We start from the raw sequence: 50638 nt of genomic DNA, 5'->3' as shown, positions 1-50638 counted from the left end.
CGGCGCTCGGCTACTTGTCACCCAACGACTATGCCAAGAAGCTGAAGCAGGCCGCTTGACTCCGTGCTTCTTGGCGTCCGCTCTCAGGGGGCAGGTTCATAGCAGAGCCAAGCCATAGCCATAGCCATAGCCATAGCCATAGCCATAGCAGAGCGAGACGTCCATGTTTCCGCTTGTCATTCCGGCGCAGGCCGGAATCCAGTAGCGATCGTGCTTGTTCAGGCATACGGATCACTGGATCCCGGCCTGTGCCGGGATGACGAGCTTGGGGGCCTCGGTTTCCAGATACGGTGCGGTGTGGCCGCGCCGTTTATCGCGTAGGCGGGAGCCCGGCCTCCGGTTTGCCCGCGGTGCCCGGGGCGCAGGCATGCAGCACGGGTGGCGTGCCACCCAGCCGCGCGGCCAGCGCGCGGTACTTCGGCATCAGCACCGCCGCATAGGCGTAGAGCGTGGCGCCGTTGCGCGGATTCCACCGCCCGCCGTAACCCTCCAGCCCGGCCCGGCGGCGCTCGACGTCGAACGGCTCGCTGGTGTGCACGAACTCCTGGTGCGACAGGCGGCCTTCGGCATACGGCGCCAGCCAGTCCAGCGCGGCGGCGATGCTGCTGCCGGTGGGCGAGCGTGCCTCGAGCAGGTTGTCCCTGCCGTAGGGCGAAAGTGCCAACGCCGCCTGCACCAGCGGTTCGAGGTCGTAGGTGACATAGTGCAGCGCGTCGCGCTGGGCGAAGTCCACCGTGCTGCCGTCGGGGCGGATGTTGGCGGCCACCTGGGTCATCAGCCGCCGGCGCGCGTCGGCGACCAGGGCCGGGTCGCCCAGCGCCGCGGCGGCGGTGGCGAGCAGCTTGATGCGGTGGCTCTGCCAATTGTTGACGTCGTTGATGTAGGTGGACCCGGCCTTCTGCCGCAGGCGCGAGCGGTAGCCCTCCGCCATGCGCCGGAGCAGGCCGGCCATCGCGGTGCGGGTGGCCGCCGGCAGGGCGTCCCGGGTCAGCGCGTAGGCCTGGAACAGCTGGTCGAGGTTGGTCTCGTCGATCGGGTTGAAGTCGGGCCGGTAGGTGCCGGCCCAGGCATCGAGGTAGCGCGCGACCTGGCGCAGCAGTTCCGGCCTGCCGTCCAGCCGCCAGCCCACCGCGGCGCGCAGGGCCAGCGGCCAGTCGCGCTCGGCCTCGGCGCTGGCGTCGTGGATGCCCTGGTGCGGCAGCAGGCCCTGGGTGTGCACATGGGCCATCGGCCGCGGCTGCGCATCGAGATGGGCCAGCGCATCGGCCAGCACGGGATCGCCGGACGCGGCAGCGGAGGGCGAGGCCAGCGGGCACCACCAGCGCGGCGTCGGCGCTTCGGTGGCGCATGCCGTCGAAACCGCGGCCAGCAGCGCCATCGCTACGGCCGGCCCGATGACGTGACCCGTCTTCTTCGCGGCGTTCAATGCCGCGTTCCCCCGCTCAAGGCATCCACCTCGCCCGCGGCGAGCAGGAAGGCGCCCACGCCGTACACGTAGCTGGCGCCAGGCGGATAGTCGCCCGGCGCGGCGCCGATCGGCTGGATGTCGCCGAGCCGGCCGTCGGCGTAGATCTCGCCCACCAGGCCGCGCCAGCCGCGGGCGATCGCCGGCCGGTAGGCGGCGTCGTCGAGCACGCCGTGGTGCACGCCCCAGGCCAGCGCGTAGACGATGAAGGCCGAGCCGGACACCTCGGGACGCGGGTAGGCTTCCGCGTCGAGCAGGCCCGCGCGCCACAGGCCGTCGCGGCCCTGCAACTGCACCAGCCGCGAGGCCATCGCGCGGAACTGCCGCACGTAGCGCGGGCGCTGCGGATAGTCGGCCGGCATCAGCGCCAGCACGCGGGCCAGGCCGGCCATCACCCAGCCGTTGCCGCGGCTCCAGAACAGCTTGCGGCCGTTGTGCTCGCGCTTGCGCAGGTAGGAGGCGTCGCGGCTGTAGAGGCGCTCCGCCGGGTCGTACAGCAGCGCGCTGGTGATCCACCACTGGCGGTCCATGTAGTCGAGGTAGGCGCGGTCGTGCGTGGCGCGCGCCAGCCCGGCCCAGGTCGGCGGCGCCATGAACAGCGCGTCGCACCACCACCACAGCGGGCGTCCGGGATCGTCAGGCACCCGCATCTGTGCCGCGTAGCGTTCGCGCAGGGGGCGCAGCATCGCCGGGTCGGGGTGGCGTGCGTACAGCGCCAGCCAGGCCTGCGCCACCGCCTGGTCGTCGGCGTGGTGCACGCGTGGCCCCAGGCCCCAGCCGGAGTGTTCGCCCACGCCGCGCACGTAGGCGGCGTAGCGCGGCTCGCGCAGCAGGTCCGCGGCATCGAGGAAGCCGAGGTAGAGCGGGGCGAAGGTCCAGTCCAGGCTGTCGTGGTCCTTCACCCGGCCGTACTGCCAGGCAGCGACCAGGGCCGCCGCACGGCGGATGTCGGCGGGGCGCATCGCGCCGGAGAGCTGCGCGCGCGGCCCGGGATCGGCCGGCGCGTCGCCGGCCATCGGGTCGTCGGCCCGCGCATGGCCGGGCGACAGCGCCAGCAGCGCGGCGGCCAGCAGGCCCAGCGCGCGCAGCCGGGACGGAACCTTGGAACGAAGGACCTGGAGCATGGGCGGCGAGGCTTGTTGAGACTGCCGTCGAGCTTAGGATAGAGTTTCGCAATGTTTCAACAATTATTGAAACTTTCGATTTCTTTTTCAGCGGGCATGCGTGGCCTGGCGCTGCTGGCCGTGTGGCTGGCCGGACAGGAAGCCGCCATGGCCGGCGGAAATGCCGCGCGGCCGCTGGTCGTCGAAGTCGCCAACCCGCTCGCGCTGGCGCGCCACGACGAAGTGCTGTCGCTGCCGCTGGCGGAACTGCGGCGCCGGCGCCCGGCATGGGACGCATGCCGCCTGGCGGTCCGCATCGCCGGCAGGCCCGGGTTGCTGCCCGTGCAATGCTACGCGGACGACGGTGGTACGCCGGACCGGTTGCTGGTACTGCTGGACATCGCGCCGCGGGACAGCGCGAAGCTGGACATCTTCCCCGCGCCGGTCGATGCGAAGGCCTCGCCGAATCCGTTGTACGCGCGGCAGGTGCCCGAACGCGACGACGACTTCGCCTGGGAAAACGGGCAGGTGGCCTTCCGCATCTACGGCAGCGCGCTGGAAAAGACCGGGCAGGTGTTCCCGGGCATCGACGTGTGGTCGAAGCGGCCGCCCCGGCACGTGGTCGACGCGTGGTACAGGCGCGACGCCGAGGGGCAGCGGCTGAACGATCCCTCGATGTCGTACCACATCGACCACGGCGACGGCCTGGACAGCTACGAGGTGGGCCACACGCCCGGCGACGGCGGCACCGCGGGTTGGCTGGACGGCGCGCCGGTGGCCTCGCGCAACGCGTCGCGGGTGCGCATCACCGCGCTGGGGCCGGTGCGGCTGCGCTTCGAGGTGGATTACCCGGCGTGGCGCGTCGGCAAGGTGCTGCTGCGCCAGCACAAGGTGGTCACGCTGGACGCCGGCGCACATCTCAACCGGCAGGTGGTGACCTACCGCATTGCGGGTGCGCCGCGCGCGACCGTGGCCGCGGGCGTGGCGGTGCATGCCGGCGCGGACCTCGTGCACGACGGCGCCACGCGGATCGCGGTGTGGGACACGCCGCAGAAGAAGAGCGCGGGGCGCATCGCCACCGCGCTGCTGCTGGCGCCGGACGAGACGGCGCGCTACGCGCGCACGCGCGATGCCGCCTGGGCGCTGTTCGACGTGGCCGACGGCGGCAGCATCCGTTTCGCCTCCGGCGCCGGCTGGTCGCAGGGCGACATGCCCGACTTCCGTGCCTGGCAGGCATATTTGCATGATTATTCGATGCGCTGGTCGCATCCCCTGCGGGTGCACTGGCCGGCCACCACCACTGACGCCACCGATCGGTGATCAACGATGCAACGACGAGACTTCCTGCGCCTGAGCGTGCTGACCCCGCTGGCCCTTGGCGCGGGCTGGTGCGCCGGCGACGTTCGCGCGACCGCGGCCGCGAACGCCCTCGAGCCGGACGGTCGCAGGCATCGCTTCGAATTGTCGAGGCAGCATTTCCTGCTCGACGGAAAACCTTTCCAGATCATGAGCGGCGAGATGCATCCGATCCGCATCCCCGCCGGCTATTGGCGCCACCGCATCCGCATGGCGAAGGCGATGGGGCTCAACACCATCGCGATCTACCTGATGTGGAACGCGCTGGAATCCGAGCCGGGCGTGTTCGACCTCAAGAGCGGCCGCCGCGATTTCGCGAAGTTCATCCGCATCTGCCAGGAAGAGGGCATGTGGGTGTATCTGCGCCCCGGTCCCTACATCTGCGGCGAGTGGGATTTCGGCGGCCTGCCGCCGTACCTGCTGCGCCACCCGCACATGCGCGTGCGCGACAGGGACGACCCGGACTACATGGCCGCGGTGCGCCGCTACGTCGCCACGGTCGCGCCGGTCATCCGGCCGCTGCTGGCGGCCAACGGCGGCCCGGTCCTGATGGTGCAGGTGGAGAACGAATACGCCTCGTACGGCCGCGACCTCGGCTACCTGGAGGCGATCCGCGCGCTGTGGGAGGCGCACGGCATCCACGGGCCGTTCTCCATCTCCGACGGCCTGGGCCAGGTGCGCGAGGCGAGGACGTACCTGCCCGGCACCGCGCTGGGCCTGGACGGCGACACCGATTTCGCCGGGGCCCAGGCCATCGCGGGCGAGATGCCGGTATGGATGGGCGAGGGCTATCCGGGCTGGATCACCCACTGGGGCGACAAGGATTTCGCGCGCGGCGACTTCGCCGGCACGCTGGGCAGGCTGCTGGCGGAAGGGCGCTCGTTCAACCTGTACGTGGTGCACGGCGGCACCAATTTCGGCTTCGGCGCGGGCGCCAACGCGAACAGGGACGGCAGCGATTTCCAGCCGGTGATCACCAGCTACGACTACGGCGCGCCGATCGACGAGCGCGGCGCCGCCACGCCCGATTACCACCGTTTCCGCGCGCTGCTCGCCGCGCACGTGCCGCACCCGTTGCCCGAGGTGCCGGCGCCGCCGCCGGCGATCCGCTTCGACGCGGTGACGCCGCAGCCGCACGCCGCGCTGTGGGACAACCTGCCGCCACCGAAAAGTGTGCCCGCGCCGCAGCCCAACGAACGGCTGTTCGCGCAGGACCACGGCATGGTGCTGTACCGCAAGCGCGTGCCGGGTGGCGGCACGCTCGACGTGCGCGGCGTGCACGACGATGCCGCCGTGTCCCACGGCGGCCGGTACCTGGGCGCCATTTCCCGCGTGCCCAAGGCCGGGCTGCCGGAACGCCCGCTGGCGTTGCCGCCGGGCGAGGGCGAACTGGACATCCTCGTCGACAGCTTCGGCCACGTCGGCTACGGCCGCGCCATGGACGGCGACCGCAAGGGCCTGCTCGGGCCCGTGCGCCTGGACGGCCGCGAACTGCGCGACTGGCAGGCCTTCAGCCTACCGCTGGACGCGCACTGCATCGCCAGCCTGAAACCGCTGCACGGCAAGCCCGCGCGACCCGGCGTGTTCTTCAGGGCCGTGTTGCATCTGCCGCGGACAGGCGACAGTTACCTGGACATGGCGGCCTGGGACAAGGGCTACCTGTGGGTGAACGGCCACCTGCTCGGCCGCTACTGGAAGCTCGGCCCGCAGCAGCGCCTGTACTGCCCGGCCGCGTGGCTGCGCGAGGGCGACAACGAACTGCTGGTGTTCGACATGCACCACACCGAAGGCGCGCCGATCCGCGGCGTGGAAACGTTGCACGACGCGTGACCCCGCGGGCGCCTCGAATAGCCTGCTTTTGTAGGAGCGCACCCTATGCGCGAAAGGCTTTTGGCGAAGCCTGGCCAGAAACCTTCGCGCACAGGGTGCGCTCCTACATGGCTCCGAGAAGAATGTGAGGTGAGTCTGAAAGCTGTCGCGCAAACAGTCCCCCGGCCTTGACTCGCCATTTGCCACGCGCAGACACTCCCTGCAGGAAACACAAGCAAGGAGAGACAGGTATGTCGAAGCTCAAGTACAACGGTGTTCTGCACCAGCTCACGCTGGTCGACAAGCAAGGCAAGATCGTCGGCACCTGGTCGGCCTACAACAATGTCGACAGCCATGCCACGATCCAGCCGCACATCCCGGATGGCAGCTACGCCATCCAGGACAGGTCGAGGCCGCATCCGCATGCCGCCGATCCAAATGGCCCCTACGGGTCCTACGGCATCATTCGATTCAATGTGCCGGGACACGTCGGCGTCGGTGTCCACTCGGGACGCGCCAACGCCCGGCACCTTCCGGGACCTCCGCACCCGACCATGGGTTGCATACGGACTTCGGATGCGGCGATGAAGAGCATCAGGGATTTCATGGCGACCGATCCGCTGACGACGATGATCGTCAGCGGCAACAGCCAGCGATCCGCGCATGCGGGCCATGCCCGCTTTGGAGCCGCCCATGTCCATCCGTAAACCTATGCTTCTTTGCGGCCTGCTGCTGGTGGCGGGCTGCGTACAGGCCGGCCCGCGGCATGCGGCGGCGCAGACGTGTTCGCCCGCACAGGGCGAGGCGGCCGATGCCATGCTGGACAAGCTCGACGACTGGGCGGCCGTCGGCCACTTCTTCAAGGCGTACCGTCAGTGCGACGACGGCTATATCGCCGAAGGCAGTTCCGACGCCATCGCGCGACTGCTGGCCGGGCAATGGGAAACCTTGCCGAAGTTGCAGGCGCTGATCCGGCAGGAACCGGCGCTGCGCGCCTTCGTGCTGAGCCACGTCAACAGCACGCTGGATACCGACGAGCTGGAGCGGATCAAGCGCAACGCTTCGGAGTCCTGCCCGTCGGACGGGGCCTCGTTGTGTGCCGACCTGCGGCAGGCTGCGGATCGGGCCTCGAAGTAGTTGCTGAAGCTGGCTGCGAAAAGCCGCCTCCGGGCGGCTTTTTCATTCGCGTGCCGGCGGATCCGCGCTGTTGTCCGGAATAATTTCGAACACTCGCGGCTATGCATAACATGTATCGACCCCACGCTCTGGCTCGTCATTCCGGCGCAGGCCGGAAGCGCTTTATCAACAGACGAAGGTCTGGCCATCCAGTCGCCGTGCGGCTCGAGCGGGAGTGGTCGCTACTGGATGACTCGCTGCGCTCGCCCCTTCGGGGCCGCCCTGCGGGCGTTCTGCGCGCTGCGCGCTTGTCCGGCCTGCGCCGGGATGACGAGCTGGGTAGGTCGTCGCCACCGAAAACGAGTCGCCTTCTCGCCGTGCTTTCGTGCAAGCGATATGGACCTTCATCCTTCGAGGCCATGCTTGGATCATTCCGGACCGCAGTGGGCGGGCCGGGGATGGCACCCTCAATGCACGGTGACCACGATCGGCTGCGCACGGGTCACGATCATGGTGTGTTCGTACTGGGCGGACAGGTTGCCGCGCGCACCCACCAGCGTCCAGCCGTCGGCGGCCTCGCCCACCACGCGGCTCCTGGTCGAGAGGAACGGCTCGATGGTGATCACCATGCCTTCCTCGAGCCGCCGTTCGTCGCTGGGATCGAAGTAGCCCGGGATGTACTCGGGCGCCTCGTGCAGCGCGCGGCCGACCCCGTGGCTGCCCAGGTTCTCGATGACGCGGAAGCCGTACGCCTTCGCCGTGCGCTGGATCGCCGCGCCGATGCCGTTGATGGGCAGGCCGGCGCGGGCGTGCTTCATGGCTTCCGCCAGCGCCATGCGGGTGGCGTGGCAAAGCCGGGTCTTCTGCGCGTTGGACGGCGGCACCACGCGGGTGCCGCCGGTATCGGCGAAATAGCCGTCCAACTCGGCCGACACGTCCACGTTCAGCACGTCGCCCGGCCGGATCACCCGGCTGCCGGGAACGCCGTGCGCGGCTTCCTCGTTGATGCTGATGCAGGTGGCGCCGGGGAAGCCGTAGGTGAGCGCGGGCGCCGAGCGCGCGCCGTGCCTTTCGAGCAGATCCGCGCCCAGCCGGTCCAGCTCCCGCGTGGTCATGCCGGGCTCGGCCGCGTCGAGCATCGCGTGCAGCACGCTGGAGACGATGCCGCCGATGCGCCTCAGCGCCACGATATCGGCTTCGGTCTCGATGGTCATGGCGGTGTCCTCGGCGGGTGGCTGGAAAGGCAGGGGGCAGGGCAGCGCGGCCCACGGTACGCCCTCGGCCGGGTACTGTCATGGGCGCCGGACAGAAAGGCCGCCATTCCGGCGGCCCTTCTGCGGGTGCGTGGAGCGGCCTGATCAGCCGCCGCGCGAAGCCCGCTTGCGGTCGTTCTCGGTGAGGTGCTTCTTGCGCAGGCGGATCTCCTTCGGCGTCACTTCGACCAGCTCGTCGTCGTCGATGAAGTCCAGCGCCTGTTCCAGCGAGAACTTGGTCGCCGGGGTCAGCTGGATCGCGTCGTCCTTGCCCGAGGCGCGCATGTTGGTCAGCGGCTTGGGCTTGATCGCGTTGACGGTGAGGTCGTTGTCCTTGGCGTGGATGCCGACCAGCTGGCCTTCGTACACGTTGTCGCCCTCGGCCGCGAACAGCTTGCCGCGTTCCTGCAGCGGCCCCAGCGAGTAGGCGGGGGTGGTGCCGCCGGCGTTGGCGATCATCACGCCGTTGGCGCGCTTGGCGATCTGGCCTTCTTCCTTCGGGCCGTAGTGGTCGAACACGTGGAACAGCAGGCCCGAGCCCTGGGTGAGGGTCTTGAACTGGTTCTGGAAGCCGATCAGGCCGCGCGCCGGGATCATGTACTCCAGGCGCACGCGGCCCTTGCCGTCCGGCTCCATGTTCTTGAGCTGGCCCTTGCGCACGCCCAGGCGCTCCATCACCGGACCCTGGTGGATCTCCTCCACATCGACCACCAGCTGCTCGATCGGCTCCATCTTCTGGCCGTCGATCTCCTTGATGATGACCTCGGGGCGCGACACGGCCAGTTCGTAGCCCTCGCGGCGCATGTTCTCGATCAGCACCGACAGGTGCAGCTCGCCGCGGCCGGAAACGAGGAACTTGTCCGCGTCCGAGCCCTGCTCGACCTTCAGCGCCACGTTGTGCACCTGCTCGCGGTCGAGGCGGTCCTTCAGCTGGCGGCTGGTGAGGAACTTGCCGCCGCTGAGGTCCTTGTTGCCGGCGAACGGCGAGTTGTTGACCTGGAAGGTCATCGAGATGGTCGGCTCGTCCACGGTCAGCGCGGGCAGCGCCTCGGGCGCGTCCAGCGCGGTCACGGTGTCGGAAATGGTCAGCTCGGCGATGCCGGAGATGGCGACGATGTCGCCGGCCTCGGCGCTGTCCTGCTCGATCCGCTCCAGGCCCATGAAGCCGAGCACCTGCAGCACCTTGCCCTGGCGCTTCTTGCCGTGGCGGTCGATCACCGCCACCGGCATGTTCTTCTTCAGCGTGCCGCGCTGGATGCGGCCGATGCCGATCACGCCGACGAAGTTGTTGTAGTCCAGCTGGCTGATGCGCATCTGGAACGGGCCCTCCGGGTCGACCTCGGGCTTGGGCGCGTGCTGCATGATCGCCTCGTACAGCGGCGTCATGTCGCCTTCGCGCACGTTCTCGTCGAGGCTGGCGTAGCCGTTCAGGGCCGAGGCGTAGACGATCGGGAACTCCATCTGCTCCGGCGTGGCGCCGAGGCGGTCGAACAGGTCCCACACCTGTTCCACCACCCACTCCGGGCGGGCGCCGGGACGGTCGATCTTGTTGATCACCACGATCGGCTTGAAGCCCATCGCGAACGCCTTCTGGGTCACGAAGCGCGTCTGCGGCATCGGGCCGTCCATCGCGTCGACCAGGATCAGTACGGTGTCCACCATCGACAGCACGCGCTCCACCTCGCCGCCGAAGTCGGCGTGACCGGGGGTGTCGACGATGTTGATGCGGTTGCCCTGCCAGGTGATGGCGGTGTTCTTGGCCAGGATGGTGATGCCGCGTTCCTTTTCCTGGTCGTTGGAGTCCATCACGCGCTCGGCCAGCACGGTGCGCTCGGAGAGCGTGCCGGACTGCTTCAGCAGCTGGTCGACGAGGGTGGTCTTGCCGTGGTCGACGTGGGCGACGATGGCGATGTTGCGCAGATTTTCGATGGACATGGCAAAGGGCCCGGGCGGCACGGGAGAGCCGCACGCGAAGTTTCGGAGGGGATAAACCCGCGGATTATACGGGGTTGCGGGCCGACTTGCCCATGCCGCGGGCGCGGAGGGGCGGTGTCGAATCCGGGCCGGCCCGTCCGTCGTCCAGACAGGTGCCGCCGGCGGCGGCCATCCAGGAGGCATGGCATGCACTTTCCACCCGTGGTCGAGGCAGCGGACTGGCAGGCGGAGCTGGACCGTCTGCGGGTCCGCGAGAAGGAGGCGACCCGCGCCCTGGACGCGCTGGCCGCGGCGCGGCGCCGCTTGCCGATGGTCCGCTTCGACGGGGGCCACCGTTTCGAGGGCGAGCACGGCGAGGTCGGGCTGGCCGATCTGTTCGAGGGCCGTCGCCAGCTGGTGGTCTACCACTTCATGCCCCCGGGCGAGGACTTCTGCGTGGGCTGCTCCGGCTTCGCCGACAACATCGGCCGGCTGGAACACCTGCATGCGCGCGACACCACGCTGGCGCTGGTCACGGCCACCGACTTCCCGCGCCTCGCGGCCTATCGCGCCCGCATGGGGTGGACGGTGCCCTGGTACGCCGCGCTCGGCGGCGGCTTCGACGCCGCCTGTGGCCTGGACGGCGGCTTCGGCCTCAGCGTCTTCCTGCGCGACGGCGACGCGGTGTACCGCAGCTACTTCACCGCCGCGCGCGGCGTGGACCGCCTGCGAATGGACTTCAACCTGCTCGACCTCACCCCGTTCGGCCGGCAGGAGCGCTGGGAGGACTCGCCCGGGGGCTGGCCGCAGACCGAGCCGTACCGCTGGTGGCGCCGGCACGACGAATACGGCCGGGGGTGAGCCCAGAGCACCATCGGGTGCGGCGGCATCCGCCCCGGCAAGTCATGCACGCGTCACCCGCCACGCGCGACGTCGGCCACCGTCCCGACCAACCAGCGCAGGCCCGCGTCGCCGTCCATGGATGCCTTCCACGTCGCATCCATCCGGTGGGCTGGGAGCGGGAAGGGCAGCGGGCTGACGGCCAGCCCCAGCTCGCGGCTCCAGACCCGCGCGACGTAGTCGGGCACGGTGACCAGGGCCGCGGTGTCGCGCACGATGAACGGATGGGTGGCGAAGTGCGGATTGGCGAACAGCACGCGCCGCGCATGGCCGAGCTTCGCCAGTTCCTCGTCGATGTAGCCGTGCAGCTCGCCCTTGAACGAGGTGAGCAGGTGCGGATGGCGCAGGAATTCGCGCAGGCCCAGCTTCGCCCGCCGCGGACGCACCAGCGCCGCGTTGTAGAGGCAGACGAAGCGCCATTCGAACAGCGGGCGGTGGCGCAGCCAGCGCGGACCTTCGTCGTGCATGCCCAGCGCCAGCTCGATCTCGTTGCGCTCCAGCATCGGCGCGACGCGGTGGCGGTCGGTGTCCAGGGTGACCAGCCGCACGTCGGGCGCTTCCCGGGCGAGGCGCTGCAGCAGGCGCGGGAACAGCGCCACGCCCAGCGCCTCGCTGGTGCCGATGCGGAACACCCGCGTCGAGGCCTGCGGCTCGAACGGGCGGTGGGCGGTGATCGCCCCGTGCAGGCCGTGCAGCAGCGCATCGACCTGCCGCGACAGCTCCAGCGCGCGCGGCGTCGGCTCCATGCCGGCGCGACCGCGCACGAACAGCGGGTCGTCGAACGCCGCGCGCAGGCGCTTCAGCGCGCCGCTGACCGCCGGCTGGCCCAGGTACAGCCGCGCCGCCGCCCGCGTGACGTGCCGTTCCTGCATCAGGGCGTGGAAGACCAGCAGCAGGTTCAGGTCGAGCCGGCGGAAATCACGTTCGATGATGGTGTCCATGTCGACAAACGATTGGAGCGATGGAAACCGAGCATGCACGATCGCCTCACTGGCCGCATCCGGCGGCCGCACGAGGAGTCGGACATGCGCGACGGGCACAGGAAGATCGTGGTGCTGGGCGGTTCGTCCGGAATGGGGCTGGCCACCGTCCGCCTGCTGGCGGAGGCCGGGCATGCGCTGATCGCCACCGGGCGCGACCCGGCCCGGCTTGCCGCGGCGCTCGGGCCGCTGGCGGGCGACGTGCGCGGCGAGGCCTTCGATGCCGTCGACCGGACCCGGCTGGGCGCCTTCTTCCAGCGCCTCGGCGCGTTCGACGACCTGGTCGTCGCGCTCAGCGGCGGCGAAGGCGGCGGCCCGTTCCGCCAGTTGGACCTGGGCGCGCTGGAGCGTGGCTTCGCGGCCAAGTTCTGGCCGCACGTCCATGCGGCGCAGGCCGCGCTGCCGACGCTGCGCCCGGGCGGCAGCATCACCTTCCTCACTTCGATCTCGGCGCGCATCGCCAACCCCGGCACGGCAGGCCTGGCCGCCATCAACGGCGCGATCGAGGCGATGGTGCCCGTGCTGGCGCGCGAGCTGGCGCCGATCCGGGTCAATGCGGTGGCGCCCGGCGTGGTCGACACGCCGTGGTGGAACGCGATGGGCGCCGAAGCCCGCGCCGCGGTGTTCCGCCAGCAGGCGGAGACTCTGCCGGCGGGGCGGGTGGGCCGCCCGGAGGACGTGGCGGAAGCGGTCGCCTTCCTGGTCGGCAACGGCTTCACCACCGGCACGGTCGTGGCGTGCGACGGCGGGCTGCACCTGCTTTAGCCGGGAACGCACCGTTCATCCTGCCTGTGCCGGCGGCTGGGTTATCCTTGTGGACCATCCGGCCTGTCCCCGGGCCGACGCATTCCAGTCCAGAAGGATTCCCGATGAGCATCAACGTCACCCTGCAAACCAGCCGCGGCCCGATCCACCTGCGCCTGCACGAGGACAAGGCCCCGGTGACGGTGGCCAGCTTCGTCAACCTGGCGCGCCGCGGGTACTACGACGGGCTGAGCTTCCACCGCGTGATCGCCGACTTCATGATCCAGGGCGGCTGCCCGCTGGGCACCGGCACCGGCGGCCCGGGCTACAAGTTCGAGGACGAGTTCCACCCCTCGCTGCGCCACGACAAGCCGGGCGTGCTGTCGATGGCCAACGCCGGCCCGCGCACCAACGGCAGCCAGTTCTTCATCACCCACGGCCCGACGCCGTGGCTGGACGGCAAGCACAGTGTGTTCGGCGAGGTGGTCGGCGCGGAGGACCAGAAGGTGGTCGACGCGATCCGCCAGGGCGACGCGATCGAGAAGGTCACCGTGGAAGGCGACGTGGACGCGCTGCTGGCCGCCCAGGCCGGCCGCGTGCAGGAGTGGAACCAGGCGCTGGACGCGCGTGGCTGAGCATCGCCGTCCCGTCCCGCGGGCATGCCGCGGGACGGACGCCGGGTGAAGGGAGAATCCATGCGGGTACGCCTTGAAGACGTGGCGCGCGAGGCGGGCGTTTCGCCCAAGACGGTGTCGCGCGTGCTCAACGACGAGGCCAACGTCAAGGACGCCACGCGCCAGCGCGTGCTGGCCGCGATGGCGGCGATGGACTACCACCCGCATCCGTCGGCGCGCAGCCTGGCGGGCAACCGCTCCTTCCTGGTGGCGATGCTGTACGACAACAACGACAACCCCACCTCGTCCTACCTGGCCGAGATCCAGGACGGCGTGCTGGAAGCCTGCGACGAGCACCACTACAGCATGATGGTGCGCCCGCTGCGCATCGGCGGCGCGGACTTCATCCACCGGGTCGACACGCTGATCTCGCGCCACCATCCCGACGGCGTGGTGCTGACCCCACCGATCACCGACTACGCGCCGCTGCTCAAGCGCCTGCGCGAGCGCGAGGTGCCGCACGCCTGCGTGTCGCCGGTGAAGCACCGCGACCGCATCGGCGTGGTGATGGACGAGCGCCGGGCCGCGCAGGCGATGGTGGCGCACCTGATCGGGCTGGGGCACCGGCGCATCGCCCACGTGGTCGGCATCCCCAGCCACGGCGCCAGCCGCTGGCGCCTGGCCGGCTATCGCGACGCGCTGGCCGCGGCCGGCCTGGCGGAGGACCCGGCGCTGGTGGTGCAGGGTGCCTTCACCTTCGGCTCCGGCGTGGCGGCGGCGCGCGAGCTGCTGGCGCCGAAGAAGAAGCGGCCCACCGCGGTGTTCGCCGCCAACGACGACATGGCCGCCGGCGTGATGTGGGTGGCCGGCGAATACGGGCTGAAGGTGCCGCGCGACCTGTCCGTGTGCGGTTTCGACGACACCCCGCTGGCCAGCCAGCTGTGGCCGGCGCTGACCACCGTGCGCCAGCCCAGCCGCGAGATGGGCCGGCTGGCCGCCCTGCAGTTGCTGGAGGCCCTGCGCGGCCGCGGCCCGGGGAGCCTGGTGCAGGTGCCGTATTCGCTGGAGCTGCGCGACTCCACCGCGCCCGCGCCCTGACCGTCCGGCGCCGGCGGGCGTATTTTGGGAATGTTCCGACCCGGAACCGGGACCGGTTTCACATGCCCGTCACGACGGTGAGGGGGCGCGCCACCTAGAATCGACGGGCTGCACACATCCACTCTCGACAAGGAGCCTGGCTATGTCCTTTCTCAACGATCTGCTGGGCGGAGCCCAGGGCAATGCGGCCGGCGGCGGTTCGCTCATCTCGCTGGCCGGCGAACTGATTCAGAAGGCCGGCGGCGTGCAGGGGCTGGTGGCCATGCTCCAGCAGCACGGGCTGGGCGACGCGGTGCAATCGTGGGTCGGCACCGGCTCGAACCAGGCGGTGTCCGGCAGCCAACTGGGCCAGGCGCTGCAGAACGGTGGCCTGGGCTCGGTGCTGGAACAGGCGGCCGGCAAGCTCGGCGTCGACCAGAACCAGCTCCTGGGCCAGCTTTCGCAGGTGCTGCCGCACGCGGTGGACCACCTCACGCCCGACGGCCAGGTGCCGGCGCAGGGGCAGGGTGGCGGCCTCGACCTGGGTGCGCTGGAAGGGCTGGCCGGCAAGCTGCTGGGCGGGTTGGGCGCCTGATCCGATCAGGGTGATGCGAAAACGGCGCCGGCGAAGCACGTGCTTCGCCGGCGCCGTGCGTTTGCGGGTCAGCTGGATGCGTTGCGCTTGAAGACGGCGTGGTAGATCACCAGCAGGATGATCGCGCCGACGATGGAGGCGATGAAGTGCACCAGTCCGGTGGGCCCCCACCAGCCCAGGTGTTCGCCCACCCAGGTGGCGAGTACCGAGCCGATGATGCCGATGATGGCGGTGATGATGAAGCCGCCCGGATCCTTCCCGGGGGTGATGAGCTTGGCGATGATGCCGACGACCAGACCGACGATGAATACCCAGAGCCAATGCATGTCCGTGTGTCCTCTTGCGGGTGGATGACGGTTCCCCTTCGGTGCTGGGCGCCGCGTCCTGCGGGCCCCGGCAATGCCGCGACGGGCGCGGCGCGTCCATCATGCAACGGCGGGGCGGTGGATTGCACCCCTGGCGGGGCCGGTCAATGCGACTTCCGTAGCGCTGCCGGATGATGCGTCGCCGCATGCTAAAATCCCCGGGTTTGCGTTCCCTCTCCCCCACGATCCAGAGGAAGCCATGCCCCAGCTCGCCCAGCGTGTCGGCCGCGCCAAGCCCAGCGCGATCATGGTCATCGCCTCCAAGGCGAAGCAGCTCAAGGCCGCCGGCCGCGACATCATCAGCTTCTCCATCGGCGTGCCCAACTTCCTGCCCGGCGAGCACGTATACGCGGCGGCGCGCGAGGCGCTCGGCCACGACAGTGGCCAGTACGGCAGCAACCGCGGCGCCGAGCCGCTGCTGGACGCCTTCCTGAAGCACATCGAGGCGCTGGGCTTTTCCGGCTACGGCCACGCCAACCTGTCGATCGGCATCGGCGCCAAGCAGGTGCTGTACAACCTGGCCGAGGCGTTGCTGGACGAAGGCGACGAGATCGCCTTCGCCGCGCCGTACTGGACCACCTACCGCGACATCGCCGACATCGTGGGCGCCAAGGTCAACGTGCTGCACTGCGGCCCGGACCAGGACTACAAGCTCACGCCGACGCAGCTCGACGCGGCGCTGGCGCGCAAGCCCAGGGTGTTCCTGTTCAACAATCCGTCCAACCCCACCGGCATGGTCTACACGCGCGAGGAAATCGCGGCGCTGGCGGACGTGCTGGCGAAGCATCCGGACACCTGGATCATCACCGACGACATCTACAACTCGATGGTGTTCGACGGCATTGGCTACCACAACTTCGTGCATGCGAAGCCGGAGTTGAGGGAGCGGCTGGTGTTCGTCGACTCGGTCTCCAAGACCTACGGCATGCCGGGCTGGCGCGTGGGCCTGCTGGCCGGGCCGGAAGCGGTGGCCAAGGCGGTCACCACGCTCAATTCCAACCACATCACCAGCATCCCGGAAGTGATCACCGCGGCCGCGGTGGCCGCGTTCGCCGGCCCGCAGGACATCCCGCAGGCGAAGTGCGCCGAGTTCGCCGCCCGTCGCGACACCGTGGTCGCTGCGCTCAACGCCATCCCCGGCGTGAGCTGCCCGCGACCGCAGGGCGCGTTCTATGCGTTCCCGGACGTCTCGGTGGCGTTCGGCAAGAGCCACAACGGCACCCGGATTTCCAACGACGTGGAACTGTGCGCCGCGCTGCTGGAGGCCAAGGGCGTGGCCTGCGTGCCGGGTTCCGCCTTCGGCGAGCCGCGCGGCTTGCGCATTTCCTATACCTGCCCGGCCGCACAATTGCAGCCTGGCCTGGACCGCATCCAGGAGTTCTTCGCCGAACTCGCTTGACCGGGAGCCGCCTGCGCGCTTCCCTTTCCGATTACCGAACCACGGAGATCCATGATGAAAGCCCCCGTTCGAGTCGCCGTCACCGGCGCTGCCGGCCAGATCGGCTACGCCCTGCTGTTCCGCATCGCCGCGGGCGACATGCTGGGTCCGGACCAGCCGGTGATCCTGCACCTGCTGGAGATCACCCCGGCGCTGCCCGCGCTGCAGGGCGTGGTGATGGAGCTCAACGACTGCGCGTTCCCGACCCTGGCCGGCATCGTCGCCACCGACGACGCCAACGTCGCCTTCAAGGACGTGGACTACGCACTGCTGGTCGGTGCCCGCCCGCGCGGCCCGGGCATGGAGCGCAAGGACCTGCTGGAAGCCAATGGCGCGATCTTCGGCCCGCAGGGCAAGGCGCTGAACGACCACGCCAGGCGCGACGTGAAGGTGCTGGTGGTGGGCAACCCGGCCAACACCAACGCGCTGATCGCGCAGCAGAACGCGCCGGACCTCGACCCGAAGTGCTTCACCGCGATGGTGCGGCTGGACCACAACCGCGCGCTGTCGCAGCTCGCCGAGAAGACCGGCAAGCACACCACCGACATCCGCAAGGTCACCATCTGGGGCAACCACAGCTCCACCCAGTACCCCGACCTGCACCACGCCACCGTGGATGGCAAGCCGGCGCTGTCGCTGGTCGACCAGGCCTGGTACGAGAACGACTTCATCCCCACCGTGCAGCAGCGCGGCGCGGCCATCATCAAGGCGCGCGGCGCCTCGTCGGCCGCTTCGGCCGCTTCGGCCGCGATCGACCACATGCGCACCTGGGCGCAGGGCACGGCGGAAGGCGACTGGGTCTCGATGGGCATCCCGTCCGACGGTTCCTACGGCATCGAGCCGGGCGTGATCTTCGGTTACCCGGTGACGGTGAAGGACGGCAAGTACGCCATCGTGCAGGGGCTGGAGATCAATGCGTTCTCGCAGGCGCGCATTGACGCGACCCACAAGGAACTGCGCGAGGAGCGCGCGGGCGTCGAGCACCTGTTCGCCAAGTGAGTTGGCGTGGTGCTTGAGGGAGGGCGGCTTCGGCCGCCCTTTTTCTTTGGCGGTTTCGGCAACGGCGAAAAGGAACCGACGTCTATGCCGTCGCTATGAGCCTGATCGTCCCGCCCCTGCTCGGCTCCCGAATGGACTCGATGAGGGCGAACGGGGTGAGGAAAACCCGCAACCGTTCGCCCTGAGCGTAGCGCAGCGAAGTCGAAGGGCCGTGCCGACCGACCTGCCTCCCGCGCGAGGCCTGAACTTCAGGCCTCGGCGGCTTCGGCCACCGGCGCCGAACTGCGGATCAGGTGGTCGAACGCGGCCAGCGCGGCAGTGGAGCCTGCGCCCATCGCGATCACGATCTGCTTGTACGGCACCGTGGTGGCGTCGCCGGCGGCGAACACGCCGGACAGCGAGGTCTGGCCGCGGTCGTCGATCACGATCTCGCCGCGCGGGCTGAGTTCCAGCGAGCCCTTCAGCCACTCGGTGTTCGGCAGCAGGCCGATCTGCACGAAGACGCCTTCCAGTTCCAGGCTGTGCATCACGCCGTCGGTGCGGTCCTTGTAGACCAGGCCGTTGACCTTCTGGCCGTCGCCCAGCACCTCGGTGGTCTGCGCGCTGACGATCACGTCCACGTTGGGCAGGCTGCGCAGCTTGCGCTGCAGCACCTCGTCCGCGCGCAGCTTGCCGTCGAACTCGATCAGGGTGACGTGGGCCACCAGGCCGGCCAGGTCGATCGCCGCCTCGACGCCGGAGTTGCCGCCGCCGACCACCGCCACGCGCTTGCCCTTGAACAGCGGGCCGTCGCAGTGCGGGCAGTAGGCCACGCCCTTGTTGCGGTAGGCGTCCTCGCCGGGCACGCCCATCTGCCGCCAGCGTGCGCCGGTGGACAGGATCACGGCCTTGGACTTCAGGCGGGCGCCGTTCTCCAGTTGCACCTCGACCAGGCCGCTGGCGGATTCGCCGGCGGGCACCAGCTTCGTGGCGCGCTGCAGGTTCATCACGTCCACGTCGTATTCGCGCACGTGCTGCTCCAGCGCCGCGCCCAGCTTCGGGCCTTCGGTGTAGGGCACGGAGATGAAGTTCTCGATCGCCATGGTATCGAGCACCTGGCCGCCGAAGCGCTCGGCCGCCACGCCGGTGCGGATGCCCTTGCGCGCGGCGTAGATCGCCGCCGCGGCGCCGGCCGGGCCGCCGCCGACCACCAGCACGTCGAACGCGCCCTTGGCCTTGATCTTCCCGGCCTCGCGCTCGGCGCTGCCGGTATCAATCTTCGCCAGGATCTGTTCCAGGCTCATGCGGCCCTGGTCGAACAGTTCGCCGTTGAGGTAGACGGTGGGCACCGACATGACCTGGCGCCGCTCCACCTCGTCCGGGTACAGCGCGCCGTCGATGGCGACGTGCTTGATGTTGGGGTTGAGCACGCTCATCAGGTTGAGCGCCTGCACCACGTCCGGGCAGTTCTGGCAGGACAGCGAGAAATAGGTCTCGAAGCGGAACTCCCCTTCGAGGTCCTGCACCTGCGCGATGGTCTCGGCCGCGGCCTTGGACGGATGCCCGCCTACCTGCAGCAAGGCCAGCACCAGCGAGGTGAACTCGTGGCCCATCGGGATGCCGGCGAAGCGCACGCCGACGTCGGTGCCGAGGCGGTTGATCGCGAACGAGGGCTTGCGCGGCTCGTCGTCGTCGCGGCGCAGCGAGATCCTGTCGCTCATTGCGGCGATCTCGTGCAGCAGCTCGTCCAGCTCGCGCGACTTGGCGCCGTCGTCCAGCGCGGCGACCAGTTCGATCGGCTGCGTGAGTTTCTCCAGGTAGGCCTTGAGCTGGGCCTTGATGGCTTCGTCGAGCATGGCGGGCACTCCGGGGTCGGATGCGGGAGAAGGGGGGATGGGATACTTGTGGCAGCGGCCTACGCCATCGGGGAGGGCGGCTGCGGAGGGGGAGCGAAGCCGGGCGCAAGCCGCTGGCACAAGCATCCTCGGTGGATGGGAACCGGGCGCCGCGGCGCCCGGTTCCGGTACGGCAGGTGGATCAGATCTTGCCAACCAGGTCCAGCGAGGGAGCCAGGGTCTTCTCGCCTTCCTTCCACTTGGCCGGGCACACCTCGCCCGGGTGGCTGGCGACGTACTGCGCGGCCTTCACCTTGCGCAGCAGTTCCTTGGCGTCGCGGCCGATGCCGCCGGCGGTGATCTCGACGATCTGGATCTTGCCGTCCGGGTCGACCACGAAGGTGCCGCGGTCGGCCAGGCCGGCGTCCTCGATCAGCACCTCGAAGTTGCGTGCGATCGCGTGGGTGGGGTCGCCCAGCATGGTGTACTCGATCTTCCTGATCGCGTCGGAGGTGTCGTGCCACGCCTTGTGCGAGAAGTGGGTGTCGGTCGAGACGCTGTAGATCTCCACGCCCAGCTTCTGAAACTCGGCATAGTTGTCCGCCAGATCCTCAAGCTCGGTCGGGCAGACGAAGGTGAAGTCGGCCGGGTAGAAGAACACCACGGACCACTTGCCCTTGAGGTCGGCCTCGGTCACTTCGATGAACTTGCCGGCCTTGAACGCCTGGGCCTTGAACGGCTTCACTTCGGTATTGATCAAAGACACTTGCTGATCTCCGTTGGTGGGTGGTTGATGGGCTCAATTGTAGGGATCGTGTTCGATCAGTCCAATTGATTGTTGGGATAGGGTGGATAGGCGTGGGCTATCGTAGGCGATGCCACCCGCCGATACCGTGACCGGCTCGTGACGAGGCCGTCACGCCGACGGGGGGCCGGGACATGTCAACGCAGGCGCTCGGGCATGGCCCCGGCGTAGTGGGCGCGGGGGCGGATCAGCCCGCCGGCCTCCTGCTGTTCCAGCGCATGCGCCAGCCAGCCGGCCATGCGCCCGGCGGCGAACAGCGACAGCGCCGCCTCGGCATCCTGGTCGTGCAGCAGGGCGATCGCGGCCAGCGCGAAATCCAGGCTGGGTGCGCGGCCGCAGCAGGCGACGACGGCGTCGGCCAGGCGCCGTACCCGCGCCGCGCCGGCCAGGCGCGGGTGCGCCGAGCCCAGCATGCGCAGCAGCAGCGCGGCGCGCGGGTCGCCGTCCGGGTACAGCGGGTGGCCGAAGCCGGGCAGCTCGTCGCCATGGCGCAGGCGCTCGCGCACGTAGGCGGGCAGGTCGCGTTCGCGCAGTGCATGGCGGATCAACGCATGCGCCCGCGCGGCGGCGCCGCCGTGCCGCGGGCCGGACAGCGCGGCCAGCCCCGCGCACGCGGCGGCGTGCAGGCCGGCGCCGGTGGAGGCGGTCACGCGGGCGGCGAAGGCCGAGGCATTGAGCTCGTGGTCCGCGCACAGCACGAGTGCGCCGCGCAGCAGTGCCTGGGCGCGGGCGTCGTCGCAGCCCCAGGCAGCCGCGAGCCGGGCATGGATCGGGCGCCGGTCCGGCTTCGCCGCGCACAGCAGGGCGGCGGTCTCGCGCAACAGCCGCGCGGCGCCCTCGCGTCGCCGCACGGGATCGGCCCCGAGCGCATGCGGCGCGGACAGGCCCAGCAGCGGCAGCGCGGCCATGGTGCGTTCCAGCGGCGGCAGGCCGCGGCCCAGCAGCGACCGCACCGCGGGCGACCAGCCGGCGGGTGCGGCGCCGTCGAACGGATCGGCGTCCCCGCAGGCCCAAAGCAGGCGCGCCACGTCCTCCAGCCCGGCGCCGGACTCGGCCAGCGCGACCGCCGGCTGTCCCCGGTAGTAGTGCCCATGCGGCCGGATCAGCGAGATCCGCGTCTCCAGCACCGGCAGCCCCCAGGTGAGGCTGTGCGCGGCGCCTTGCGCGGCGCCGCGGCCGGCCTGGCGGCGCTCGATCAGGCGCTCGACGTCCTCGGCCAGGTACTCGCGGCTGCGCCCGTCCGCGCCGGGACGCGAATCGACCTTGCCGCGGCTGACGTAGGCGTACAGCGTGGCCAGGCTGATGCCGAGCCGCGCGGCGGCGTCGCGGGCGGAAAGATAATCGGTGCGCATGGCTGATATATTGATCGCTTGGATCAAGATTGATCAATATGTTTCGCGGGTGCAGAGTAGCCGCCGTCCGGTGCGCCGCGGCATGGCCGCGGCGGCACATCGCCTACAATACGTGGTTTCGGAGAACCGCCATGTCCCCACTCGACTCCGCCGGCGCCCGCTTCCGCGCCGCTCTCGACGCCGAATCGCCGCTGCAGGTGATCGGCGCGATCACCGCCTACGCCGGCCTGATGGCGAAGCGCGTCGGCTACAAGGCGCTGTACCTCTCCGGCGGCGGCGTGGCCGCCAACTCGCTGGGCATGCCGGACCTCGGCATCTCGACGATGGAGGACGTGCTCACCGACGCGCGCCGCATCGTCGACGCCACCGGGCTGCCGCTGCTGGTCGACATCGACACCGGCTGGGGCGGCGCGTTCAACATCGCGCGCACCATCCGCAGCTTCGAGCGCATCGGCGTGGCCGCGGTGCACATGGAGGACCAGGTCGGCCAGAAGCGCTGCGGCCACCGCCCCGGCAAGGAAGTGGTGCCGAAGGAGGAGATGGTCGATCGCGTGAAGGCGGCGGTGGATGCGCGTACCGATCCAGGCTTCGTGATCATGGCGCGCACCGACGCAGCGGCGGTCGAGGGCCTCGATGCCGCGATCGAGCGCGCGGTGGCCTACGTCGAGGCCGGCGCGGACATGATCTTCCCCGAGGCGATGAAGACGCTGGACGACTACCGCCGGTTCAAGGCCGCGGTGAAGGTGCCGATCCTCGCCAACCTCACCGAGTTCGGCGCCACCCCGTTCTTCACCACCGACGAGCTCAAGAGCGCCGACGTGGACATCGCGCTGTACTGCTGCGGCGCCTACCGCGCCATGAACAAGGCCGCGCTGAACTTCTACGAGACGGTGCGCCGCGAGGGCACGCAGAAGAACATCATCGACACCCTGCAGACGCGCGAGGAACTGTACGACTTCCTCGGCTACCACGCCTACGAGGACAAGCTCGACGCGCTGTTCAGCAAGAAATCCTGAAGTGCAGGAGCGGCTCCGACCGGCTTCTGGTCGCGGCTGAACCGCCCCTGCGGGCGCCCACGTCCGATTCGAATTCCCCGCATCACAGGAGACATCCATGAGCGAGCAAGTCCTTCCCAAGGCCAAGAAATCCGTGGCGCTGTCCGGCGTGGCCGCCGGCAACACCGCGCTGTGCACGGTGGGTCGCAGCGGCAACGACCTGCACTACCGCGGCTACGACATCCACGACCTGGCGGCCAAGGGCTGCTTCGAGGAAGTGGCGCACCTCTTGGTCTACGGCGTGCTGCCGAACTGGACCGAGCTGCAGAACTACAAGGCCCGTCTGAAGCGCCTGCGCGGCCTGCCGGCCCCGGTGAAGGCCGCGCTGGAGCTGCTGCCCGCCGCCACCCATCCGATGGACGTGCTGCGCACCGGCTGCTCGGTGCTGGGCACCGTGCTGCCGGAGAAGGACGACCACAACATCACCGGCGCGCGCGACATCGCCGACCGCCTGATGGCCAGCTTCGGCTCGATGCTGCTGTACTGGTACCACTTCAGCCACAACGGCAAGCGCGTGGAGACCGAGACCGACGACGATTCGATCGCCGCGCACTTCCTGCACGTGCTGCACGGCAAGGCGCCCAGCGAACTGCACGCCAACGCGCTGGACAAGTCGCTGGTGCTGTACGCCGAGCACGAGTTCAACGCCTCGACCTTCACCGCCCGCGTGATCGCCGGCACCGGTTCGGACATGTATTCGTCCATCACCGGCGCGATCGGCGCGCTGCGCGGCCCGAAGCACGGCGGCGCGAACGAGGTGGCGATGGAGATCATCGCGCGCTACCGCTCTGCCTCCGACGCCGAGGCCGACATCCGCGCCCGCGTGGAGCGCAAGGAGATCATCATCGGCTTCGGCCACCCGGTGTACACGGTATCCGACCCGCGCAACGTGATCATCAAGGAGATCGCGCGCAAGCTGTGCACCGAAGGCGGCAACCCGGTGCTGTTCGAGGTGTCCGAGCGCATCGAGAAGGTGATGGGCGAGATCAAGAAGATGTTCCCCAACCTCGACTGGTACTCGGCCAGCGCCTATCACATGATGGGCGTGCCCACCGCGATGTTCACGCCGCTGTTCGTGATCGCGCGCACCTCGGGCTGGAGCGCGCACGTGATCGAGCAGCGCCAGGACGGCAAGATCATCCGTCCAAGCGCCAACTACACCGGTCCGGAAGACCAGGTCTACGTGCCGATCGACAAGCGCTGAGCGCGCCGGGAAGCACGAAAAAGGGAGCCGATCGGCTCCCTTTTTCGTGGCGTCGGGCGGCGCGGCGCATCATGTCGCGCCGGCACCGGCACGGCGCCGGTTCGCCAGCCAGCCGCCGCCGCAGACGGCGGCCACCAGCACCACGTCCAGCGTGTACGCCACCCAGCGGTGCGCCTCGAACCATCCGGCCACGAGGTGGTCGTGCGCGATCATGCGCGCAGCGGTGAAGGCGATCGCGCCGGCGCCGATGTAGACGATCACGGGGAAGCGGTCGACCAGCTTCAGGATCAGGGTGGAGCCCCAGACCACCAGCGGCACGCTGATCAGCAGCCCAAGCACCACCAGCCCCAGGTGGCCCTTCGAGGCACCTGCGATGGCCAGCACGTTGTCCAGGCCCATCAGCGCGTCGGCCACGATGATGGTGCGCAGCGCCGACCAGAAGCTGCCGGCGGCGGCGATCTCGTGGGTGTCGTCGTCGTGCTTCAGCAGCTTCCAGGCGATCGGCAGCAGCACCACGCCGCCGGCCAGCATCAGGCCCGGCAGCTTGAGCAGCCACACCACCACGGCGGTCAGCGCCACGCGGACCGCGACGGCGCCGAAGGTGCCCCAGAACACGGCCTTCGTCTGCAACGCCTTCGGCAGGTTGCGCGCGGCGAGCGCGATCACGATGGCGTTGTCGCCCGCCAGCACCAGGTCGAGCAGGATGATGGTGAGCAGGCCGGATAGCAGTTCGGCGGAAAACATGGCGACTCCAGGTGGCGACGGACGGCGACAGGCGGGCGCACGCGTGCACCGCCTGCCGCAAAAGTCTCGTCCGCAGCGCCTGGGCTGCCGCGATGGCCGGGGCGTTCGCCCGTGCTGACGACCATCGCACCGGCATGGCGGGCATGCCGGGAACTACTCCCCTTTGCGGGTGATAGCGGGGCGATTGTCGGGGCGGGGGCGCGCATGCGTCAAGGCGCGGCGGCCGTGCCTGTGGACAGGCCCCGGGCCGCCTGCTCCAATGCCGGCCCCATGGAAAGCCCGCCATCCAACATGCCGAGAGAAGAAAACCCGGGCGCCTGGCCGGCAGGCCTGTTCGCGCGGTTGTGGGCGTTCGTCGCCCTGGCCGTGGTGGTGCTGGAGCTGGCGCGCGTCGCGTTGTGGTTCGGCTACGCGGGGCCGGCGCGCCTGCCGGGATGGTCGACCTTGCTGCCGGCGCTGGCGCGGGGCGGGCGCTACGACCTGGCGGTGACCTGCGGCTGGGCGCTGGCGGTGCTGGTCCTTTCGCTGCCGTGGCTGCTGCTTCCGCGGCGCTGGCGCGCATGGGCGCCGCGCGTGGCGACCGTGCTGTGCATGGCCTTGCTGCTGGCGTTCGCATTGCTTTCGGTCTGCGAGTTCTATTACTACGGCTTCTACCACGCGCGTTTCGACCCGGTGGTGTTCGGCCTGTTCGAGGACGACACGCGCGCTGTGCTGGCGACCGCCTGGCACGACTACCCGGTGCTGCGCGGGCTGCTGGCGGTGGCCTTGGCCGGCGTGGTGCTCCACGCGGTGTTCGCGCGCGTCACGCGCTGGCTGGAACGCCGGCTACGGCCGTCCGCGCGCTGGGCGCGGGTGGCGTTGGCGGCGGCGCAGGTGCTGGCGCTGGCCCTTCTGGCGCGCGGCAGCCTGGGCACGTTTCCGCTGGTGCGCCAGGACGTGGTGTTCTCGCCCGACCCGTTCGACAACCAGCTGGTGCTGAACGCGCCGCTCACCCTGTACAAGGCGGTGCGCGCCCGGGAAAAGGAGATCGACATCGGCAGCGACCCGCAGGCGGGCCTGCATGCGCTGGGTTTCCGCGACCCGCAGCAGGCCGCCGCCGTGCTGGGACTACCGGGTGGCAGCGACGCGCAGATCGCCGACCAGCTGTTCGCGACCGCGCCGGGCACGGCCGCCGGGCGGCGGCCCAACGTGGTGCTGGCGCTGCTGGAGTCGTTCGGCTACGACCTGCTGCACGTCGACGGCCCGCACAACGACATGCTTGGCCGGCTGCGCCCGCATGTCGCGCACGACTACCTGTTCACCAACTTCATCACCGGCCAGAACGGCACCCACCCCGAGCTGGAGAACCTGCTGCTGGGCTCGCCGATCACACCGCTGACGCAGGGCGATGCCGGGCGCATCCAGTTGCCGACCTCGGCGGCGCTGCCGTTCCGGCGCGCAGGCTACCGCACGGTGTTCATCTACGGCGGCGGCGCCGACTGGCGCAACATCGGCAAGGTGTTCAGGCGCCAGGGCTTCGACGAGGTCTACGACGAGCGCGACATCCGCGCCCGCTTCCCCGGCGCCGGCGCCACCGCCTGGGGCGTGTACGACGAATACCTGTTCCGCTTCGCGCGCGAGGTGCTCGACCGGGCGCAGGAAGACGGGCGGCCGGTCTTCCTGTTCCTGCTTACCACCACCAACCATCCGCCGTACACGCTGGACACGCCGCACCGGCAGCTGCCGCTGGACCCGGCGGCGCTGGGGCCGCGCGGCAACCCCAGCATGGCGCTGCGGCGGAAGATCCTGGCCACCTACCAGTATCAGGCCGACCAGTTCGGCGCCTTCCTCGACGGCATCGAGGGCGGCGCGCTGGGCGACGACACCATCGTGGCCGCGGCGGGCGACCACAACCTGCGCGACCACTACGTCTACAGCCTGCCCACCGAGCAGCCGGACGTGGATCGCGTGGTCGGCTTCTTCCGGCTGCCGCCGTCGCTGCGGCCGGCGCAGGTGGACCTCGCGCGTTTCGCCGGCCACGAGGACCTCATCCCGACCCTGGTCAGCCTGGCGCTGCCCGGCGCGCGCTACTTCGACACCGGCACGGACCTGTTCGGCCCGCCGCGCCCCGACGACCACGGCCTGGCCCTGTACAGCCGCACCTACCTGCCGCAGGGCGTGGCGTTCGGTCTGACGCAGCCGCAATGGCATGCGTGGACGAAACCGTACACGCGCATCGCGGCGCAGGGCAGTGCGATGCCGCCGGCGGCCGCCGCCGAAGTGCGCCGCGTGGCGGCGGGCGTGGCCTTGCGCGACTGGTACATCCGCACCCGGGTATTGTCGGCGCGGCACGCGCACTGATCCTGGCGCCGGGCTAAAATCGCGGTTTTCCCATCGCGAGACCCGTCTCCATGAGCGCCCACGACATCCGTTCCGCCGTCCGTCCCGATCCCGACCAGCCGATGGTCGACATCGCCAACTACGTGGCGGACTACCGGATCGAGTCGAAGGAGGCCTACGACACCGCGCGCTACATGCTGCTGGACTCGCTGGCCACCGCGATGATGGCGATGAAGTTCCCCGAGTGCGTGAAGCACCTCGGCCCCGTGGTGCCGGGCGCGACGCTGCCGGGCGGCGCCCGCGTGCCGGGCACCAGCCACGAGCTGGATCCGGTGCAGGCCGCGTTCGCGATCGGCACGCAGATCCGCTGGCTGGACTTCAACGACACCTGGCTGGCGGCCGAGTGGGGCCATCCCTCCGACAACCTCGGCGCGATCCTCGCCGTGGCCGACTATCTCGGCCGTCAGGCCGAGCGCGAGGGCGGCCAGGCGCCGACCGTGCGCGACGTGCTGGGCTACGCGATCAAGGCCCACGAGATCCAGGGCTGCTATGCGCTGAAGAACAGCTTCAACCGCGTGGGCCAGGACCACGTGATCCTGGTGCGCCTGGCCTCCACCGCGGTGGCCACCCACATGCTGGGCGGCGACAAGGAGCAGATCGTCACCGCCGTGTCGCACAGCTGGATCGACAACGGTGCGCTGCGCACCTACCGCCACGCGCCCAACACCGGGCCGCGCAAGAGCTGGGCCGCCGGCGACGCCTGCCGCCGCGCGGTCACCCACGCGATCAACGCGGTCTACCGCGGCGTGGTGGGCTACCCGTCGGCGCTGTCGGCGAAGACCTGGGGCTTCTACGACGTGGCCTTCAAGGGCAACGCGTTCGAGTTCGAGCGCCCGTTCGGCAGCTACGTGATGGAGAACGTGCTGTTCAAGATCAGCTTCCCGGCCGAGTTCCACGCCCAGACCGCGGTGGAGTGCGCGATGAAGCTGCACGCCGGGGTCGCCGGCCGGCTCGACGAGATCGAGAAGGTGGTGATCGAGACCCAGGAGGCCGGCTGCCGCATCATCGACAAGACCGGTCCGCTGGCCAACTACGCCGACCGCGACCACTGCATCCAGTACATGGTCGCCGTGCCGCTGATCTTCGGCCGCCTCACCGCCGACGACTACAACGACGACGTGGCCGCCGACCCGCGCATCGACGCCCTGCGCGACAAGATGGTGGTGAGCGAGAACCCGCAGTTCACCAAGGATTACTTCGACCCCGACAAGCGCTACATCGGCAACTCGGTGCAGGTGTTCTTCAAGGACGGCAGCAGCACCGAGAAGGTCTCGATCGACTACCCGATCGGCCACCGCAAACGTCGCGCCGAAGGCATTCCGGTGCTGCTGAAGAAATTCGAGGGGGCCCTGCGCGGTCACCTGCCGGCGCACAAGGTCAAGGCCATCCTCGAGGTCGCTCGCGACCCGGCCCGGCTGGACGCCATGCCGATCCAGCACTTTCTCGGATTCTTCACGCTTTAGGGATCAGGGTGAGCCGAGCATGAACGGGCATCCGTGCAGTGCGTTGGCTTGTTTATTTTTTGATAAACTGCTGCCGCCCCCAAGGCGACACCATTAACAGGAAGGTTCGTTATTCGCCATTTGGGCCGAATAGCATTGCGAGAGTTCCGCATCGTGGAATGGCCGCAAAACCAATAAACGAGGAGACACCTGATGAAACGTAAGGGCCTGTATTTTCTGATCGCTCTTGCCCTGGGCGGCGTGGGTGCCGTTCACGCGCAGGATACGGCCGCTGCGTCCGACAGTGCGGCCAGCACCACCACGCCGAGCTACGATGGCCGCTGGTACATCGCCCCGACGGTGGGTGGCTACTACAACGACACCGACCGCAACACCCGCAGCCGCCAGTTCTACTATGGCCTGGGCGTGGGTCGTTTCATCGCCCCGAACACCTCGATCGACCTGTTCATCGATCGCACCAGCCGTACCCGCGACCATGCCGCGGGCAAGTGGTCGAACAACAACGTCGGCGTGGCCGCGCGCTACTTCTTCGGCGAATGGACCGCCTGGCGCCCGTACCTGATGGCCGGCATCATGGGCAGCTATCACCACAACGCCATGGACAACGGCTGGTCGCCGGCCGCCCAGGTGGGCGTGGGCCTGTCCAAGACCATCACCGACAGCTCGGACTTCCGCGTGGAAGCCGGCTACCGCTACGACTGGGACGACAAGTCCAATCCGCGCGAGAACGGCTACGGCGACTGGCTGCTGGGCTTCAGCATCGTGTCGCGCTTCGGTGAACCGGCGGCCGCCCCGGCCCCGGTGGCTCCGCCGCCGCCGGCTGCTCCGGACTGCTCGACGCTGGACGACGACCATGACGGCGTGAACAACTGCGACGACAAGTGCCCGAACACCCCGGCCGGCACCATCGTGGGTCCGGACGGCTGCCCGCAGAAGGTGGTGATCGACCTGCGCGGCGTGAACTTCAAGTTCGACCGTCCGAAGAAGGGCGAGACCGACATCAGCAAGGCCCTGGCCGAGCCGACCTCCGCCTCGCTGGCCACGCTGGATCAGGCCGTCGACACGCTGACGCGCTACCCGCAGGTGAAGGTGATGGTGGCCGGTTACACCGACAGCGTCGGTACGGATGCCTACAACCAGGGCCTGTCCGAGCGCCGCGCCAAGATCGTGTACGACTACCTGACCTCGCACGGCATCGACGCCAGCCGCCTGGAAGGTCCGGTGGGCCACGGCGAGAATGACCCGATCGGCGACAACAACACCGATTCGGGCCGCGCCCAGAACCGCCGCACGGAGTTGCAGGTCCAGCAGTAAGCGGGCCTTGCAAGGCAACATGGAGAAGCCCGGCGCAAGCCGGGCTTTTCTTTTGGCAGAACGGGTGCACGATGGCCGGCATGGAACGAAGACAGGGGCAGGGCAGGCGGACCACGCCGCGCCGCATCGCAGGGGCGACGCCTGCGGCGCCGCGGCATGGGCTGGCACGCGTGCTGAGCAAGCTGGGCGTGTGCTCGCGCAGCCAGGCGGAGAAGGCCGTGCGTGAGGGGCGGGTCAGCGTGGACGGGCGCGTGGTGCTCGATCCCGAGCGCCCGGCCGACGTCGCGCGCCAGCGCATCCTGCTCGACGGCGTATCGGTGGGGGAGGTGAAGCGGATCTACATCGCCCTGAACAAGCCCCGCGGCATCGTGGTGAGCGCCGCCGACGAGCGCGGCCGCGATACCGTCTACGACCTGCTGAAGGATGCCGGCCTGCCCTGGCTGGGCCCGGTCGGCCGCCTCGACAAGGCCAGCGAGGGCCTGCTGCTGCTGAGCAACGACAGTGCCTGGGCCGCCCGTCTCACCGGGCCGGGCCATCACGTGGACAAGACCTACCACGTGCAGGTCGATGCCATGCCGGACGCCGCGTTGCTGGACAGGCTCGTCCAGGGCGTGGTCGACGAAGGCGAGCGGCTGGCCGCGAAGCGGATCGCGCTGCTGCGCACCGGCGAAAAGAACGCCTGGCTGGAGATTGTGCTTGACGAAGGCAGGAATCGTCACATCCGGCGCCTGCTGGCCGCGCATGGCATCGGCGTCCTGCGCCTGGTCCGCGTGGCGATCGGCGCATTGCCGCTGGGCCGGCTGGCCAAGGGACAGTGGCGCCACCTCGACGAAGCCGAGGTGGCGCTGCTCGCGCGGTCCTGAGAGCCTGTTCAAGGTCTCCCCGTAGCTCGCGTTGCCTTGCCCTGGCCGCCCGGTGGGAGTGCGTGGCGCAGCGCCTGCCTGGCGGGCAGAGCCTGCCCCTGCGAAGGCAGGGGTCAAGCCGCGCGCTGCTGCATGGCGGCCAGGGCAAGGTAACCCGAAGGGCCGGGCCTGTTGGCCCGCATCCCTGCGTCATCGCTCCGTCGTGGACGGAGGTCCACGCCTTCGCTCTTCCTTGGTCTGCGCGCAAACAGTTCCCGGCGCGGGCCACGGGGATATCTTGAACAGGCTCTGAGCCGCCGGCCGGGCTCAGTCGCCGATCACGCCGAGTTGCCGGCCCACTTTGGTGAAGGCGGCGATGGCGCGATCCAGGTGTTCGCGGGTGTGCGCCGCGCTCATCTGGGTGCGGATGCGCGCCTGGCCCTGCGGCACCACCGGGTAGAAGAAACCGGTGACGTAGATGCCTTCGTCGAGCAGGGCGGACGCCATCGCCTGCGCCTTCGGCGCGTCGTAGATCATCACCGGCACGATCGGGTGCACACCGGGCTTGATGTCGAAGCCGGCTGCGGTCATCCGTTCACGGAAGTAGCGAGTGTTTTCCTGCACCTTCGCGCGCAGGTCGCCGGCCGCTTCCAGCATGTCGAACACCTTGATCGCGGCGGCCACTACGTGCGGCGGCAGCGAATTGGAGAACAGGTATGGGCGCGAGCGCTGGCGCAGCATCTCGACGATCTCCGCGCGGCCGGTGGTGAAGCCGCCCAGCGCGCCGCCCAGCGCCTTGCCCAGCGTGCCGGTGAAAATGTCGATCCTGTCCATCACGCCGTTGACCTCGGCCGAGCCGCGACCGGTCGCGCCGAGGAAGCCGGTGCAGTGGCATTCGTCGATGTGCACCAGGGCATCGTACTTCGCGGCCAGCGCCGTGATCTGGTCGAGCTTCGCAATGAAGCCGTCCATTGAGAACGCGCCATCGGTGGAGATCAGCTTGGTGCGAGCGCCGGCCGCGTCGGCCGCCTGCAGCTGCTTCTCCAGGTCGGCCATGTCGCTGTTGGCGTAGCGGTAGCGCCTGGCCTTGCACAGGCGGATGCCGTCGATGATCGAGGCGTGGTTGAGCGCGTCGGAGATCACTGCGTCCTGCTCGCCCAGCAGCGGCTCGAACAGGCCGCCGTTGGCGTCGAAGCAGGCGGCGTAGAGGATGGTGTCCTCGGTGCCGAAGAAGTCGGCGATCTTCCTTTCCAGTTGCTTGTGCAGGTCCTGCGTGCCGCAGATGAAGCGTACGCTGGCCATGCCGAAGCCGTGGGTGTCCAGCGCCTCCTTGGCCGCCTTGATCACGTCCGGGTGGTCGGCCAGGCCCAGGTAGTTGTTGGCGCAGAAGTTCAGCACCTTGCGGCCGCCTTCCAGCTCGATCTCGGCGGACTGCGGCGAGACGATCACGCGCTCGGCCTTGAACAGGCCCTGTTCGCGGATGGATGCCAGTTCGGCGGCGTAGCGTTCCTGGGCGGGGTAGGTCACTGGGGTTCTCCGATAGGCGTGGGGCGGACGTCGGCACGCTTCGCGGGCCATCGCCCCCACCGTGGCGGGGCGGGAGCGGGACGTCGTTCATCTCTGGCCGCAGGCGGCGGCGTTCAGTTCCAGCTGCAGACGACCTTGCCGCACTGGCCGGCGTCCATCAGGTCGAAGCCCTTCTGGAAGTCGTCGATGTGGATCTGGTGGGTGAGCACCTTCTGCAGCGGGAAGCCGGTGAGCACCATCTGGGTCATCTTGTACCAGGTCTCGTACATCCGCCGGCCGTAGATGCCCTGCAGGGTGAGGCCCTTGAAGATCACCTTGTCCCAGTCGATGCCGGCGCCCTTGGGCTGGATGCCGAGCAGGGCGATCTTGCCGCCGTGGTACATGCAGTCGAGCATGTCGTTGAAGGCGCGCGGGTTGCCGCTCATCTCCAGGCCCACGTCGAAGCCTTCCATGTGCAGGTCCTTCATCGTCTCCTTGAGCGAGGCATTGGCGACGTTTACCACGCGGGTGGCGCCCATGTCGGCGGCCAGCTTCAGGCGGTAGTCGTTGACGTCGGTGACCACCACGTTGCGCGCGCCGACGTGCTTGGCGATGCCGGCGGCGATGATGCCGATCGGGCCGGCGCCGGTGATCAGCACGTCCTCGCCGATCAGGTCGAACTCCAGCGCGCAGTGCGCGGCATTGCCGTAGGGGTCGAAGAACGCGGCCAGCTCGGAGGGAATCTGGTCGGGGATCGGCCACAGGTTCGAGGCCGGCATGGTCATGTATTCGGCGAACGCGCCGTTGCGGTTCACGCCGATGCCCACGGTGTTCGGGCACAGGTGCTGGCGGCCGGCGCGGCAGTTGCGGCAGTGGCCGCAGACGATGTGGCCTTCCGCCGAGACGCGGTCGCCGACCTTGTAGCCGGTGACGCCCGGGCCGATCTCCACGATGCGGCCGACGAACTCGTGGCCGATGACGAGGCCGGGCTTGATGACGCGCTGGGACCATTCGTCCCACTTGTAGATGTGCAGGTCGGTGCCGCAGATCGCGGTCTTCTCCAGCTTGATCAGCACCTCGTTGGGGCCGACCTCGGGCACCGGTACCTCTTCCATCCAGATGCCCTGCTCGGGCTTGCGCTTGACCAGGGCCTTCATCGTCTGCGGCATGGGGGGATCCAATTTCGGCTGGCCCGCGTGGCGGGCGGGGAAACGCCGATTATAGATCGCCGCGGGGACGGTCTGGATGTTTCAGCCCGAGGGCAATGCCGGAAGGTGGTAACCGAGGGCGAACGCGACGCTGATCGCGATGCAGACCGCGAACCAGAAGGTATGGTTGTTCTTGTCCCAGATGGGCGTGCTCACGGCGAAATCCCCCTGTGTGCCGCTCGGCGACATGCAGCATCAAGCAAGACTCGCACCGCGTGCGCGGATGTTGCGGTGCATGGCGTGAAACTGTGAGCTCCATCGCTCTCAGGGGCTTTTGCCCATGCCTGAAGTAGCGGGCGAGGCGGGCGGCAGGCGAATCGCGCATGATCGTGGCGGGTGCGCGGCTGACGTGGAGCGGCAGTTGTGGCCGCTACAATGCCGCGATGCCTGTCGATCGACGTCCGCCCGCCATCTTCCTGATGGGTCCCACCGCCTCCGGCAAGACCGCGCTGGCCTGCGCGTTGCGCCAGCGCTTCCCGCTGGACCTGGTGAGCGTGGATTCGGCGCTGGTCTACCGCGGCATGGACGTGGGCACGGCCAAGCCGGACGCCGCCACGCTGGCGCGTCATCCGCACGCGCTGGTGGACATCCGCGATCCGGCGGAAGCGTATTCGGCGGCGGATTTCCGCGACGATGCGACGGCCGCCATGCGTCGCATCGGCGAGGCGGGCCGGGTGCCGCTGCTGGTGGGCGGCACCGGGCTGTATTTCCGCGCGCTGCAGCGCGGGCTGTCCAGCCTGCCTCAGGCCGATCCGGACGTGCGTGCGCGGCTGGCCGCGCAGGCGGCCGAGGCCGGCTGGGACGCCATGCATCGCCGGCTGGCGGCGCTCGACCCGGCCGCCGCGTGCCGCATCCGCCCCGGCGACCGGCAGCGGCTGCAGCGCGCGCTGGAGGTGATCGAGCTGACCGGCCGTCCGCTTAGCGAACAGCAGCGTGGCGACGGCGCAGTGACTTTCCCGTGGCGCGTGCTGAAACTGGCCCTGCTGCCCGGCGACCGGACGGTGCTGCACGCACGCATCGCCAGCCGCTTCGACGCCATGCTCGCCGGCGGGTTGCTGGACGAAGTGGCGGCGTTGCGCGGGCGCGGCGACCTGCACCCGGACCTGCCCGCGATGCGTGCGGTCGGCTACCGCCAGGCCTGGGAGCACCTGGACGGGCGCTACGGCCTCGCGGAACTGCGCGAGCGCGGCATCTTCGCCACGCGGCAGCTGGCCAAGCGCCAGCTCACCTGGCTGCGCGCGGAGCCGGACGCCCGGGCGCTGGATCCGGATGCGCCGGACCTGCAGCGGCGCGCGGAGGACGCGCTGGCGCTGTTCCTCGGACCGGCCTCCTGAGAGCCTGTTCAAAGTCCCCCGTGGTCCGCGCCGGGAACTGTTTGCGCGCAGACCAAGGGAGAGGGAAGGAGCGGCTCCCGGGACGCCACGCACACGCCGCGCTCACCCGCGGCGGCGCAATCTCGCCGCCATCGGACGGTTCTGTGCGCCAGCGCATAATGGGTTTCTTACACGCTCGATTTAAAAGCGGTTAACATTCCCCAGAAAGCTTGGGCCGGGACGCTGTGCGTCTTTTCTCCGGCCCCGTCCGCCGCAGGGGAGAACAACAATGTCCAAAGGGCAGTCATTGCAAGATCCGTTTCTCAACGCGCTGCGCCGCGAGCGGGTACCGGTCGCCATCTATCTGGTCAACGGCATCAAGCTGCAGGGCACGGTCGAATCGTTCGACCAGTTCGTGGTGCTGCTGCGCAACCAGGTGAGCCAGATGGTGTACAAGCACGCCATCTCCACCGTGGTGCCCAGCCGCAACGTGCGCATGGGCAACGGCCACGAGGGCCACGACGGCGCCAGCGAGGGCCAGCCCGCCCCGGCCTCCGCCGGGGCCTGACGCCGCCGCACGCATCACCGAGGTAGATCCACCCTGTTCGACAGACAAAAGAAAGGCGACCGCGCCGTCCTCGTCCTGCCGCACGCACGCGGCGAAGGCGACGCCGCGCGCCGCGCCGCCGAATTCACCGAGCTGGCGAAGTCCGCCGGCGCCGACGTGCTGGGCAGCCTCGCCGCCCGTATCGACACGCCCAACCCCCGCTACTACATCGGCACCGGCAAGGCCGACGAAGTGGCGGAGATGGCGCGTGCGCTGGGTGCCGACCTGGTGCTGGTCGACCATCTGCTGAGTCCGGTGCAGGAGCGCAACCTGGAAAAGCACCTGGGCATGCGCGTGGTCGACCGTGCGGGACTGATCCTGGACATCTTCGCCCTGCGCGCCCGCTCGCACGAAGGCAAGCTGGAAGTGGAGCTGGCCCAGCTCAAGCACCTGGCCACCCGGCTGGTGCGCGGCTGGAGCCACCTCGACACCCAGCGCGGCGGCGCCATCGGCAACCGCGGCCCTGGCGAGACCCAGCTGGAAACCGACCGCCGCCTGCTGGCCGAACGGGTGAAGCAGCTCACCCGGCGGCTGGAGAAGGTGCAGACCCAGCGTGGGCAGCAGCGCCGCGCGCGCCTGCGCAACACGGTGCCGCGGGTGGCGCTGGTGGGTTACACCAACGCCGGCAAGTCCACCTTGTTCAACGCGCTGACGGCCGGCGCCGTCTATGCCGCCGACCAGCTGTTCGCCACGCTGGACCCCACCGTGCGCCGCATCGGAGACCTGGCCTGCGGCCCGGCCGTGCTGGCGGACACCGTGGGCTTCGTGCGCGACCTGCCGCACGACCTGGTCGCCGCCTTCCGCGGCACCCTGGCCGAGGCGCGCGACGCCGACCTGCTGCTGCACGTCTGCGACGCCGCCGACGAGGAACGCGAACGGCTGGCCCGGGTGGTGGACCAGGTGCTGGAGGAGATCGGCGCCGGCGACCTGCCGCAGCTGCGGGTGATGAACAAGATCGATGCCATCCATGCCGGCGAAGACATCCAAGGCCCCACTCTTCAGGAAAGCGCGGTTTTGGGCGGCGTGGGCGAAGGACGAGTCATGCAGCCGCGCATCGACCGCGACGGCGAGGGGCGCCCGCACACGGTGTGGCTGTCCGCCGCCACCGGGGCAGGGCTGGACCTGCTGCGCCAGGCGCTGGGCGAACTGCTGGGCGGCGAGCGCGTGCGCTCGGACCTGCACCTGCCGCTGAGTGCCGGGCGCCTGCACGCACGGCTCAAGGCCGCCGGCGCGATCGCCGACGAGGCCGTGGACGAGGACGGCTGGCGCCTGCGCATCGACGCCCCGCGCAGCGTGATCGCCCCCCTGGCTGGCGGCGGCGACGATGCGATCCTGCTGCGCGAGCTGCTGGCGGGCTGACTCCCGGCGGGCTGGACGCGGCATCCGCAGGGGCGCCTCTGGTAGAATGACGGGCGTTTGTGCGCGACTCCGAGCGGGCGCGTACCCGTCCCGTCACCCGTCGCCATCATGCCCCATCCCGTCCACAGCGTTTTCCGGCCTTCGCAGCCGGCCTCCCAGCGGCCCCAAGGAGACTGACATGGCCTGGAACGAACCCGGCAACGGGCAGCGCGATCCGTGGAACAAGTCCAACCGGCCCTCCGGCGGCAAGCCGGGGCTGGATGCCGCGCTGAAGAACCTGCGCCGGCACCTGGGCAGGTTCGGCGGCGGCCGCGGCGGCCTGTTCACCATCGTGCTGGCGCTGGTGCTGGCGTGGCTGCTGCTGAGCAGCTACACCGTGGTCGGCGCCAACCAGTCCGGCGTGGTGCTGCGCTTCGGCCGCTACGCCCGCACGCTGGGCCCGGGCTTCCACTTCAAGCTGCCGCAGCCGCTGGAATCGGTGGGCAAGGTGGCCACCACCAGCGTGCGCTCGGTCACCGACCAGGTGCGCATGCTGACCAGCGACGAGAACATCATCTCGGTCAACTTCAACGTGCAGTACCAGGTGTCGGACGCGCGCAAGTTCCTGTTCGCCGCGCGCGACCCCGAGGACACCCTGCGCGAGGCCGCCGAGGCCGCGGTGCGCGCCGTGGTGGGCGCGCACACGATGGACGAGATCCTCACCGGCACCGATGCCGTCGCCGAGGCGGGGGCCGCCAATGGCGCGGCGCCCGCCAGCGTGCCAGCCGGCGCCGCCGCGGGCGGCGCGGTGGCGGCGGCCGCCTCGGCGGTGGCGTCGGCGACCGACCCGTCGCGCGACACCCTGCAGCAGCAGACCCGCGACATCCTGCAGCACACCCTGGACGGCTACGACATCGGCCTGCAGGTCACCGACGTGAGCTTCCAGAACGTGGCCCCGCCGCAGGAAGTGAAGGACGCCTTCGACGACGTCAACGCCGCGCGCGAGGACAAGCAGGGCACCGAGAACAAGGCCCGCGCCTATGCCAGCAAGGTGGTCCCGCAGGCGCGCGGCGACGCCGCCCGCATCGCGGCCGAGGCCGCCGGCTACAAGGCCTCGCGCATTGCCCGCGCGCAGGGCGACGCGCAGCGCTTCGAGCTGCTGGAGCAGCAGTACAAGGCCGCGCCCGAGGTCACCCGCCGCCGGCTGTGGCTGGAGACGATGGAGCAGGTGATGGCGAACGACCGCAAGGTGATCGACGGCTCGGGCGGACGCAACATCATCAACCTGGCGCCGGCGCGTGCCGGTGGCGGCACGACGCAGGCGCAGGGCGCCGCGGCCGCGGCCGCGAGCGCGCCGGACGACGGCGGCGACGCAGGCAAGGAGACCCAGCCATGAAGATCGCCACCGGAATCCTCGCCGTGCTGCTGGTGCTGCTCGGCTTCAACAGCGCCTACGTGGTGAGCGAGGGGCAGAGCGCGCTGGTGCTGCAGTTCGGCCGCATCGTGCGCACTGGCGACCAGCCGGGCCTGCACTTCAAGCTGCCGCTGCTGCAGCAGGTGGTGCTGCTGGACAACCGCATCCTCACCCTGGACGCGCAGCCGGAGCGCTACTTCACCTCCGAGAAGAAGAGCGTCAACGTCGACTTCTACGTGAAGTGGCGCATCGCCGACAACGCCACCTACTACCGCGCCACCAACGGCAACGAGCTGCAGGCGATCCAGCGCCTCACCCCGATCGTGAAGGACGCGCTGCGCTACGAGTTCAACGCGCGCACCCTGCAGGAACTGGTCAGCGGCGGCCGCAAGGACATCACCGCGCGCGTGCGCAGGCAGACCGACGCGGTGGCGCGCAAGAACCTGGGCATCTCGGTGGTGGACGTGCGCATCAAGCGCATCGACCTGCCCGACGAGGTCAGCGAGTCGGTCTACAAGCGCATGCGCGCCGAGCGCCTGCAACTGGCCAACGAGCTGCGTTCCACCGGCCAGCAGGTGGCTGAGACGATCCAGGCCGACGCCGACAAGCAGGGCCAGATCATCCGCGCCGACGCCGAGCGCGACGCCGCCAAGGTGCGCGGCGAAGGCGACGCCCAGGCCGCGGCGATCTACGCCCAGGCCTACGGCCAGGACCCGGAGTTCTTCGCCTTCTACCGCAGCCTGCAGGCCTACAAGAAGGCCTTCGCAGACGGCAAGGGCGTGCTGATCCTCAAGCCGGACTCGGAGTTCCTGCGCTACTTCGGCAACCCGGCGCCGGGCAAGCGCTGAGCGCGGCATGTCGCACGACCTGTACGCCGCGCTGTGCCTGGTGATGGTGATCGAGGGCCTGGTGCTGTTCGCCGCGCCGCGCGGCTGGCAGGCCATGGCGCGCGAGGCGCTGAAGCTGGAGCCGCGCACGCTGCGCGCCTTCGGTGCCCTGGCGATGGTGGCCGGCTTGCTGGTGCTGCGGCTGGTGCATTGACATCCGCGGCGGGGCGCGGCCCCGCCGAACCGTTTTCCGCGCCCCCCGATGGGGCGCATCGACGAGCGAGAAGATCATGGGCAAGTCAGTCGTAATCCTTGGTGCCCAGTGGGGCGACGAAGGCAAGGGCAAGATCGTCGACCTGCTGACCGAACGGGTCAGCGCGGTGGCGCGCTTCCAGGGCGGCCACAACGCCGGCCACACGCTGGTGATCAAGGGCAAGAAGACCGTGCTGCACCTGATCCCCTCGGGCATCCTGCGCGACGACGCGCTGTGCCTGATCGGCAACGGCGTGGTGCTGTCGCCCGAGGCGCTGATCAAGGAAGTCGCCGAGCTGGAGGCCAACGGCGTGGACGTGCGCTCGCGCGTGAAGATCAGCCCGGCCACGCCGCTGATCATGCCGTACCACATCGCCGTCGACAAAGCGCGCGAGGCCGCCGCCGGCAAGGGCGCCATCGGCACCACCGGCCGCGGCATCGGCCCGGCCTACGAGGACAAGGTGGCGCGCCGCTCGATCCGCGTGGCCGACCTGATGTACCCGCACGAGCTGCCCGCGCTGCTGAAGAGCGCGGTGGACTACCACAACTTCATCCTCACCCAGTGGCTGAAGGCCGAGCCGGTGGACTACGACGCCGTGCTGAAGGACGCGCTGGCCTGGGGCGAGTACATCAAGCCGCTGGTGGACGACGTGGCCACCATCCTGCACGACGTGCGTAGGGACGGCGGCAACATCCTGTACGAGGGCGCGCAGGGCGCGCTGCTCGACATCGACCACGGCACCTATCCCTACGTCACCTCGTCCAACACCACCGTCGGCGGCGCGCTGGCCGGCACCGGCGTGGGCGCGCACGACATCGACTACGTGCTGGGCATCTGCAAGGCCTACGCCACACGCGTGGGCGGCGGCCCGTTCCCCACCGAGCTGCACGACGAGATGGGCGAACGCCTGCGCAAGGTCGGCAACGAGTTCGGCGCCAGCACCGGCCGTCCGCGCCGCTGCGGCTGGATCGACCTGGTCGCGCTGAAGCGCGCGGTGCAGATCAACGGCATCAACGGCTTGGCCATCACCAAGCTTGACGTGCTCGACGGCCTGCCCACGATCAAGGTGTGCATCGCCTACGAATACCGCGGCAAGCGCCGCGAGCTGGCGCCGCTGGACGCCGACGGCTGGGCCGAGTGCAAGCCGGTGTACCTGGAGTTCCCGGGCTGGGAGGAGTCCACCGCCGGCATCCGCGACTGGAACAAGCTGCCCGCCGCCGCCCGCGCCTACCTGCGTGCGGTGGAGGAGCTGTCCGGCTGCAAGCTGTCGATCGTCGCCACCGGCGCCGACCGCGACGACACCATCGTGCTGGACGACCCGTTCGCCTGACCCTCCCGGCTGCCGGGACGCGCGACGAAGAAGGCCCCGCATGCGGGCCTTCTTCGTTTCCACGCCACCCGCCGGGGCGGCGCGGCCCGGGGACTCAATGCCCCCGCGTGTCCGCAGCCGCACTGCCGTTGGCCTGCGCCGAAGCGGAGACGCCGCCGCCGAACGAGCCGCTGGCACGGGCCTGGCCGTTGGCCGAGCCGTCCGCGCCGGCGCCTGAGCCGGTGCTGGTGTTGCCGTTGCCGCCGGCGCTGCCCGAGCCCGAGGCATCGGCTGCCGGGCTGCCGGCGGCGACGGGCTGGCTGCCTGCGCCGTTCGCCGCGGACGAGGCCGCGCCCTGCGCCGCGCCGCCAGCCAGCGAGCCCAGCGAGCGGGCCGCGGACGTGCCCCTGGCGGCGAGCTCCCGGCTCCTGCCGATGCCAGCCTGGGCGGCATCGTCGGCGTCCGCGCGGGCGTTGCCGGCTGCATCCTGCGCGCGGCCCAGCGCGTTCCCGATGCCCTGTCCGGCCGTCTCGACGTCCGAACGTCCCTGGCCGGCGGCAGCGCCCGCGACGGTGCCCGCGGCGGAACCGTCGAGGCTGCCGGAAGCGGACGCGCTGCCGTTGGCATCGGCATGGCCGTCCGCCTGGTCCGCGGCCTGCGTTGCGGTTTGCTTCGCCTGCCTCACGGCCGCCGCGGCGTGCTGGTGCAGGCGCTGCGCACGTTGCGTGATCGAGGCGGCATCGACGCGAGGCGCGATGAGGCCGCCCACGCCCGGACCTGCGTGGTCGATCGGGCCGATCCTGCCGGCGATGCCGCCGGCGAGCGAGCCGCCCACCACCTGGGCATGGGCGCCGGTCATCGCGGCCAGGGCGAGCACGCCGCCGCACAGGGCGATGCCGAGGGTCTTGTTGCTGAGGGTCGTGTTGCGCATGTCGGGACCTCCTGCCGGCGGCGAATCCGCGGCTTCCAGGGGCCATTACGCGCGGCACCGGGGCATCCTTCCATGGCGGCCGGCGCGGGTTGCCCCGCGTTCAGCTTCAGGGCGACAGCAGGCCGTGGCCGCAGCGCGCGCCGCCATCCCCGGCATCGAGCGGGCGGGCCTCGCCGATCAGGCGCCGCAGTACCCGGGCCGCGGCTTCCGGCCCGGGGGCGTCCAGCACGTGGGCGGCCTTGCGTGCCACGACGGGTGCCGCGAACGAAGTGCCGCGCAGCATGTCCTGGCCGCTGCCGACCACGCCGGGCGCGCAAAAGGCCACCTGCGTGCCGCTCGCGGATTCGGGCAGCACGTGGCCGCGCGCATCGACGGCGCCGACGCCGATCACGCCGGGATAGGCCGCCGGGAACAACGGCGGCGCCGCGGGTCCATCGTTGCCGGCGGCGCCGACCAGTACATGGCCGCGCGCGACCATCGCCTGCACCGCGCGCGCGAGCACCGGGTTGTCCGGGCCGACCAGGCTGATGTTGATCACCGGCACGCGTTCGCGGTCCAGCCATGCGAGTGCGTCCACCAGGCGGGAGGTGGCGCCGCCGACCTCGTCGCCGCACCACAGGTCGGCGGCGTACAGGGTGTCCGCGTCGCCGTCGACGAGGCGCGCGGCGATAGCCGTGCCATGCCGCGAGGCTGCCGGCGCGCCGCAGCCATGCGCTTCGACGCGCGCGCGCGCCAGCGCGGGGTTGGTCGGGTCGACCCCGCCGTCGACCATTCCCACGCTGCGTGCCGGCATGGCAGGCGCGGGCGCGTCCGTCGCGTCCGCCGTGCCGGCGTCGCCCGCGGGAAGGTAGAGATGCTGGTAGGTGAGCGTGGCATCCGGCGCGGCCTTGCGCAGGGCGCGCATGGCTTTGCGCGTGCCGCGCCCGCGGGTGTCGTGCAGCACCGCCAGGTCCAGCCCCAGCGCCGCGTCCGCCGCGGCGTCGCGATCCACGGTGAAACCCTGCGCCCGCACGGCGTCGACTTGGGCATCCGAAAGACCGATGGCGAGGAACTCGCCGCGCAGGACCGGTGCGCCCCGGGGATCGACGGCGACGCGCCGGCGCTGCCTGCGCAGCAGCGCGTCGACCTGCGCTTTCAGGCCGAGGGGCAGCGTCCGCCGCAGCAGGTCGCCGGCACTCTGCAGGCTGCCTGGCATCGCGCCGGGCAGGGGCGTCGCCGGAACCGGCAGGGTCGGCAGCTGCCGCTGCACCGGGCCGAGCACCTGCGCTTTCGCGGGGGTGCTCCCGGCCAGTGCGAGCGCGATGGCCAGCACCGGAACGGACAGCGCGGAAGCACGACGCAGGGACATCGCCGGGTACCTCGGAAGCGATGGGGCCGGATGCTAGCATGGGCCCGCTTTACGCCCTCGAACCGCGCCGGCGCGACCGGGGGAAGGAATCCACCCCTCCAGACGTAGTGGAAGGTGATGCGTGAATCCGAGCGATGCCGTGCGCGAGGGGCTGATCGCACTGCTGCCGCGCCTGCGGCGCCTGGCGCGGGTGCTGGCAGGGCAGGCGGCCGACGCCGACGACCTGGTGCAGGTGGTGCTGGAACGCGCGCTGGCCCGGTCCGCGCAGTGGCGGCCGGACGCCGCGCTGGACAAATGGGTGTTCGCGATCGCGCGCAATGCCTGGCGGGACGAATTGCGCGCGCGCGGCAGGGCGCAGCACCTGTTCGCGCCCGAAGAAGCCGGTGAGGCGGTGGCCGACGGCGGCGAGGCGCGGCATGCGCAGCGGATGGAACTGGCGCAGGCGCTGGCGATGCTGCCGCCGGACCATCGCGAGGTGGTGGCGCTGGTGCTGGTCGAGGGCCTGTCCTACGACGAGGCCGCCGCGTTGCTGGAGGTCCCGGCGGGAACCGTCACCAGCCGGCTGGCCCGCGCCCGCGCCGCCCTGCAGGCGCAGCTTGGGAACGATGCATGAACCCGATCGACGACGACATCCTGCAGGCCTACGTGGACGGCGCGCTCGGCGCGGCGGACGCCGCGCGCGTCGATGCCGCGCTGGCGCAGGACGAGGCGCTGGTCCGCCGCGTGCGGCAGATGCGGGCCCTGGACGCGCAACTGCGGGCCGCGTTCGACCCGGTGCTGGACGAGCCGGTGCCGGCGCGCCTTTCCGCCCTGCTGCAGCCGCGGGCCGCCCCTGCCGTTGTTCCACTGGCGGTACCGGAGGGCGGGCGTGGCGCGAACCCCGTCCGCCGTCGTGCGCCTCGTCGCTGGCTGATGCCGGGCGCCGCGCTGGCAGCGTCGGTGGCGCTGTTCGTCGCCGGCCTGTGGTGGTGGCATGCCGGCAACGGCATGGTGCGCATGCGGAACGGCGAGCCCTATGCCGCCGGCGTCCTCGACCGTGCACTGGGCCACGCGCTGGCGAGCGAACCGGACGCGCGTGCCGCGGTCGCGATCGGCCTGAGTTTCCGCGCCAACGACGGACGCATCTGCCGCACCTTCACCGTCCGCACGCCACCGGCGCGCGCCGGGCTGGCCTGCCACACGGCGGCGGGCTGGGAACTGCCCGTGCTGGGCCCGGCGGCTCCGGCCGAAGGCGGCGAGCTGCGCCAGGCCGCGAGCGACCTGCCGCCCGCGGTCCAGGCCGCGGTCGACACCCGCTTGCGCGGCAACGTCTTCGACGCGCGGCAGGAACGCGCGGCCAGGGCGGCGGGCTGGCACTGAACCGGGGCCGTGCCGGCGGCAGGCGGGACGGGTCGACGTGCGGCGATCCGCTCACTTGGGCGGGCGGAGATGGCGGCGGAGATCCAGAGACAGCTCGCCGGCCTTCGCATCCACTCATGCACGCGGCGGGCCGGTCGACGTTTGCGTATCGCGCGGCGCGCGGCGGATCAGCGTGATCTTGCCGTTCGGCTCCAGCCGCGCCAGCAGCACGGTGGATTCGTCCTCCAGGCCCGCGGCGTGCAGTTCGCGCTCGAATTCGGGATCGCCGATGTCGTGGCGGCGCAGCGCCGCCGGGTCGCGCCGGCCCCGGCGCGCCAGCACCGCCGGCGAGCCGCCCACCAGCCGGTTGAAGGCCAGCCAGCGCGCGCCCAGCCAGCCGAACGCCTTGTTCACCAGCAGGATCGCCGCCACCGCGATCAGCGGGCCGATCAGCGAAGCATCCTTGCCCACGATGGCGGTGCGCAGCGAGCCGCCCACCACGATCAGCACCACGATGTTGAATGGCGACAGGTCGCCGAACGAGCGCTTGCCGGACAGGCGCAGCATCGCCAGCACCGCCAGGTACACCACCACGCCGCGCAGCGCGAACATCCACCAGGGCAGGGCGAGATCGAACAGTTCGCGCATGGCCGTCCTCCATCGTGGCGCCGGCGTCCCGGCATGGCGCGGCCTGCGGGCGTGCGGGTGCCGTGCGGCGGCCTGGCCGCCGGGCGCGCGTGCGTGAGCGTTCCGCCGGCGCCGTGGAGGAAGCGTCAGGGAGGCGTCCACGCCTTCGTCAGCGCGCCGCCACGCCCTTCCACCGGGTCGCTGGCAGGGAAGGGCAGTTCCGCGATGCGCCGGCGCGTTGCCTCGTCCGGCGCGTGGCGGCAGATGTCCCAGTCCTGGTCCGGCGGATAGGCGCCGACCACCAGGAAGCCTTCGCCGGCATGCATCCGGCAATGCCCGGTGCCGGCGGGCAGCACCGCCACGTCACCGGCGCGCACGTCGACCTCGCGCCCGCCCGGGCCGCCCAGCACCAGCGTGGCCTCGCCGCGCGCGAAACCCAGCACCTCGTGCGCGGTGGAATGGTAGTGGTGGAAGCCGTACACGCCGTCGCGCCAGCGCGGCGGCCAGCCGTGGCGGCGGAACATCGTCTCGAACGCGGCGGCGGCGTCCTCGCTGCCCGGACCCTCCAGCACGGCGCGGTACAGCAGCACCGGCAACCGCGGGTGGTTGGGCACCCAGTCGCGGGGTTCGAGCAGGAAGGTCTCGGGTTTCATCGCCAGGTCTCCCGGACAGGTTCGCCACGCGCACGCTAGCGCGTCGGCGGCAAGCGCCGGTGAAAGCGGCGGCAAGGCGATGCGGCGCGCATCGTCGCGCTTTTTCCACGCGCCGCCGACCCGCGGCGACGCAGGATCGCCGCGAGCCACACACGGACACGAAGCCATGGGCCATGACACGGGTTCCCGCCACGACACGCCGCCGGTGATGCCGCCGACCGAACACGCATTGCACGCCGAGGGCGGCACCGGCGGCCGCAGCGGCACCGGGCAGGCGCAGCCGCATCACGGCTACGACGAACGCGAAGGTCGCAACGCGCTGGGCCAGCCGGTCGATCCGGACAGCGAACTGCCGCCGGCGCCCACCGGCCCGGGCTACCAGAGTGGCGGCAGCGGCCAGGACCGCGAGCCGCAGGTGCACGAACGCAAGACCGGCGGCCTGGGCGACCACGCTGGGCGCGACCCGCGCGGCGCCGCCGATCCCGCGCCGGGCGTGCCGGTGGAGCGCGGACGTTGAGCCGGCCGGCGGCGAGGAGACGACATGCACGACGAAACCGAAGGCAAGACCGCCGGCCGCAACACGCAGAGCCAGGGCGGCATCGGTCGCGAGGCGGCGCAGCGCGCGCGCCGGCATCCGGATCCGGCGGCGGGCGGTCCCGGCGATCCCCGTGGCGGGCATGTCCCGGTGCCGGGGCCGTCGCTGGACGAAGGCGGCGGCGATCGCGGCGTGACCGGCTTCACGGGCGACGACGGGGGGCACGTGCCGGCCGACGCGCAGGGACGGCCGGCCCCGCTGCAGCCCGGCCAGGCAGCCAAGGGCGGCACGCGCGGCGCCGGTCGGTGCCGGTAGACCCGGTGGCAGCTGCGGCCACGCCGCTGGCATGAATGGCAGACTCCCGGAGAAACGCATGCACGACCATCCCCATTCCTCCTCGCGCCGGCGCCTGATGCAGGGTGCCTCGATCGGCTTGGCGGCCACCTTGGCCGCGCCCGTGCTGGGCCATGCCGGTGGTGGTGGCGGCTCCGCCCCGGCGCCGCACGATCCGCGCGAGGGCTACCCCAAGCCTCCGTTCGATCCACAGCCGCAACCCTGGCCCGGCCTGGCCTCGAAGATGACGCCGAAGCCCGACCACGGCGAGGCCAGCTACCGCGGCAGCGGCAAGCTGGCCGGGCGCAAGGCGCTGATCACCGGCGGCGACTCCGGCATCGGGCGCGCGGCCGCCATCGCCTATGCGCGCGAAGGCGCGGACGTGGCGATCGGCTACCTGCCGGCCGAGGAAGAGGACGCCCGGGAAGTGCTGCACCTGATCTGCGAGGCCGGGCGCAAGGCCTTGCCGCTGCCCGGCGACATCCGCGACGAGGGCTTCTGCAAGGCGATGGTGGAGAAGGCCGTGCAGGGCCTGGGCGGGCTGGACATCCTGGTCAACAACGCGGCCCGCCAGCACAGCCACGACTCCATCCTCGAGCTGAGCACCGAGGACTTCGACTGGACGATGAAGACCAACCTCTACGGCATGTTCTGGATCACCCGGGCGGCGTTGCCGCACATGCCGCCGGGCGCGGCGATCGTCAACACCGCCTCGGTGAACGCCTACGACCCGTCGGAGAACCTGCTCGACTACTCGATGACCAAGGGCGCCATCGTGCTGTTCACCAAGGCGCTGGCGAAGCAGGCGATCAGGCGCGGGGTGCGCGTGAACGCGGTGGCGCCCGGGCCGTTCTGGACGCCGCTGCAGGTCTCCGGCGGGCAGACCGCGGAGAACGTGCGCAAGTTCGGCGGCGACACGCCGATGACCCGCCCCGGCCAGCCGGCCGAGCTGGCGCCGGTCTATGTGCTGCTGGCCTCCAGCGAGGCCAGCTACGTCACCGGCCAGGTGTATGGCGCGTCGGGCGGCAAGGGCCAGCCCTGAAGTGCGCGTGCCCGCCGTGGCCGCTAGCATCCGCGGCAGTGGACGGCGGAAGGGGTGGCCATGGCGCGCGACGAAGGGCTGGAGGCATTGCTGGAGGACGAACTGGCCGGCGAGCCGGACCTGGTCGTGAAACCGATGTTCGGCGGCCGTGCCTGGCTGCTGCACGGCCACCTGCTGTGCGGCGCGCGCCACGACGGCATCCTGTTCCGCCTCGGCAGGGGACGCGATGGCTGGGCGCTGGCCGTGGCCGGCGTCGCGCCGATGTTCTCGCGCGACCGGCGCATGGAGGGCTGGGTGCGCGCCACGCCTGAAGCCTGTGGCGACGATACCCTGCGCCGGCGCCTGCTGGATGCGGCCCTGGCCTTCGTCGCGACTCTGCCGCCGAAATAGCCGCTGCGTCCCCGGTTCATGACTTCCGGCGCTGTCGGTGCCGCGCCGCAGGCGCCACCATCGCGCGCAGGGGAGGCGGCATGTCCGCCCGTCCACGATCTGCCCGGCATGCGGCGCTGGCCGCGCGTCGGGCTTTGTCCTGACCCAAGGAGAGGTTTTCCATGCGCAAGCCCCTGGTTTCCGCGATCGCGCTGGCGTTCGCCGTGTCCGCCGGCGGTGTGCTGGCGATGCCGGCGCAGCCGGCCGCCACCGAGTCGTCGCTCGCCCCCACCCAGTTGCCGCGCAGCGTGCGGCCCACGCATTACGACGTGAGCATCGTGCCGCATGCGGACAAGCTGGACTTCGACGGCAAGGTGACGGTGGACGTCGAGGTGCTGAAGCCCACGACCAGCATCACGCTGAACGCGCTGGGCATGACGTTCTCCGCGGTGACGCTGGCGCCGGCCGCGGGCAAGGGCGGTACCGCCACGGCCAAGGTGACGCTGGACGAGAAAGCGCAGACCGCTACCTTCACCTTCGCCAAGGCCATTGCGCCGGGCCGCTACAGGCTGGCGATGGACTACGTCGGCACCATCGGCACCCAGGCCAACGGCCTGTTCGCCATCGACTACCCGACCGACGCCGGCCAGAAGCGCGCGCTGTACACCCAGTTCGAGAACTCCGACGCGCGCCGCTTCATTCCCTCGTGGGACGAGCCGGCCTACAAGGCCACGTTCGACCTCTCGGTCACCGTGCCCGCCGGCGAGATGGCGGTGAGCAACATGCCGGTGGCGTCGAAGGTCGACGCCGGCCATGGCCTGGAGAAAGTGACCTTCCGGACCACGCCGAAGATGTCCACCTACCTGCTGTTCTTCGGCCTGGGCGATTTCGACCGCGCCACCACCAGCTCCGACGGCACCGAGATCGGCGTGGTGATGCAGAAGGGCAAGGCGGCGCAGGCGAAGTTTGCGCTGGACTCGGCCAAGGCGGTGCTGCACGACTACAACGAGTACTTCGGCATCAAGTACCCGTTGCCGAAGCTGGACAACATCGCCGCGCCCGGCAGCAGCCAGTTCTTCTCGGCGATGGAGAACTGGGGCGCGATCTTCACCTTCGAATACGCCATGCTGCTCGATCCCTCGATCTCCACCCAGGGCGACAAGATGGAGGTGTTCGGCACCGCCGCGCACGAGATGGCGCACCAGTGGTTCGGCGACCTGGTGACCATGAACTGGTGGGACAACCTGTGGCTCAACGAGGGCTTCGCCTCGTGGATGGCCGAGCGCGAGACCGAGAAGCGCCACCCCGAGTGGAACACCGTGCTGGACACCGTGGGCGTGCGCGAGGGCGCGATGTCGCGCGATGCGGTGGCCACCACGCACCCGATCGTGCAGAAGATCGACACGGTGGAGCAGGCCAGCCAGGCCTTCGACACCATCACCTACTCGAAGGGCGAGGCGGTGATCCGCATGCTGGAGGCCTACGTGGGCCCCGAGGCCTGGCGCCAGGGCGTGCACAACTACCTGAAGGCCCATGCCTACGGCAATACGGTATCGGACGACCTGTGGCACGCGATGGACGGCGTGGCCGGCGGCAAGCCGATCACCCAGGTGGCGCACGACTTCACCCTGCAGCCGGGCGTGCCGCTGATCAAGGTGGACTCGGCGGTGTGCAATGGCGGCCAGACCACCGTCAAGCTGACCCAGGGCGAGTTCACCAAGGACCGGCCGGGCAAGCAGCCGTTGCGCTGGCACGTGCCGGTGATCGCCGGGACGCTGGGCAGCCAGCCCGTGAGCGCGCTGGTGGACGGCCAGGCCACGATGAAGCTGCCCGGCTGCGGCCCGGTGCTGGTGAACGCGGGGCAGAGCGGCTACTACCGCACGCTGTACGCGCCCGCGCAGCTCGCTGCGCTGAAGCAGGACTTCGGCAAGCTGGCGCCGATCGACCAGCTCGGCCTGATGAGCGACAGCTGGGCCGAGGGCATGGCCGGCCTGCAGCCGGTGTCGGACTACCTCGACATGGCCAGGGCCACGCCGGCGAATGCCGCCCCGGAGATCTGGGCCGAGGTGGCCGGCAGCCTGGCCGGGCTGGACGAGTACTACCGCGGCGACGAGGCGCGCCAGCAGCGCTTCCGCGCCTATGCGACCGGGCTGCTCGAGCCGGTGTTCGCGCGCGTGGGCTGGGAGGCGAAGCCGGGCGAGAGCACGTCCACCACGCTGCTGCGCACGCAATTGATCGGCACCCTCGCCAGGCTGGGCGACAGGAACGTGCTCGACGAGGTGCGCCGCCGCTACGACGCGCAGGCCACCGATCCGAAGGCGGTGCCGGCGGCCCTGCGCAAGACCATCCTGGCCATCGTGGCACAGCATGCCGACGCGGCCACCTGGGACAAGCTGCACGCCCAGGCCCAGGCCGAGAAGTCGCCGATGATCAAGGACCGCCTGTACCGCCTGCTGGCCGTCGCGGAAGACAAGGCGCTGGCCCGGCGCGCGCTGGACCTGGCGCTCACCCCGGAGCCGGGCGCCACCAACAGCGCCGGCATGATCGCCAGCGTGGCCTGGCGCCATCCGGAGATGGCCTACGACTTCGCCATGGCGCATCGCGCCCAGGTGGACAAGCTGGTCGATTCCACCTCCAGCAGCCGCTTCTACCCGGCGCTGGGCGGCAGCTCGTTCGACCCGGCGATGATCGGCAAGATCCAGGCCTACGAGGCCACCATCGCGCCCGGCGCGCGCCGCCCCGCGGAGACCGTGATCGCCAACATCAAGTACCGCATGATGGTGCGCAAGGATCGCCTGCCGGCGGTGGACGCCTGGCTGGCGAAGCACGGCGGCTGAGGCAGGGCCGGACCGCACTCCGGTGGTCCGCACGAAAAACCCCGGGGAGACCCTAATGCCAGTCAGTTAAGGCATTGACGAAGCCGGAATGACCCGAGAGGCTCATGGTTTTCCATGAGCCTCTTGCTTGATGACTGCCCTGCAAACCCA

The 50638-nt window shown here is 70.4% G+C and carries 47 protein-coding genes; 31 read left to right on the top strand and 16 right to left on the bottom strand.

What is annotated here, in order from left to right; all coding sequences use genetic code 11:
• Positions 1-310: 310 nt before the first annotated feature.
• Entirely contained in the window at positions 311-1426 is a 1116-nt protein-coding gene (locus QMK61_RS15720; protein ID WP_302073177.1) for an alginate lyase family protein, read from the bottom strand.
• Positions 1423-2589, bottom strand: coding sequence for a glycoside hydrolase family 88 protein (locus QMK61_RS15715; RefSeq protein ID WP_302073176.1), 1167 nt, complete (start codon positions 2587-2589; stop codon positions 1423-1425). The genes QMK61_RS15720 and QMK61_RS15715 overlap by 4 nt, the downstream gene beginning before the upstream one ends.
• A 96-nt stretch (positions 2590-2685) precedes the next feature.
• Here QMK61_RS15715 and QMK61_RS15710 point away from each other — a divergent pair, with 96 nt between their 5' ends.
• The 4 genes from QMK61_RS15710 to QMK61_RS15695 all read left to right on the top strand — a co-directional run bounded on the left by QMK61_RS15710 (position 2686) and on the right by QMK61_RS15695 (position 6870).
• The gene (locus QMK61_RS15710; RefSeq protein WP_302073175.1) at positions 2686-3888 is read left to right on the top strand and encodes a DUF4861 family protein; all 1203 of its coding nucleotides are present in this window, start codon (positions 2686-2688) and stop codon (positions 3886-3888) included.
• 6 nt (positions 3889-3894) lie between these two features.
• Positions 3895-5754: a beta-galactosidase gene (locus tag QMK61_RS15705; RefSeq protein ID WP_302073174.1), complete on the top strand. Its 1860-nt coding sequence runs from the start codon at positions 3895-3897 to the stop codon at positions 5752-5754.
• 230 nt (positions 5755-5984) lie between these two features.
• Positions 5985-6440 (top strand): hypothetical protein, encoded by a 456-nt coding sequence (locus QMK61_RS15700; RefSeq protein WP_302073173.1) that lies wholly within the window; start codon positions 5985-5987, stop codon positions 6438-6440.
• Complete coding sequence (locus QMK61_RS15695; protein ID WP_302073172.1) at positions 6427-6870, top strand: hypothetical protein; 444 nt, start codon at positions 6427-6429, stop codon at positions 6868-6870. The genes QMK61_RS15700 and QMK61_RS15695 overlap by 14 nt, the downstream gene beginning before the upstream one ends.
• Before the next feature lie 446 nt (positions 6871-7316).
• Here the strand turns inward: QMK61_RS15695 and map are convergent, their stop codons facing one another.
• Together map and typA are read right to left on the bottom strand one after the other, a co-directional pair.
• The gene (map, locus tag QMK61_RS15690; protein WP_302073171.1) at positions 7317-8063 is read right to left on the bottom strand and encodes a type I methionyl aminopeptidase; all 747 of its coding nucleotides are present in this window, start codon (positions 8061-8063) and stop codon (positions 7317-7319) included.
• A gap of 144 nt (positions 8064-8207) precedes the next feature.
• Positions 8208-10037 carry a translational GTPase TypA gene (gene typA / locus QMK61_RS15685; RefSeq protein WP_302073170.1) on the bottom strand — a complete coding sequence of 610 codons (1830 nt, stop codon included), beginning with the start codon at positions 10035-10037 and terminating at the stop codon, positions 8208-8210.
• Positions 10038-10223: 186 nt separating this feature from the next.
• On the opposite strand from typA, the gene QMK61_RS15680 reads away from it, so the two are divergent.
• Positions 10224-10877 carry a DUF899 family protein gene (locus tag QMK61_RS15680; protein WP_302073169.1) on the top strand — a complete coding sequence of 218 codons (654 nt, stop codon included), beginning with the start codon at positions 10224-10226 and terminating at the stop codon, positions 10875-10877.
• Positions 10878-10930: 53 nt separating this feature from the next.
• On the opposite strand, the gene QMK61_RS15675 is transcribed toward QMK61_RS15680, so the two are convergent.
• A complete protein-coding gene (locus tag QMK61_RS15675; RefSeq protein WP_302073168.1) occupies positions 10931-11857 on the bottom strand; it encodes a LysR family transcriptional regulator in 927 nt (308 codons plus the stop codon).
• A 33-nt stretch (positions 11858-11890) separates the two neighbouring features.
• Here QMK61_RS15675 and QMK61_RS15670 point away from each other — a divergent pair, with 33 nt between their 5' ends.
• The 4 genes from QMK61_RS15670 (at position 11891) to QMK61_RS15655 (ending at position 14926) form a co-directional block, all read left to right on the top strand.
• Positions 11891-12661 carry an SDR family oxidoreductase gene (locus QMK61_RS15670; RefSeq protein ID WP_302073167.1) on the top strand — a complete coding sequence of 257 codons (771 nt, stop codon included), beginning with the start codon at positions 11891-11893 and terminating at the stop codon, positions 12659-12661.
• A gap of 104 nt (positions 12662-12765) precedes the next feature.
• Positions 12766-13275 carry a peptidylprolyl isomerase gene (locus tag QMK61_RS15665; protein WP_302073166.1) on the top strand — a complete coding sequence of 170 codons (510 nt, stop codon included), beginning with the start codon at positions 12766-12768 and terminating at the stop codon, positions 13273-13275.
• Positions 13276-13335: 60 nt separating this feature from the next.
• Positions 13336-14352 (top strand): LacI family DNA-binding transcriptional regulator, encoded by a 1017-nt coding sequence (locus tag QMK61_RS15660; RefSeq protein ID WP_302073165.1) that lies wholly within the window; start codon positions 13336-13338, stop codon positions 14350-14352.
• Positions 14353-14494: 142 nt separating this feature from the next.
• A complete protein-coding gene (locus tag QMK61_RS15655; protein WP_302073164.1) occupies positions 14495-14926 on the top strand; it encodes a YidB family protein in 432 nt (143 codons plus the stop codon).
• Positions 14927-14994: 68 nt separating this feature from the next.
• Here QMK61_RS15655 and QMK61_RS15650 read toward each other — a convergent pair whose 3' ends face one another.
• Complete coding sequence (locus tag QMK61_RS15650; protein ID WP_302073163.1) at positions 14995-15252, bottom strand: GlsB/YeaQ/YmgE family stress response membrane protein; 258 nt, start codon at positions 15250-15252, stop codon at positions 14995-14997.
• 238 nt (positions 15253-15490) lie between these two features.
• Here QMK61_RS15650 and QMK61_RS15645 point away from each other — a divergent pair, with 238 nt between their 5' ends.
• Complete coding sequence (locus tag QMK61_RS15645) at positions 15491-16690, top strand: aminotransferase class I/II-fold pyridoxal phosphate-dependent enzyme (protein ID WP_302073162.1); 1200 nt, start codon at positions 15491-15493, stop codon at positions 16688-16690.
• A gap of 54 nt (positions 16691-16744) precedes the next feature.
• Positions 16745-17728 carry a malate dehydrogenase gene (locus QMK61_RS15640; RefSeq protein WP_302073180.1) on the top strand — a complete coding sequence of 328 codons (984 nt, stop codon included), beginning with the start codon at positions 16745-16747 and terminating at the stop codon, positions 17726-17728.
• A 248-nt stretch (positions 17729-17976) separates the two neighbouring features.
• On the opposite strand, the gene ahpF is transcribed toward QMK61_RS15640, so the two are convergent.
• The 3 genes from ahpF to QMK61_RS15625 all read right to left on the bottom strand — a co-directional run bounded on the left by ahpF (position 17977) and on the right by QMK61_RS15625 (position 21699).
• Positions 17977-19563, bottom strand: a complete 1587-nt coding sequence (gene ahpF / locus QMK61_RS15635) for an alkyl hydroperoxide reductase subunit F (RefSeq protein WP_302073161.1) — start codon at positions 19561-19563, stop codon at positions 17977-17979.
• Between the two features lie 181 nt (positions 19564-19744).
• Positions 19745-20308, bottom strand: a complete 564-nt coding sequence (gene ahpC / locus QMK61_RS15630; protein ID WP_302073160.1) for an alkyl hydroperoxide reductase subunit C — start codon at positions 20306-20308, stop codon at positions 19745-19747.
• Between the two features lie 176 nt (positions 20309-20484).
• Positions 20485-21699, bottom strand: coding sequence for a citrate synthase family protein (locus QMK61_RS15625; RefSeq protein ID WP_302073159.1), 1215 nt, complete (start codon positions 21697-21699; stop codon positions 20485-20487).
• A 131-nt stretch (positions 21700-21830) separates the two neighbouring features.
• Between QMK61_RS15625 and prpB the strand changes: the two genes are divergently transcribed.
• Together prpB and prpC are read left to right on the top strand one after the other, a co-directional pair.
• On the top strand, positions 21831-22715 hold the full coding sequence (prpB, locus tag QMK61_RS15620; RefSeq protein ID WP_302073158.1) for a methylisocitrate lyase: 885 nt from the start codon (positions 21831-21833) through the stop codon (positions 22713-22715).
• 97 nt (positions 22716-22812) lie between these two features.
• Complete coding sequence (gene prpC, locus QMK61_RS15615; protein ID WP_302073157.1) at positions 22813-23958, top strand: 2-methylcitrate synthase; 1146 nt, start codon at positions 22813-22815, stop codon at positions 23956-23958.
• A 69-nt stretch (positions 23959-24027) separates the two neighbouring features.
• Here prpC and QMK61_RS15610 read toward each other — a convergent pair whose 3' ends face one another.
• Positions 24028-24702: a TerC family protein gene (locus tag QMK61_RS15610; protein ID WP_302073156.1), complete on the bottom strand. Its 675-nt coding sequence runs from the start codon at positions 24700-24702 to the stop codon at positions 24028-24030.
• A gap of 291 nt (positions 24703-24993) precedes the next feature.
• On the opposite strand from QMK61_RS15610, the gene QMK61_RS15605 reads away from it, so the two are divergent.
• The 4 genes from QMK61_RS15605 (at position 24994) to QMK61_RS15590 (ending at position 30721) form a co-directional block, all read left to right on the top strand.
• A complete protein-coding gene (locus tag QMK61_RS15605; protein ID WP_302073155.1) occupies positions 24994-27042 on the top strand; it encodes an LTA synthase family protein in 2049 nt (682 codons plus the stop codon).
• Between the two features lie 50 nt (positions 27043-27092).
• Positions 27093-28544 (top strand): bifunctional 2-methylcitrate dehydratase/aconitate hydratase, encoded by a 1452-nt coding sequence (locus QMK61_RS15600; RefSeq protein WP_302073154.1) that lies wholly within the window; start codon positions 27093-27095, stop codon positions 28542-28544.
• A 192-nt stretch (positions 28545-28736) separates the two neighbouring features.
• Positions 28737-29858, top strand: coding sequence for an OmpA family protein (locus QMK61_RS15595; protein WP_302073153.1), 1122 nt, complete (start codon positions 28737-28739; stop codon positions 29856-29858).
• 80 nt (positions 29859-29938) lie between these two features.
• Positions 29939-30721: a pseudouridine synthase gene (locus QMK61_RS15590; protein ID WP_302073152.1), complete on the top strand. Its 783-nt coding sequence runs from the start codon at positions 29939-29941 to the stop codon at positions 30719-30721.
• Positions 30722-31027: 306 nt separating this feature from the next.
• Here QMK61_RS15590 and kbl read toward each other — a convergent pair whose 3' ends face one another.
• Together kbl and tdh are read right to left on the bottom strand one after the other, a co-directional pair.
• The gene (gene kbl, locus QMK61_RS15585; RefSeq protein WP_302073151.1) at positions 31028-32227 is read right to left on the bottom strand and encodes a glycine C-acetyltransferase; all 1200 of its coding nucleotides are present in this window, start codon (positions 32225-32227) and stop codon (positions 31028-31030) included.
• Between the two features lie 113 nt (positions 32228-32340).
• A complete protein-coding gene (tdh, locus tag QMK61_RS15580; protein ID WP_302073150.1) occupies positions 32341-33375 on the bottom strand; it encodes an L-threonine 3-dehydrogenase in 1035 nt (344 codons plus the stop codon).
• 422 nt (positions 33376-33797) lie between these two features.
• On the opposite strand from tdh, the gene miaA reads away from it, so the two are divergent.
• The 7 genes from miaA to QMK61_RS15545 all read left to right on the top strand — a co-directional run bounded on the left by miaA (position 33798) and on the right by QMK61_RS15545 (position 40496).
• The gene (miaA, locus tag QMK61_RS15575; protein ID WP_302073179.1) at positions 33798-34748 is read left to right on the top strand and encodes a tRNA (adenosine(37)-N6)-dimethylallyltransferase MiaA; all 951 of its coding nucleotides are present in this window, start codon (positions 33798-33800) and stop codon (positions 34746-34748) included.
• Between the two features lie 268 nt (positions 34749-35016).
• Positions 35017-35295: an RNA chaperone Hfq gene (gene hfq / locus QMK61_RS15570; RefSeq protein ID WP_302073149.1), complete on the top strand. Its 279-nt coding sequence runs from the start codon at positions 35017-35019 to the stop codon at positions 35293-35295.
• A gap of 33 nt (positions 35296-35328) precedes the next feature.
• Positions 35329-36693: a ribosome rescue GTPase HflX gene (hflX, locus tag QMK61_RS15565; RefSeq protein ID WP_302073178.1), complete on the top strand. Its 1365-nt coding sequence runs from the start codon at positions 35329-35331 to the stop codon at positions 36691-36693.
• 178 nt (positions 36694-36871) lie between these two features.
• Positions 36872-38068 carry an FtsH protease activity modulator HflK gene (gene hflK / locus QMK61_RS15560; protein WP_302073148.1) on the top strand — a complete coding sequence of 399 codons (1197 nt, stop codon included), beginning with the start codon at positions 36872-36874 and terminating at the stop codon, positions 38066-38068.
• A complete protein-coding gene (hflC, locus tag QMK61_RS15555; RefSeq protein WP_302073147.1) occupies positions 38065-38934 on the top strand; it encodes a protease modulator HflC in 870 nt (289 codons plus the stop codon). Before hflK ends, hflC begins: the two co-directional genes overlap by 4 nt.
• 7 nt (positions 38935-38941) lie before the next feature.
• Positions 38942-39127 carry a DUF2065 family protein gene (locus tag QMK61_RS15550; RefSeq protein ID WP_302073146.1) on the top strand — a complete coding sequence of 62 codons (186 nt, stop codon included), beginning with the start codon at positions 38942-38944 and terminating at the stop codon, positions 39125-39127.
• Between the two features lie 76 nt (positions 39128-39203).
• Positions 39204-40496, top strand: a complete 1293-nt coding sequence (locus QMK61_RS15545; protein WP_302073145.1) for an adenylosuccinate synthase — start codon at positions 39204-39206, stop codon at positions 40494-40496.
• A gap of 94 nt (positions 40497-40590) precedes the next feature.
• Here the strand turns inward: QMK61_RS15545 and QMK61_RS15540 are convergent, their stop codons facing one another.
• Together QMK61_RS15540 and QMK61_RS15535 are read right to left on the bottom strand one after the other, a co-directional pair.
• On the bottom strand, positions 40591-41406 hold the full coding sequence (locus QMK61_RS15540; RefSeq protein WP_302073144.1) for a hypothetical protein: 816 nt from the start codon (positions 41404-41406) through the stop codon (positions 40591-40593).
• A 106-nt stretch (positions 41407-41512) separates the two neighbouring features.
• On the bottom strand, positions 41513-42754 hold the full coding sequence (locus tag QMK61_RS15535) for a S8 family serine peptidase (protein WP_302073143.1): 1242 nt from the start codon (positions 42752-42754) through the stop codon (positions 41513-41515).
• Between the two features lie 121 nt (positions 42755-42875).
• Here QMK61_RS15535 and QMK61_RS15530 point away from each other — a divergent pair, with 121 nt between their 5' ends.
• Both QMK61_RS15530 and QMK61_RS15525 read left to right on the top strand, forming a co-directional pair.
• Positions 42876-43367, top strand: coding sequence for an RNA polymerase sigma factor (locus QMK61_RS15530; protein ID WP_302073142.1), 492 nt, complete (start codon positions 42876-42878; stop codon positions 43365-43367).
• Positions 43364-44113, top strand: a complete 750-nt coding sequence (locus tag QMK61_RS15525) for a NepR family anti-sigma factor (RefSeq protein ID WP_302073141.1) — start codon at positions 43364-43366, stop codon at positions 44111-44113. Before QMK61_RS15530 ends, QMK61_RS15525 begins: the two co-directional genes overlap by 4 nt.
• 114 nt (positions 44114-44227) lie before the next feature.
• Here the strand turns inward: QMK61_RS15525 and QMK61_RS15520 are convergent, their stop codons facing one another.
• Positions 44228-44740, bottom strand: a complete 513-nt coding sequence (locus QMK61_RS15520) for a YetF domain-containing protein (RefSeq protein WP_302073140.1) — start codon at positions 44738-44740, stop codon at positions 44228-44230.
• A 125-nt stretch (positions 44741-44865) separates the two neighbouring features.
• On the bottom strand, positions 44866-45372 hold the full coding sequence (locus tag QMK61_RS15515; protein ID WP_302073139.1) for a cupin: 507 nt from the start codon (positions 45370-45372) through the stop codon (positions 44866-44868).
• Positions 45373-45538: 166 nt separating this feature from the next.
• On the opposite strand from QMK61_RS15515, the gene QMK61_RS15510 reads away from it, so the two are divergent.
• From QMK61_RS15510 to QMK61_RS15490, 5 genes are all read left to right on the top strand, one after another.
• A complete protein-coding gene (locus QMK61_RS15510) occupies positions 45539-45889 on the top strand; it encodes a hypothetical protein (RefSeq protein ID WP_302073138.1) in 351 nt (116 codons plus the stop codon).
• A 24-nt stretch (positions 45890-45913) separates the two neighbouring features.
• Complete coding sequence (locus QMK61_RS15505) at positions 45914-46222, top strand: hypothetical protein (RefSeq protein WP_302073137.1); 309 nt, start codon at positions 45914-45916, stop codon at positions 46220-46222.
• Positions 46223-46280: 58 nt separating this feature from the next.
• On the top strand, positions 46281-47282 hold the full coding sequence (locus tag QMK61_RS15500) for an SDR family oxidoreductase (protein ID WP_302073136.1): 1002 nt from the start codon (positions 46281-46283) through the stop codon (positions 47280-47282).
• A 60-nt stretch (positions 47283-47342) separates the two neighbouring features.
• Complete coding sequence (locus tag QMK61_RS15495) at positions 47343-47672, top strand: cold-shock protein (protein ID WP_302073135.1); 330 nt, start codon at positions 47343-47345, stop codon at positions 47670-47672.
• A 161-nt stretch (positions 47673-47833) separates the two neighbouring features.
• On the top strand, positions 47834-50488 hold the full coding sequence (locus QMK61_RS15490; RefSeq protein WP_302073134.1) for a M1 family metallopeptidase: 2655 nt from the start codon (positions 47834-47836) through the stop codon (positions 50486-50488).
• Positions 50489-50638 lie beyond the last annotated feature (150 nt).

Source organism: Fulvimonas sp. R45 (genome assembly GCF_030504985.1).
In the GTDB taxonomy this organism is placed as follows: domain Bacteria; phylum Pseudomonadota; class Gammaproteobacteria; order Xanthomonadales; family Rhodanobacteraceae; genus Rhodanobacter_A.
Note: the sequence above shows the minus strand (reverse complement) of the source record. Positions and strands in the feature narration are given on the sequence as shown.

Coding starts and splice junctions, on each gene's coding strand:
- QMK61_RS15715 (WP_302073176.1), bottom strand. CDS start 2,589: ATGCTCCAGGTCCTTCGTTCCAAGGTTCCGTCCCGGCTGCGCGCGCTG.
- QMK61_RS15710 (WP_302073175.1), top strand. CDS start 2,686: ATGCGTGGCCTGGCGCTGCTGGCCGTGTGGCTGGCCGGACAGGAAGCC.
- QMK61_RS15705 (WP_302073174.1), top strand. CDS start 3,895: ATGCAACGACGAGACTTCCTGCGCCTGAGCGTGCTGACCCCGCTGGCC.
- QMK61_RS15700 (WP_302073173.1), top strand. CDS start 5,985: ATGTCGAAGCTCAAGTACAACGGTGTTCTGCACCAGCTCACGCTGGTC.
- QMK61_RS15695 (WP_302073172.1), top strand. CDS start 6,427: ATGTCCATCCGTAAACCTATGCTTCTTTGCGGCCTGCTGCTGGTGGCG.
- map (WP_302073171.1), bottom strand. CDS start 8,063: ATGACCATCGAGACCGAAGCCGATATCGTGGCGCTGAGGCGCATCGGC.
- typA (WP_302073170.1), bottom strand. CDS start 10,037: ATGTCCATCGAAAATCTGCGCAACATCGCCATCGTCGCCCACGTCGAC.
- QMK61_RS15680 (WP_302073169.1), top strand. CDS start 10,224: ATGCACTTTCCACCCGTGGTCGAGGCAGCGGACTGGCAGGCGGAGCTG.
- QMK61_RS15675 (WP_302073168.1), bottom strand. CDS start 11,857: ATGGACACCATCATCGAACGTGATTTCCGCCGGCTCGACCTGAACCTG.
- QMK61_RS15670 (WP_302073167.1), top strand. CDS start 11,891: ATGCACGATCGCCTCACTGGCCGCATCCGGCGGCCGCACGAGGAGTCG.
- QMK61_RS15665 (WP_302073166.1), top strand. CDS start 12,766: ATGAGCATCAACGTCACCCTGCAAACCAGCCGCGGCCCGATCCACCTG.
- QMK61_RS15660 (WP_302073165.1), top strand. CDS start 13,336: ATGCGGGTACGCCTTGAAGACGTGGCGCGCGAGGCGGGCGTTTCGCCC.
- QMK61_RS15655 (WP_302073164.1), top strand. CDS start 14,495: ATGTCCTTTCTCAACGATCTGCTGGGCGGAGCCCAGGGCAATGCGGCC.
- QMK61_RS15650 (WP_302073163.1), bottom strand. CDS start 15,252: ATGCATTGGCTCTGGGTATTCATCGTCGGTCTGGTCGTCGGCATCATC.
- QMK61_RS15645 (WP_302073162.1), top strand. CDS start 15,491: ATGCCCCAGCTCGCCCAGCGTGTCGGCCGCGCCAAGCCCAGCGCGATC.
- QMK61_RS15640 (WP_302073180.1), top strand. CDS start 16,745: ATGAAAGCCCCCGTTCGAGTCGCCGTCACCGGCGCTGCCGGCCAGATC.
- ahpF (WP_302073161.1), bottom strand. CDS start 19,563: ATGCTCGACGAAGCCATCAAGGCCCAGCTCAAGGCCTACCTGGAGAAA.
- QMK61_RS15625 (WP_302073159.1), bottom strand. CDS start 21,699: ATGCGCACCGATTATCTTTCCGCCCGCGACGCCGCCGCGCGGCTCGGC.
- prpB (WP_302073158.1), top strand. CDS start 21,831: ATGTCCCCACTCGACTCCGCCGGCGCCCGCTTCCGCGCCGCTCTCGAC.
- prpC (WP_302073157.1), top strand. CDS start 22,813: ATGAGCGAGCAAGTCCTTCCCAAGGCCAAGAAATCCGTGGCGCTGTCC.
- QMK61_RS15610 (WP_302073156.1), bottom strand. CDS start 24,702: ATGTTTTCCGCCGAACTGCTATCCGGCCTGCTCACCATCATCCTGCTC.
- QMK61_RS15605 (WP_302073155.1), top strand. CDS start 24,994: ATGCCGAGAGAAGAAAACCCGGGCGCCTGGCCGGCAGGCCTGTTCGCG.
- QMK61_RS15600 (WP_302073154.1), top strand. CDS start 27,093: ATGAGCGCCCACGACATCCGTTCCGCCGTCCGTCCCGATCCCGACCAG.
- QMK61_RS15595 (WP_302073153.1), top strand. CDS start 28,737: ATGAAACGTAAGGGCCTGTATTTTCTGATCGCTCTTGCCCTGGGCGGC.
- QMK61_RS15590 (WP_302073152.1), top strand. CDS start 29,939: ATGGAACGAAGACAGGGGCAGGGCAGGCGGACCACGCCGCGCCGCATC.
- tdh (WP_302073150.1), bottom strand. CDS start 33,375: ATGCCGCAGACGATGAAGGCCCTGGTCAAGCGCAAGCCCGAGCAGGGC.
- miaA (WP_302073179.1), top strand. CDS start 33,798: ATGCCTGTCGATCGACGTCCGCCCGCCATCTTCCTGATGGGTCCCACC.
- hfq (WP_302073149.1), top strand. CDS start 35,017: ATGTCCAAAGGGCAGTCATTGCAAGATCCGTTTCTCAACGCGCTGCGC.
- hflK (WP_302073148.1), top strand. CDS start 36,872: ATGGCCTGGAACGAACCCGGCAACGGGCAGCGCGATCCGTGGAACAAG.
- hflC (WP_302073147.1), top strand. CDS start 38,065: ATGAAGATCGCCACCGGAATCCTCGCCGTGCTGCTGGTGCTGCTCGGC.
- QMK61_RS15550 (WP_302073146.1), top strand. CDS start 38,942: ATGTCGCACGACCTGTACGCCGCGCTGTGCCTGGTGATGGTGATCGAG.
- QMK61_RS15545 (WP_302073145.1), top strand. CDS start 39,204: ATGGGCAAGTCAGTCGTAATCCTTGGTGCCCAGTGGGGCGACGAAGGC.
- QMK61_RS15540 (WP_302073144.1), bottom strand. CDS start 41,406: ATGCGCAACACGACCCTCAGCAACAAGACCCTCGGCATCGCCCTGTGC.
- QMK61_RS15535 (WP_302073143.1), bottom strand. CDS start 42,754: ATGTCCCTGCGTCGTGCTTCCGCGCTGTCCGTTCCGGTGCTGGCCATC.
- QMK61_RS15525 (WP_302073141.1), top strand. CDS start 43,364: ATGAACCCGATCGACGACGACATCCTGCAGGCCTACGTGGACGGCGCG.
- QMK61_RS15520 (WP_302073140.1), bottom strand. CDS start 44,740: ATGCGCGAACTGTTCGATCTCGCCCTGCCCTGGTGGATGTTCGCGCTG.
- QMK61_RS15515 (WP_302073139.1), bottom strand. CDS start 45,372: ATGAAACCCGAGACCTTCCTGCTCGAACCCCGCGACTGGGTGCCCAAC.
- QMK61_RS15510 (WP_302073138.1), top strand. CDS start 45,539: ATGGGCCATGACACGGGTTCCCGCCACGACACGCCGCCGGTGATGCCG.
- QMK61_RS15505 (WP_302073137.1), top strand. CDS start 45,914: ATGCACGACGAAACCGAAGGCAAGACCGCCGGCCGCAACACGCAGAGC.
- QMK61_RS15500 (WP_302073136.1), top strand. CDS start 46,281: ATGCACGACCATCCCCATTCCTCCTCGCGCCGGCGCCTGATGCAGGGT.
- QMK61_RS15495 (WP_302073135.1), top strand. CDS start 47,343: ATGGCGCGCGACGAAGGGCTGGAGGCATTGCTGGAGGACGAACTGGCC.
- QMK61_RS15490 (WP_302073134.1), top strand. CDS start 47,834: ATGCGCAAGCCCCTGGTTTCCGCGATCGCGCTGGCGTTCGCCGTGTCC.